This is a genomic window from Lactonifactor sp. BIOML-A5, from assembly GCF_009677585.1.
Taxonomy (GTDB): Bacteria; Bacillota; Clostridia; order Lachnospirales; family Lachnospiraceae; genus Lactonifactor.
This window is the reverse complement of record NZ_WKYV01000001.1, coordinates 293,357-346,665: the sequence shown is the minus strand read 5'-3', so window position 1 is coordinate 346,665 and position 53,309 is coordinate 293,357. Positions and strand designations below refer to the sequence as shown.

Sequence of the window (53,309 nt, the reverse complement as noted above, 5' to 3'; positions counted from 1 at the left end):
AGAAACGCAGTAGCAAGCAGATCCACACAGTACCCCTGGCCCCAAGACCTCCTCCCTTGACCGTCCGTCTGCGACACTCCGCTCGCCGACTATTTTATCTCGAACTTTACATACACAAAACTATAATTTAATAAATTGGACAATAAAAGTCCAACATTATATTGACAAGAGGAACTTCTATTGTTAGTATTACAGCGAAGCAGTAAAAGGAACAAAACGAACAAATGTTTGCAATATAGATACGGTTGTGATACACTATAAGAATAATGTATTACAATAGATGAGGAGATACTATGGCTGCGAGAAATAAAGGAAAACAATTTATAAGAATACGGGGAGCCAATGAGAATAATCTAAAAAATCTCAGCGTGGATATTCCAAGGAATGAATTGGTAGTTCTTACGGGGCTCAGCGGGTCTGGGAAATCTTCTTTGGCGTTTGATACGATTTATGCGGAAGGGCAGAGGCGTTATATGGAGTCTCTGTCTTCTTATGCCAGGCAGTTTCTCGGGCAGATGGAAAAGCCTAATGTGGAGAGTATAGAAGGTCTGCCTCCTGCCATTTCTATCGATCAGAAATCTACGAACAGGAATCCCAGATCTACCGTGGGAACTGTGACGGAGATTTATGATTACTTTCGGCTTTTATATGCCAGGATTGGGATTCCCCATTGTCCCAAATGCGGAAAAGAGATCAAAAAGCAGACTGTAGATCAGATGGTGGACCATATTATGGAGCTTCCGGAGAGAACAAAGATACAGCTTTTGGCACCTGTGGTCAGGGGACGGAAAGGAACCCATGCCAAGCTTTTCGAGCAGGCGAGAAAAAGCGGATATGTGCGCGTCCAGGTGGACGGCAGTCTTTATGAACTTTCTGAAGAGATCTCGCTGGATAAAAATATTAAGCACAATATAGAAATTGTAGTGGACAGACTTGTAGTAAAAGATGGGATTCAAAAGAGGCTGACAGATTCAATAGAGAGTGTGCTGGAGCTTGCAGAGGGAAAGCTGGTGGTGGATCTTATGGATGGAACTGCCATGAATTTTAGCCAGAGCTTTGCCTGTCCTGACTGCGGGATCAGCATTGACGAGATTGAACCCAGGATTTTTTCTTTTAACAATCCATTTGGTGCCTGTCCTTCCTGTTACGGACTGGGATATAAGATGGAATTTGACATTGACCTCATGATTCCGGATAAAAGCCTAAGCATTGCGGAGGGTGCAATTGCAGTAATGGGATGGCAGTCCTGTACAGACAAATCAAGCTATACCCGGGCTATACTGGATGCCCTGGCAAAAGAATATAAGTTCAGCCTGGATACACCGTTCCAGGAGTATCCGGATCATATTAAGGACATAATTATTAACGGTACAAATGGAAGAGAAGTAAAAGTGTACTATAAGGGGCAGAGAGGAGAAGGTATATACGATGTAGCTTTTGAAGGTCTTATTCGAAATGTTGAGAGGCGGTATCGGGAAACCGGCTCAGAGTACACAAAGCAGGAGTATGAGTCCTTTATGAGGATCACTCCGTGTCAGACCTGCCGGGGTCAGCGTCTGAAAAAAGAGGCTCTGGCAGTAACGGTTGGAGATAAGAATATTTATGAGATTACATCTCTGTCTATAACAAATTTAAATGAGTACCTTTCCGGTCTTAATCTTACGCCTACACAGGAGATGATAGGAAATCAGATTCTGAAGGAGATAAGGGCAAGAGTAGGGTTCCTTTTGGATGTGGGGCTGGAGTATCTATCTTTGTCCCGGGCTACCGGCACTCTGTCCGGTGGGGAAGCTCAGAGGATACGTCTAGCTACTCAGATTGGATCAGGATTGGTAGGAGTTGCCTATATCCTGGATGAACCCAGCATTGGGCTGCATCAGCGGGATAACGATAAACTCCTGAATACTTTGAAACAGCTGCGGGATTTGGGAAACAGTCTGATTGTGGTGGAGCACGATGAGGATACTATGCTGGCTGCTGATTGTGTGGTAGATATCGGACCCGGAGCCGGTGAGCATGGTGGTGAGTTAGTAGGTATAGGTACGGCAAAAGAGCTTATGAAGAATAAAAATTCGGTCACAGGTGCCTATCTCAGCGGCCGTATAAAAATTCCTGTTCCTGAGGTCAGAAATCAGCCGGCAGGTTTTCTCACTATCCATGGGGCAGCTGAGAATAATCTGAAAAATATTGACGTGAGTTTTCCTCTTGGGATAATGACCTGCGTAACAGGGGTATCCGGATCCGGAAAAAGCTCGCTTGTCAATGAAATTCTATATAAAGCCCTGGCCAGGAAGCTGAATCGGGCAAGAACCATTCCGGGCAGACATAAGGACATTACGGGGATTGAACAGCTGGACAAGGTCATTGATATCGATCAGTCTCCCATAGGAAGAACCCCACGTTCTAATCCTGCCACTTATACGGGTGTGTTTGACCAGATACGCGATCTGTTTGCCTCTACGGCGGATGCCAAAGCAAGGGGGTATAAAAAGGGAAGGTTCAGTTTTAATGTTAAGGGCGGCCGATGTGAGGCATGCAGCGGAGACGGCATTATAAAAATTGAAATGCATTTTTTGCCGGATGTCTACGTTCCCTGTGAAGTATGTCAGGGAAAAAGGTATAACAGAGAGACTTTGGAGGTAAAATACAAAGGGAAAAGTATTTACGACGTACTGGATATGACAGTAGAAGAGGCTATGAAGTTTTTTGAACATCTGCCTTCTATCAGAAGAAAGATTGAAACACTGTATGATGTGGGACTATCCTATATTCGTCTGGGACAGCCTTCGACCACCTTATCGGGAGGTGAAGCCCAGCGAATAAAACTGGCCACAGAGCTGAGTAAGAGAAGTACAGGAAAGACCATCTATATTTTGGATGAGCCTACGACAGGTCTGCATTTCGCAGATGTTCATAAGCTAATTGACATATTGAAACGTCTGTCGGAGGGTGGCAACACGGTGATTGTGATAGAACATAATCTGGATGTGATTAAGACGGCGGATTATATCATAGACATCGGTCCGGAAGGAGGAGACAAAGGGGGAACTATTATTACCCAGGGAACTCCCGAAGAAGTAGCCCGGAACCCGGCATCTTATACAGGACAATATGTGGCAAAATATTTGCAGTAATTAGCCCTTTTCTTTTCAGGACAAGTTGGATATAATAAATCATAGATGACCAGGCTGGTGACCATCAGTCTGGTCTGTCTTCACAAAGGACAAAAAGTCTGAGCAGAGGAGTTATAGAAAGGGGTATCATATGACATCAACAGATATTGGAATTGATCTGGGAACAGCCAGTATTCTGGTGTATGCAAAAGGAAAAGGGATTGTGCTGAAGGAACCATCCGTCGTAGCATATGATAAAGATACGAATAAAATCAGGGCAGTTGGGGAAGAAGCCCGGATGATGATTGGGAGAACTCCCGGGAACATCGTTGCAGTCCGCCCCCTTCGTCAGGGAGTTATCTCTGATTTTGAAGTAACAGAGAAGATGCTGAAGTATTTTATTTCCAAAGCCATGGGAAGAAAAGCATTCAGAAAGCCGAGAATTAGTATCTGCGTCCCAAGCGGCGTCACAGCTGTGGAGAAAAAGGCAGTGGAGGAGGCTACTTATCAGGCAGGTGCCAGAGAGGTGGCTATTATCGAAGAGCCAATTGCTGCAGCCATCGGTGCAGGGATTGACATTACCAGACCCTTTGGGAACATGATAGTAGATATTGGAGGAGGTACCACAGACGTGGCAGTAATCTCCCTTGGGGGTACTGTTGTGGCAACGTCTATTAAAGTAGCAGGAGATAATTTTGACGATGCCATTATGCGTTATGTGAGAAAGAAACATAACCTGATGATTGGTGAGCCTACAGCGGAGGATGTAAAAGTAAAGATAGGAAGCGTATATCCTATGCCTCAGCCAAAAGTCATGGAGATCAAAGGACGAAATACTATTACCGGACTTCCGAAAACAGTGGCACTTACCTCGGAAGAGATACGGGAGGCATTAAAAGATGCCACCAGCCAGATTATGGAGACGATTCACAGTGTGCTGGAGAAGACTCCTCCGGAGTTGGCGGCAGATGTGGCCGACAGAGGGATTGTTCTTACTGGCGGCGGGGCGCTGCTGGGAGGTCTGGAACAGTTAATTGAGGAAGAAACCGGAATAAATACGGTGGTGGCTGAGGAGCCTACACTGGCTGTTGCCATTGGTACCGGGGAATACATGGAGCTGATGAGCAAGATGGATAAGACACTTTAGAAAAAGAGGAATAAGGCAATTGAGTGTAGAAGAGACCATAGAAGGTTATATTGACCATATTATTTTCAGAAATGAGGAAAATGGATATACAGTCATGTGTTTAGTCTCCGGAGGAGAAGAGGTTACCTGTGTAGGTAATTTCCAGTATATTGGGGAGGGAGAAACCATCAAGGCGGAGGGGCGTTTCACGGAGCATCCCTCTTATGGAGCGCAGTTCACAATTACCTCTTTTGAAACTGTGATACCCCAGGATGCGGCGGCCATGGAGCGCTATCTGGGTTCAGGTGCCATAAAGGGCATCGGAGCAGCGCTTGCATCCAGAATTGTGAGAAGATTCGGGGATGATACTCTCAGAATTGCAGAGGAGGAGCCGGAACGCCTGGCGGAGATAAAGGGAATTAGTCCAAGAAAAGCACGGGAGATAGCAGAGCAGATGGAGGAGAAGGCTGATATGCGCAAAGCTATGATTTTTCTCCAGCAGTACGGCATCTCTCTTTCTTTAGGCGTTAAAATTTATCAGCAGTATGGCCCACAGCTATATGGGGTTCTGAAAGAGAATCCGTACCGTATGGCAGAGGATATCTCCGGGGTGGGATTTAAGATGGCAGATGAGATTGCCGGAAGGATCGGAATTCATACAGACTCTGATTACCGGATACGAAGCGGGCTGCTGTATATACTGCTGCAGGGAACTTTTGACGGCCATACCTATCTGCCTAAAGAGGTGCTGCTGCGCCGTACTTCTCAGCTTCTGGGAGTGGAGGCAGCATATATGGAAAAGCATGTGATGGATTTGGCGGTGGATCGAAAGGTGGTTGTAAAAGAGATAACAGATGAAAAATCAGAGGTTCCACTTCCTGTGGTCTATGCCAGTCAGTTTTACCATCTGGAACTCCATACCGCTCAGATGCTTCGAGAATTGAACATCCAGGAGGATGTAGATGAGACGCTGCTGGAAAAGCAGCTGCGGAGGATAGAGGCTAACCACGACGTGATCTTGGATGAGCGGCAGAGGGAGGCAGTAAAAGAGGCAGTTCGATGGGGGGTACTAGTTATCACAGGCGGCCCCGGAACAGGTAAAACAACTACTATAAATGCTATCATCAGATATTTTGAGGGAGAAGGACAAGATATATTCCTGGCGGCTCCCACAGGACGTGCTGCAAAACGAATGACGGAGGCAACCGGATATGAAGCACGGACCATACATAGACTTCTGGAACTAACCGGAGTCCCGGAAGATTCCTCCGCAGGGGCACATTTTGAACGGAATGAGGAGAATCCTCTGGATGCAGATGTGATCATTATCGATGAGATGTCTATGGTTGATATTCATCTGATGCATGCACTTTTGTCTGCGGTGACAGTTGGGACCCGGCTTGTTCTTGTGGGGGACGTTAATCAGCTGCCCAGTGTAGGACCCGGCAGTGTACTGAAGGATATTATTGCATCCGAAAACTTTCATGTGGTCGAGCTGACTAAAATTTTTCGGCAGGCAACCCAGAGCGATATTGTGGTGAATGCCCATAAGATTAACCGGGGGGAGAGAGTTCTGCTGGACAATAAAAGCATGGACTTTTTCTTCCTGAAAAGGTATGATGCAAATATTATAATCAGTGTTATTATAACGCTGATACAAAAGAAGCTGCCAAAGTTTGTAGATGCAGATCCTTTGGATATCCAGGTTTTGTCTCCTATGAGGAAGGGACTTTTGGGTGTGGAACGTCTGAATCAGATTTTGCAGCAGTATCTGAATCCTCCTGCTCCCGAAAAAAAGGAAAGAGAGCAAGGTCAGGGACTTTTCCGGGAAGGGGACAAGGTCATGCAGATTAAAAACAATTACCAGCTGCCCTGGGAAATACGGGGAAGATACGGGATTGCTGCAGAACGGGGAGAGGGAGTATTTAACGGTGATATGGGTATCGTTAAAGAAATTAATTCCTTTGGGGAAACGCTCACTGTGGAATATGACGAATGCAGGTATGTGGAATATGCATTTTCCCAGTTGGATGAACTGGAGCTGGCCTATGCCGTTACCATTCACAAATCCCAGGGAAGTGAGTACCCGGCAGTTATTATCCCTCTGTTAGGAGGGCCAAAGATGCTGATGACAAGGAACTTGCTCTATACCGCTGTAACTCGTGCCAGAAAGTGCGTCACCCTGGTTGGTGATGAGAGAACATTTGAAGAAATGATAGATAATGAGATGGAACAGAGCAGATACACTACACTGGATCTTCGCATACAGGAAGCAGAAAGGGGAGGCTGGTGATACAGATTAAAAAATATGCAAGGGCAGCGGTGGATTGCCTGTATCCCCGCCGCTGTCCGATCTGCCATGATATTGTAATGCCGAAAGGAAGTCTTTTATGCACCGGGTGCCGGCAGGCTGTGACGCCTATTGAAGAGCCGCGCTGCAAAAGCTGTGGTAAAAAACTTATGAATGAGCAGTCGGAATTCTGTCTTGACTGTACTCAAAAAACACATCACTTTGACCAAGGTCTTGGTATTTTTTCCTACGAAACAATTATGAAAGAATCAATCCTCAAATTTAAATATCACGGAAGGCGTGAATACGCCCATTATTATGCATGGGCAATGGTGCATTATCAGGGCAGGCAGCTGAAATTATGGAATCCAGATGTAATCCTTCCGGTGCCGGTACATAAAAATAGAAGGAAAAAGAGGGGATATAATCAGGCGGAGGAAGTGGGAACATGGCTGGAGCATTACACCGGTATTCCCATGAGGAAAGACGCAGTTCTCAGGATACTGGAAACTGCTCCGCAGAAAAAGCTGGACCCCGCAGAGAGAAGGAAAAATCTGGGAAAAGCATTTAAGATTAATCCGTTGTATCTGTGTGATAGCCGGCTTCCCTGGAAGAAAGTTCTCATCGTAGATGATATTTACACAACAGGAAGCACAATAGACAATATGAGTAAAATATTAAAGAAAAATGGTGTAAAAAAAGTTTATTTTATGACAATTTGTGGGGGAAAGGGGCCCTAAAAAGTCCTTTTCTTAGAAAAAGATATATGCTATAATAAAGTACGTATGAGTAAATGGAGGGGTAGATGGCTTACTTCTTCAAATTATGTACCTGATAAGGAGTATTTTATGTTAGATTTGGAGCGAATCAGACAAATGACTAAGCTTGCTTCTTATGAAGCCGGCGAGGGGAAGACATATCTGCCTATCAGTAAATACTACCGCAGTGATTTTATTGGGCTGGCATTGATTAAGAATTTTTTTCTGGTATCTATTGGGTACTGTATGATCCTGGCTGTTATTGCGGGTTATAATGCAGAATATCTTCTGAATAATGCCCATAAGCTGAATGTAGTTACCACTGTCATTGCTGTTATCGCAGGATACGTGGTATTACTGGTTTTCTATTCCGTTGTAACGTATATTTATACCTCTGTGAAGTACAGCAGGGCAAAGAAGAGTATTCAGCAGTATTACATAGATCTGAATAAGCTTAAGAAAATGTACGATAGGGAAGAGAAGAAAAATTTCAAGAAGAATACTGTCAGGAGGAAGAGAGCATGACAGCTTTACTGGAACTGAAACAAAAGATGAAGAATTTTTACGGTGAGCATGATACCTTTATTCTTCCTGTCTTAAAGTTTTTATTGGCGATTATTACCTTCAGGGGAATAAATGCTTCCCTGGGATTTATGCATAAGCTGGACAATATCTTTGTCGTATTAATTTTGTCGATCCTGTGTTCAGTGCTTCCCCTGAACTTGATGGTAATTTTAGGCCTGGCCCTCATTGTTGCCCACTGCTATGCTGTAGGGGTCGAAGTGGCTGGATTTGCGCTTCTTCTTATTATATTGCTGATGATATTATTTCTTCGCTTTTCTTCTAAGGATAATTTGGCTTTGATCCTGACACCTGTAGCATTCGGACTCAGGGTACCGGCCATTGTCCCCATTGGCTGCGGTCTGCTCCGTGGGCCTGCGTCTGCTATTTCTGCAGACTGTGGTGTGATTATCTACTACTTTATGAATTTGGTAAAAGAGAAAGCATCTGTACTGAAAGGCGAGACAGATATTATGCAGAAGCTGAAGTTTCTGCTGGACGGTTTAGTGAAAAACCAGAATATGTGGCTGACCGTGCTTGCTTTTACAGCGGTTATAATACTAGTATATGTTATCCGTAAGATGGCAGTGGACTATTCCTGGAGAATTGCTATCGTTGTAGGTGCTGTTATTTATATTGTGACAATGGTGGCCGGGGGCCTTTTCCTGGATGTGACTAATGAAATGGCTGCTGTTATCATTTCAGCCGTGGGATCTTGTATCCTTGGCTTGATATTGGAGTTTTTTGTCTTGGGAGTGGACTACTCCAGAAGCGAGAATCTCCAGTTTGAAGACGACGAATATGTATACTATGTAAAGGCGGTTCCGAAATCTCTGGTAACACAATCCAAAAGAAGCATTAAGAAGATCCAGGTAGAGCCGGAGGAAAGGCCTGAGCGGAGAAATGCTTCCCGGGAGCCGGATGAAGAGGAGGATATTCCACTGGAGAAAGTTGATTTTTCAGAATTTGATTTTGAAGAAAAGCTGGAGGATTCTTTAAAAGATTTGTAAGACAAAACTTCGGGACTGGCAGAAAGGAGTGAAGGTATGGAAAATATTATAAATCTAATTAAGAGCTATCTGGTTAACCTTTCACTCCCCAAGATCCATGTGATAGATATAGTTGAAATCTTAATCATCTCTGTTCTTGTATATGAATTTATGCTGTGGGTCAAAAATACCAGAGCGTATAATCTGTTAAAAGGTATGCTGGTTGTACTGGCATTTATTTTTATTGCTTATTTATTTGACATGCAGACAATCCTTTGGATTGCCAAGAACAGTGTTGGTTTTGCTATTACAGCGATTCTGATTATTTTTCAGCCGGAATTGCGTAAAGCATTGGAAGAATTGGGACATAAAAACATTGTCTCCACAATCCTTCCCTTCGATGCCAATAAAGAGGAAGAAGGAAGGTTTTCCAACAAGACGATTAATGAAATTATCCGGGCATGCTTTGATATGGGAGAAGTTAAGACTGGTGCTCTGATTGTAATTGAGCAGGATATTTTGCTCAATGAGTATGCAAAGACGGGAATTATGCTGGACTCTTTATTGACCAGCCAATTGCTGCTGAATATTTTTGAACATAATACCCCTCTTCATGACGGGGCCATCATAGTGAGAGGTGACCGGATTGTGGCTGCTACCTGTTATCTGCCTCTATCGGATAACATGAATCTCAGTAAGGATCTGGGAACCCGCCACAGAGCTGGTGTGGGGATCAGTGAGGTGACAGATTCGCTCACCATCATTGTATCTGAGGAGACCGGCCGGGTTTCTGTTGCCATGAGCGGAAGTCTGAAGGTAGGCTTGACGCCAGACGAATTAAGGGAGGTATTGGAGAAGGTACAGAAAAAAGTAAAAACTGATACTTCCAAGTTCAGGATATGGAAAGGAAGGGTGAAGCATGAAGAAAAGTCTGATGAATAAATTCACCTTGAAAATTATATCCGTATTCATTGCTGTGTTTGTATGGCTTTTGGTTGTAAATATTGAGGATCCGGTGATGACACAGACCATTTCCAATGTATCTGTGGAGATTACAAATTCAACCTATATTGAGAGTATGGGGAAGATGCCGCTGGTGGACGAGGCGAAGAGAAATATCAGTGTCTCTGTAACCGGTAAGCGATCAGTGGTTGACAGGCTGGAAGCAAAGGATATTACCGCGGTTGCAGATCTGCAGCAGATTGTAGATATGGATTCCGATCCCATTATGGTTCCTATAACCGTATCCTGCCCTGGAATCACAGAGGACCATATTCAGGCCAGACCTCAGAACATAGAGATAGAGATTGACCAGATTAAAAGTATGGATTTTATTGTAACACCGGATGCAGGCAGCAGCAAGCCCGGGAAGGGATATGAGCTTGGGCGTATGACCAGTGATCCCGACAAGATCACCATCAAAGGTCCGGCATCTGTTATGGGAAAGATAGACAAGGTAGTGGCTCCTATCAGCGTGGAGGGATTGAATGAAGATACCATTATACCGTCAACGATTAAAATCATAGACAAAAACCAGGATGAAATGTCTGAGAGCGATGTAAAGAGTCTTAAATTTGCAGACGACCAATCTTCAACGGTAAATGTTGCTGTAGAGCTGTGGAAGACCAAAAGCAATATAGCCATAGAGGCTGATTACAGCGGAAAGCCTGCCTCAGGATACCAGGTCGATGTCATTGAATCAGTTCCAGAGACAATCACTATTGCTGGTACAGAGGAGGCACTTCAGGAATTTGCCGATAATGGCAATGTACTTAAGATTCCTGCGGATGAAGTGCAGCTGGACGGAGAGTCTGCTGACTTTGAGGTAAAGGTTGATATCAGCAAACTGTTGCCGGAAGATATTATTCTGGCAACCAATGAAAATAAAATAATATTGCTGAAAGTGAAGATACTGCCGCTGGGCAGTCAGGAATTCAGTATTCCGACTACCAGCATCCAGGTGATAAAACCTGGAGATATGGATGTGGTATTTGACAGTGAGAAGGTTACTATCCGGCTGAAGGGAAGAAAGAAGGATTTGGCTAATTTCAGCGAATCAAGCATTGCGGCTACCTTGGATCTGAGCGGTTATTCACCCGGAGAGTACGAAGTGCCACTGACAATTCAGGTTCCTAGTCAGTATCAGGTAGTAGATGAGATAACGGTTAAACTACAGCTTGTTAAAACAGCAGCTGAAAAATCAGACGGATAGGGGAGAAATGCATATGTTAAGTCAAAAGGTAACGATTAAAAACCCAACAGGATTACATTTGAGACCGGCTGGCATCCTTTGCAAGGAAGCAATGAAATTCAAATCCTTAATCACGTTCAGTTTCCGGAACAGCACAGCCAATGCAAAAAGTGTCCTCAGCGTTCTGGGAGCATGTGTAAAGTGCGGGGATGAGATAGAACTGGTTTGCGAGGGAGAAGATGAGGAAGAAGCTTTGAAAACACTCGTAGATGCCATAGAGGGCGGTCTGGGAGAATAGAGGCATTATGAAAAAGTACGGGCTGGAGAATTAGTCATCTTGACTAATTCTCCAGCCCGTACTTTTTTTGTGTTTAGAATTTGCTTTAGGTTCTTAATAGGCTGTTGGATAAAAATAGAAGAAGTTCCTCCTGGGAATGGGTGCCATAGAAGGAATCAAAAGCTCTCAGATCTTCCAGGGAATCAAACTCCTGGATGGTACCGGGCTGAAAAGGTTTCTGATACAATGTAAGGGAATCTAAATGCCTCATATAGATTTCCTCCCAATAAGCCTGGCGTATCTCCGGCAGATCGTATTCCTCTGTTAAATAGGAGATATATTTTCTCGAGAATTCTTGGTTTACATACACATGACCAAACATATACCAGGAATCAGTCCCACCTACTGTTACATGGATAATTCTGTTATTTTCATCTGCAGTCAGGCAGTACTCTGAAGTCTCCCCCTCTGCATAGAGACATGAGTAATAGGGCTGGTACTCGTACGGATGAAAGACATTCTCGGTAAAGTAATTATCAGAAGAGCAGATATAACTGCTTCCCAGATAATCTCTGACAGCATAAAGTGTAGAATTATTATTACGAGACTGATATTCCTTATTTTCCACAATAAATACGCCGAATTTTTCTTTCAAATAATAGAATAACTCTTTCTTGTGCCCCACAACAACATAGATATCTTGTATTCCAGCGTCCCGAAGCTGCCGTATCTGCCGCTCAATTAATACCTCTCCCTTAACTGGAAATAATGCTTTGGGGCAGACTTCAGATAGTGGGGCAAATCTGGATGAAAACCCTGCGGCCATTATGACAGCATTTTCAACTTTGTAAGGGGCCAGCCCGGAAAACTCCTTTTTTCTATATAATTCATTAAACGTTTCTTTTGTCAAGAGAACTTCCTCCTGTATCTGTATTATTGTAAATTTAGAACGGATTATCACCATGCATTGTAGAGGAAACCGCTGCGCTTGTCAAGTAATAAATTCAAAAATTGAACATTTAGCGGTTCTAAAAAACCTTGATAAAATAAGGCTTTTTTGTTACATTGCTTAATGAAAACTTAATAACTGCAAGACTGTTTCTTGGAGTGAATTGGTTGTATTTTGAAGAAAAAAGTGGTAAATTATATATATCTATTAATATAGTATTCCCTTATACTATAGGCTGCAGGATAAAAAGTACCCGATTTTTATCAGCGGTGTTAATAGAATTATTGCATGAGGAGGACGTATAAATGAAGAAAAGAAGAATGCGGCTGCTGGCGTTATTGCTGAGTGCAACGATGTTAGTACCCCCGGTACCGGTGGGAGCAACTGCAGGAGATGTACCTACAGAACTGGGTACACAGCAGAGTGACAATTACAAAACTGTATCGTATGCCGAGGGATGGAATCAGGCAGACAGCGGATGGATATGGGCAGTGAAAGAGGGAGACAAAGCGGCTCCTAAGTATTTGTTTAAACTGGAGGCAAGTGACAGCGACAAACCTGACGTGCTTGATCAGTGGAATGTTTATGAGTATCAGGAGGGTCAGCCATCCGGCGAGAAGCTTCCTGAACTGCCCGCAGAATTTCAGGGATATGTAGCAATCGGCTTTGAGAAAGAGGGAGAGGTTTCAAAACCGGTATATTACTTTGTAACACCGGACGGTAAAATTGCCTGCAATACCTGGGTTAAGACACAGAACGCAGATGAAAAAGCAATTTACTGCTACTTTGGAGCGGATGGAAAACAGGAGACTGGAAAAGTTGGTTTTCAGACGGAGATTTCCTATGATGATGGAACCGGTCCGGCAACACTGAAAAACGTATTTGTGAATGATGACTTTACTCTTGCCACAGATGCCTGGAAAGAGATCGAAGGAAAGAAGCTATATTTTAATAAGGATGGTATCTTAGAAAAACGCTTCGGGATTCAGACGATTGGCGAAGATAAGTATTACTTAGATGAAGATGGTACACCTATACAGACGAAGCCGGAAGGCGAGCTGATTGATGGTGTTAAGTACATAACGGATGAGACGGGGAAGGTTATTAAGGAATATGTGCCCGATAAACCTAAATGGATAAAGAATTCTAGAGGATGGTGGTATCGGTATGAAGATGGCGGTTTTCCTGCTGACGAATGGATTGAAATAGATGGAGTAATGTATGCCTTCGATAAGGAGGGATACATGAGAACAGGATGGTATATTGAATCGGGAACATGGTACTATTTAAAGAGCAGTGGAGCAAAAGCGACAGGATGGGTATATGTTAGTGGTAAGTGGTATTATATGGATGACGAGGGAAAAATGCTTACTAACTGGCTTCTGTTGGGAAATACATGGTACTACCTAGACAATAGCGGAGCCATGAAGACAAATTGGCAGCTTATCGGAGGAAAATGGTATTATTTTGATGGCAGTGGAGCCATGAAGACTGGTTGGCAGTGGATTGGGCGAAAATGGTATTACATGAATAATAGTGGAGCCATGATGACTGACTGGCAGAAAATTGATGGTGACTGGTACTATATGGATAATAGTGGAGCCATGAAAACCGGTTGGCAGTTTATACGCAGTAAATGGTATTACATGGACAATAAAGGAGTAATGAAAACTGGTTGGCAGATAGTTGGTGGTAAATGGTATTATATGGACAGTAGTGGTGCTATGAAGACCGGTTGGATTAAACCAGGTAGCGTCTGGTATTATCTTTATAGTAATGGTGCAATGGCTGCAAACACTTGGGTGGGTGAATATTATGTGGATGGTAATGGTGTTATGGCCACAAATCGCTGGATTGGCAGCTATTTCGTCGATGAGAATGGGAAAAAGGTAACAGGATATGGAACTGTTAATTCGACATATCAAACACAGGGAAGCTGGGTATATAACGGCAACAGATGGCAGTTTAGAAGGCCAGATGGAACCTTGATTAAAGATGCATGGGTTCGAGATAATAAAAAATGGTATTATATGGATGCTGCAGGCTATATGTTGACAGGCTGGAACTATGTTGGAAGTTATAAGTTTTATTTTAATAATAGCGGAGCTATGGTTCAGGATGTCCGCAGTATGGTAAAAGGCCCTTATATGGCAAAAGTTAACAGGCAGAAATGCTGTATTACAATCTATGCACAAGATGGAGGTGCAGGATATACCATACCAGTAGTTTCGTTTGTGTGTTCTGTTGGATTGTCTGCAACTCCTACCCCTACAGGAACTTTCTATACGAGCCAAAAGATGCGTTGGGGAACCCTTATGGGTCCGTCTTACGGACAATACTGTACAAGAATTGTAGGGGGAATTCTCTTCCATTCAGTTGCTGGATATAATACAACAAGCTATAACCTGCCGGCAGCAGAGTATAACAGATTAGGATCACCAGCGTCTCACGGCTGTGTACGTATGACGGTCAGAGATGCAAAATGGATTTATGATAATTGTCCATTAAAGATGAAGGTACAAATTTATGACTCCAGTTCACCAGGACCTTTTGACAAACCTGTAGCACAAAAAATACCAGGTTCACAGAATTGGGATCCTACTGATCCGGCAATCTAATACGATAAAAAAGACAGCTATAGGCTGTCTTTTTTATTGACAAAGTTCTGTTCATTAGATATAATCACAATAGTTCAAACAATGAACTATTGACAAAGGAGGCTTATTTTGAACAAATATTATAGTATTCTTTATCATATTAATAAATTAGGTTATCTAACTCAAAGAGCTTTAGCCAAAGCTTGCAGCATGTCGGTTGGTAATATTAATGCCTCTTTAAAGGAATTAGTCCGGGAAGAGTATTTGATCGAAAAGGATAAAGTTTATGGTCTTACGGAAAAAGGAAGAAGGTTTCTTGAGGACAGTCTTGAAAATAAGCAGATAGAAAAGCTGAAATTAGACTCTGGCGAAAAAGGAACTCCTGTAAAAACTGCTGTAATTTTAGCCGCTGGTATAAATCTGTGCTTTACAAAGCCAATCGGACTTCTCACCATTGACGGACTGCCAGTTATTGAACTGATCATGAGAAATCTGTCTCTGCATGGAATAGAGAATTATTATATTGTTGCTGGATATCAGAAAGATGAGTATAGAAATTACTTTAAAAACCGCAGGAATGTCCATTTGGTAGTAAACGACAGGTATAAATGGACCGGAACTATGGCATCACTGAGTACGGTGAAAGAATTCATAAAAGAGGATTTTCTTTTGGTAGATGCCAATCAGATATTTGAGGAGACTGCTATCTCCAAATTACTGGAATGTCCTGACAGAAATTGTGTTCTTCTTACAAATCCCAGCGATTCTAATGATGAGGCGTATGTAGAACTAAATCCGGACAATACGATATTTAGAATCTCAAAAGATATCAAGCAGATGAATCATATTGATGCCGAGTTGGTAGGCGTCAGTAAGATATCGTATGCTTTATTTGAAAAGATGCTGGAGTACTTCAAGGATAATCAGAACCCTTTGCTGAACTATGAATATGTTCTTGAGAATATTGGCCGCATTTATCAGATTACAGGGGTGATGGCTGATGATATGGCATGGACTGTAATCGAAAACGACCAGCTTTACCGTAAGGCAGAGAAATTAGTGTACCCCAGAATTAAAAAGAGAGAAAGGCTTCGAAAAGAAAACCATGCCAGAGAAACATTAAAAGTGTGTATGTCTGTAAAGGATGAGGATATAGAGGAATGCAGCATAGGCGGAGGTATGACCAATACCAACTTTTTTGTGAAAGTGCAGGGCAAACGTTATATTCTGCGAATGCCTGGTGCTGGGACAGATGTAATGATTGACAGAAAGAGTGAGCAGCATAATGCGGCCTTAGCATCAGCTCTGGGAATTAATCCTCCTACGGTGTACTGTAATGTGGAAACTGGAATTAAGATTACAGAATGCATCCCACAGGCAGAAACGCTAAATGGAAAGACGGCACGATTAGAGATGAATATGAAGAAAACTACGGCTATTCTGAGAGAACTTCATGAATCACATATAAAGATGTATGGCACTTTTAGTGTGAAAGAAGAATATGAAAAATATAAGAAACAAATCCATGAAGCAAACGGAGTCTATTATGATGGGTTTGAGGCTGTGGATAAATTTTTCTATGAACTTTTGGAGCGGCTGGAAAAACTTGGTACAGTGCTGAAACCCTGCCATAACGATTTGGTAGCAGAAAACTTTATTAAGGATAAAAATGGGAAAATGTACCTTATTGACTGGGAATACGCTGGATATAATGACCCTATGTGGGATTTGGCAGCCCACTTGGCGGAGTGTGATTTTAAACCACTGGAAGAGGAGCTCTTTCTGGAGCATTATTTCCAAAAACAGCCGGATGAAATTTCAAAGGAAAAGATCGCTATTTTTAAAATATGTCAGGATGTATTGTGGAGTGCCTGGACTATATTAAAGGAGGCCCGGGGAGAGGATTTCGGCTCCTATGGCATAGACCGGATGAAACGGGCGATACAGAAGAAAAAGCAGTATGTTTTAACATATTAAGGAGTAGGAAGCAAAACAGAGAATTCTCATGGAACAAGAGGGCTGCAGCAGTCAGGCTGCGGCCTTTTTATGGGTATGACGGGCATGCCGTCAGTCTGTGGTGAAAGTCCACAAGGGGCGAAGTTGCCGACGAACCCCAAAGCGACTCCCAAGGTTTACGCCGTGAGGTGTGGGCGAGAAGAAGGGATAGCGTAAACGTAGCCTGACGAACAGAAATCTGATATAAGGCACACATGGCGGTTAAGCTGGCCCAAGACAGCGAAGTCCAAAAGGCAACCGTAACCCATGTGCGTAAATCGGGCAAGTAGACGAGCAGGAAGGGCGAAACGGAAATGGGCGGATACTGCGCTACCTAGGGCGAATCCATGAAAATGGAAAGGAGAAAGCACACAAAACAATGTCAGAACCGTTGGAAAAGATACTATCTAAAGACAACCTAAACGCTGCTTACAAGAGAGTCTGCGCCAATAAAGGGGCAGGCAGGGGAGACGATGTGACGGTTGATATACTGATGATACAATGGTGTTCACAAAAAGTGAAATGGCAGTCAACAGAGTAATAAAATCCATAACAAATTGGATAGAAAGAAAACTGTTTTTAAAAGTGAATGCATCAAAAACCAAAGTAGTCAGACTGACAAGGTGTGAATACCTTGGATTCACATTTTTAAAGAATGGTGGGGGCTGGAAAGTCAAACTAACCACAAAATAGGAATGATGAAACATTTCTCTACTCTATTCTTGCGGCATACCGAAAAATATCATATAATAGAAAAGAATCTGCGTATGAGGTGAAGAGAATGAGATTAAAAAAAAGAATATTTGGTGCAATAACAGTCTGTACGGTATCGGCTGCAATTGTGTTTGGCAATATATGCCCGGTTCAGGTATGGGCAACGGAAACAGCTACTGCGGGCAATGAGACGGGTGTGCCTGCTGGGGAACAGCCGGAAGAGAGCCGTGAAGGCACATCTGCAGCAGTACCTCCTGCACCGGCAGATCCATCTGTTGTGACTACTAATGGGATTGCTGGCTGGCCCCAGGCTATGGATATTGCAGAGGAAACAGGAATACTGATGGATGCCTCTTCAGGCACTGTATTATTCAATAAATCAATGGATGAAAGAATGTATCCTGCAAGTACTACTAAAATAATGACTGCTTTGCTGGCTCTAGAGAACAGCAGCTTGGATGAGCAGGTAACATTTACGGAAACCGGGGTGAAGGATGCTTATCCGGGGAGCAGTAATATCGGCATGCAGGTGGGAGAGGTTCTCACTATGGAACAATGTCTCTATGCAATGATGTTGAAATCAGCCAATGAGGTAACAACTCAGGTGGCTGAATATGTAGGCGGAAGTGTAGAGAATTTTGTGAATATGATGAATCAAAAGGCAGCAGATTTGGGCTGTACAGGAACCCATTTTAATAATGCCAATGGTCTTCCCGATGACAGCCACTATACCACCGCTCATGATTTGGCATTGATTGGTCAGGCTGCCATTCAGAATGAAACCTTCAGAAAGATACTTGGAACAGTCGTTTATACAATAGAGCCTACAAATAAAAATCCTAAGGCAAGGACATTTGACAATCATCATGCTATGATTCATGAAGGCGACTGGTACTATGAGGGATGTCTGGGCGGGAAAACTGGTTATACAGACGCAGCCCAAAGTACTCTGGTAACATTTGCGGAGAGAAATAATCTTCTCTTGGTATGTGTTCTGATGAAAGGGGATGGGACCCAGATTGTCAAGGATACAAAGACAGTTTTGGACTATGGATTTGATAATTTCAAGGTTTTGGAATTCACAGCAAAGGGTGAGGTGATTCAGGGAGGACAAGGGATTATTCCTGCCGGGATGGAGGAATCTGAATTGGAGGTTCTTGAGGATGTACAGCAGGATAAGGTACTGACCACCTATATGTGCAGTGAATACCCGGTTGGAAGTGTGACCGTGACCAGAGAATCCTATGATCAGGTGAAAGTACAGGAAGAACAGGAGGCTCTTGAGAAAGAACAACAAGAGGAACAGAAGAGAATACAGAAGGAGCAAAATAAAAAGAAAGAACATACGCAAAATACAATGAAGTTGATAATACTGGTTCTGTGCGGATTAATAGTATTTACGGTTCTTCTGGTGGTTATTCGGCTGATTCTGAACAGAAAGAAATAAAAAAAGCGAAGCATTGCTTCGCTTTTTTTTATTCCGCCGGATACTCCGGCACTCGATTTCTATACAAAACTTCTTCCCCGGCGGTATTTTTGATCGTCATTTTGTGGAAAATTTCTTTTGTGCGCTTATCAACTGCTTCCCGTGTATCCCCGGTTAAATAATACCGAGCCACATAGGGGCGGGGGGTTTCTGAGGATATGCGTTCTCCTTCCTTGTAGAAAAGGATAGAATTCTCAATATCTTCTTCCTTGGAGAGACTGACAGCCTCACTTTCATCCATGATGTCAGTTTCCCTTCCATGAAAATATAAGACAGCACTGCAGCGGGAGAACCAGGGGGAGTGTGCAGACAAGTCTCTTCTAAGAGAAGTTTCGTCATAGACATAGTCTAAGAGAAGCTTTTCTATGGATAGACCACTGCTGTATTCTACTAATTCATGCTCATAGCCGAAAAAACGTCCGGCGATCTCACAGACCTGAACCGGCTCACCAGGTTTCCAGAAAAACTGCATAGAGAGAGCCCCCTCTTTTTGCTGAGTATAGGACGCAACCTTTTGAAGGATGGAGCTCGCTTCTGCATATACATCTTCCATTAAGCGGGATGGATATACGTTACGGGTGCTGATTGGAATTCTGCCGGGCGCTATCTCTGTTTTTTCCCGGTCAGCAATACTGATTACATGTACTTTTCCATCCAATACCCAGGACATCATATTAAATTCGTAGCCTGGATTGTATTCTTCTATTAGAATTTCTTTGATTTCAGAGGTTTTACATATCTCATGGAAATACCGGCGGATTTCTTCTGGATGATTCAGTACGAAGATTCCCCGGGATCCATATTTGTCCACAGGTTTTGCTACCACAGGAAATTGTATATCCTCTAAATCCTGAATCTGGAAATCCGGTCTTAGGCTTCGGTAACTGGGAGTACTGATTTTTAGCTGTGTGAGCATATCTTTCATAATAATTTTATTTCGGTAATAATCCAGTTTATCAGGGGTTAGATAACATTTTAGTTCTGCTTTGGCAGCAATTTGTACCATACACTCAAAAAGACGATCAGAAAATGAAGTGATTATCCCGTCTATCTTTTCCCTTTTGCAGATATCTGCTATCTCATCTGTCTTTTCAACATTAATATGATACGCGCGATCTGCAATCGCTTTAGCGGGTCCATTCTCATTAGCATCGCATACGACGGTAAAAATGCCTCGTTCTTTAGCCATACGTGTAATAAGCACGAATTCAGTCAGGGATCCTAATATTAGCAGCCGATGTCTCATTTTTTTCTCTCCAAATCTTTGATTGCAGCATATAATCTGTCAGCCACTGCATCCATATCCTGAGGGTTATATCTTTGATCACAGGGAAGGGGAAGGATATTAGATGCATAGTCATATTCAACACTTTCAGCTGTTGCATGCTGAATTACGTTATTCCAATAGGTTGGAAGGTAAAGCTTACAGGATGCAGTTAATTTTCTGAGTTTTATGCCCTTGGGATAATAAAAGGGATAAGTAAAAGGTCCCCTGGGCATCTGAAAAGGCAGTGGATTCCTGTCCCCAAAATATTTATCCAGACGACGGTAGTTGATTTCCCGCCGTTCTATGACGCGCTCATAATCAATGCCTTTTAATAAGTTCTGAGTAAGACGGGACATTAACTTCGGAGACTCCTGCTGAAAAGAGGATGCATTGTCTAACATGGTGCTATAATAGGAAGCAGCATCTTTTTCGTATCGTCCCAGAAGATGTTCCATGCGGCTGCCGGACAGATCTTGGTGCAGGGGAAGTACTGGGGATGCGTCTGTAGACAGATAAGCGCCATCAGGGAGCCCAAAGAACTTTCGGCAGGAGTATATAGTATCTACTCCAGGAAGAGGGCGTTGGAAAAATGCATGGGTATGATCAACGATAATATGCTGGTATTTCTTCTTATAAAATAGAATAGTTTCATCTGTAAGCTGACCATAGTAATTCACCAGATAAAGATAAGTTCCGGACTCCAGGGAATCCGGCACCTGAGGTGTTAAATTACTGTCTATGTGATAATATTCTAAGTTTATTCCGGCATGTCTGCAGGACTTTATCACCGAATCACACAGAAAATAGGGAAGTAAAAGTTTTTTGCACCCCCTAAGCCGGCATAGGTACAGCAGGGCCGTCCTGCCCAGATTCAGGCGATACATGTCTTTATAGTATTCTTCCCCAGCCAGTTCTTCTAATTCAAGATATCCACCGATTTCCTTCATAGTACCATCATAATTCCTTCCTTCGCTCAATATAGTTAGGCATTTTTCTTGATTCATTAAGGATATTCATGAGATATTGTCCAATAACGCCGATCCCAAGCAAAGATAGTCCGGAATACGCTACCAGTAAAAGTACAAGAGTCGTAAAGCCTTCTACGGATACACCGTACACGAAGTATCGGACGAGATAGAAAATTCCCAGAAGTATACTTGCAAAAAAGCTGATGATCCCAATATCACGTACAATAATCAGGGGCAGTGCGGAATGAGTGGTAATATCATAAATCAAATCCCGCATTAGTCTCCGGAAGGTATAACCGCTCTTGCCGTACTTTCTCTCGTCGTGATGAACCGTAACATTGATAATCCGATTGGATGTCTGCACTAAAAGATTACCTATCTGAGGCAGTCTAACATTCATCTGCAGGATGGCATCTACAATAAATTTCCGCATCAGCCGAAAGCTGGTGATTTCCAGATTCGGATCTTTGTTAAGCATTTTAGAGGTTGCATACACAGACACGCGGGTACCGAGACGGCGGATAACATTATGCTTTCTTCCCTCATATTTTGCAATAATGACATCAACGTCAGAGCGTTCCTTAATCACAGCAGCCAGTTTCGGTATCTCTTCCGGGGGGTGCTGAAGATCATCATCCATAGTGATAACATAATCTCCTGTTGCGTATTGGAAACCACAAAGCAATGCGGGGTGCTGACCGAAATTCTTAGCCATCTGTATAATTTTAACCCGGGGATCTTTCTGGTGAAGCATCTGCATTTTTTCGTAGGAATTATCTCTGGAGCTGTCGTCTACCAGAATTAGTTCAAAGGGTTCTTTCATTGTTTCATCGAAAACTTTGCGGAGACGTCCGTAAAGCTCGTCCAGTGTATGCTCAGAATTATATACTGGTACAACGACCGAATATAAACTCATAATAGCCTCCTTTTTATATATCTTCATAAAGACATTTTAAAACATTATACGACTTTTTGGGGATGGGGTCAATGCCTTTTAGCTGTGCCGATAACACTGTAAGGTTGATGAATAAGCTAAAGAATGTTATAATTATAATAATATGCTGTGGTCAGCAGGGGGTAGGGGGCAGAATAGGTATACGGAGGATAATATGAAGAGGGTAAAAAAATATATTCTGCTACACTTGAATATCTTGCTGTTTTCTTTTACTAGCATTTTTTCTAAATTAGCTTCTATAGAGTATAATAAAAGCGGTCTTTATGGTTGGAAGCTGTATTTATATATCATGTTGATGCTGACTAACTGCTTTATTTATGCGATTGCCTGGCAAAAGGTGATAAAGAAATTTGACCTTACCACAGCGTATGCGAATAGGAGTGTGTATCTAATATGGTCACAAATATGGGCAGTGTTAATTTTTCATGAACAGCTTTCAGCAACTAATATATTGGGAATTGGTATAGTATTCATTGGAGTATTGGTGGTGCAGCGTTATGAATAAAATGTATATGTTACTTATGTTTGTCTGTACTTTTTTTTCAGCAATTTCTCAAGTACTTTTAAAACAAAGTGCTAATAGAACTTATAAGCACCCAGTTTTAGAGTATTTAAACTGGAGAGTATTAGTTGCGTATAGTATTTTTTTTACAGTATTACTTATAAACACATATGCGTATACACAAGTAGAAATGAAATATGGTCCAGTGATTGATGCTTTTACATATGTTTTTGTTTTATTATTATCTGTAGGGATATTAAAAGAAAAGGTTAGTAGGGGAAAGATGATAGGAAACATTATCATTGTATTAGGTATTATTATATATACATTACCATAAAAATATCCTGTGCTGCTCGTCTAATGGATGAAGAGAAGGCACAGGATTTCTGCTCTCTATTGCACACTTATGTTAAGTTGCGTAATTTATTTACTGTTATTTCCCAAGTGAAATTTGATTTTAATATTTTATACGTCTTTTCTGATGCCTTAATTCGAAGAAGAGGGTGTTCTGCTGCATAAACAAGAGCTTGATATATTGCTTGTGCAGATGTGTCTTGCAGGATAGTACCATATGTGTTATCAAGAATTAATTCCTTGGGCCAGCCGCCTTCAGAGACTATAATATAATTATGGCAGGCAACTGCTTCTAATATTGAAGTAGAAAAACCTTCTGAAACAGAAGGAAGGCAGAAAATATCAGATGATTTTAATAGGGAAATAATATCAGTAAATGTCAGGCGCCCTGTAATTTTTATGTTAGAAGAATTAAAGTTTCTTAAGGTATCTTCAAGTTCTCCTTCCCCTGCAATAAAAAGATAAAGATTTGGATGCGATGGGGCTAATTGTTCAAAAGCCTCTGCTAACTGAAGTACCCCTTTTTCGGGTATTAAGCGTCCAGTATAGGTAATTACCGTAGATTCTTCAGGTAGATTATATTTTTCACGAAAATCTATGGAACTGTCTGCCAGACAAGCTTCAATATGAGGAAGATCTATAGCATTATAGAGTTCTCCTTTTGCTTCTATATTAAAGTGCTGTAACCAGCGGCAACTTGCCTGAGAAACCCCATAAAATTCGTGACAAAATAGTTTTAGTACGCTAGTAAAACAATGTTCATAAATACTTCCTATGCGGTCAAATAAGGGATTGTCGACGGACAGGTGACCGGAACCATGATCAATAATGATAGTGTGAACATGTTTTGCTTTTCCTAATATAGCAGCATAAAGTGAGTGAACATAAAATCGGGCATTAATTATAATCATGTCAAAATGGATATTTTTTATGTGCCTGTGAAGCTGTAGGAACTTTTTTTGGGGCTTTATGATGGGGTATCGGCCGTTTAATAAGTTCCAGCAAGGTAGGCGGTAAACCGGAATGCCGTCCATAATTTCATAATCAGGCAGGTTATCTGTTTTGGATGTAATAACAATTACTGAATCACCGTTTTTAAGCAATTCTTTAGCTAAATGATAAGTATATCTTTCTATTCCGCCAATGTGAGGAAGATACTGTGCTGAAAATATGCAATAATGTTTAGGCATATTACTCCTTTCTACATTTTACCCGTAAGCAACCATTAATACTTGACATTGCCCCTGGATTTAATATTGGCCGGTAAAATAGCAAGCAATCGTATCCACAATATATTCCTTTGTATCCTGAGTTAGACCATAATACATAGGTAAACGCAAAAGACGTTCACTTTCTTTTGTGGTATATCGATCGATGCCGTGAAAACGGCCAAATTTTTGTCCGGCAGGGGATGAGTGTAAAGGTACATAATGGAATACACTTAGAATATTTTTTTTCTTAAGATAAGTAATAAGTTTGCTTCTAGTTTCTAAATCTGGTAATTTGATATAATACATATGTGCGTTGTGCTCAATACCCTCAGGGATAACAGGTTGCTCAAAATAACCTCTCTGAGCAAGTGGTTTTAACTTATCATTATAAAAACGAAAGGATGCCATTCGATCCTCCTGAATGGTTTTTACTGCCTCTAATTGAGCCCATAAATATGCTGCGTTTAAATCACTGGGAAGATAGGACGAACCATAGTCCATCCATGTGTACTTATCGATCTGACCTCTAAAAAATTTACTGCGATTAGTTCCTTTTTCCCGCAATATTTCAGCTTTTTCCTGTAAAGTATTATCCTGAAAAAGAATAGCACCGCCTTCTCCCATGCTTAGATTCTTGGTTTCGTGGAAGCTATAACATCCAAAGTCACCAATTGTACCTAATGGTCTCCCTTTATAGGTTGAGCCAAATCCTTGAGCAGCATCTTCAATCACTTTAAGATTGTGGTGTTTGGCTATATCCAATATGGTATCCATTTCGCAGGATACACCAGCATAGTGAACAGGAACTATTGCTTTAGTAGCGGGAGTAACGGCATCTTCAATTAATGTCTCATCAATATTTAATGTATCAGATCTGATATCTACGAAGACAATAGATGCGCCTCTCTGCACAAAAGCATCGGCTGTAGAGACAAAGGTGTAAGAAGGCATAATAACTTCATCTCCCTCTTTAATATCGGCTAAGAGAGCGGCCATTTCCAGGGCATGTGTACAGGAAGTGGTTAAAAAAACTTGATTAACATTAAATTCATTTTTGATCCATTCACTGCATTTTTTAGTAAAGGGTCCGTCGCCACAAAGTTTTTTGTTTTGTATTGCTTCCTTAATATAGTCTAATTCTGTCCCAACATGTGGTGGAATATTAAAATCTATCATAAAGGCCTCCTTATTTACTGAAACATTGTCAAAAATATATTTTTATAAGTTTGCAGAACCGTAATAAATAGAATAATTGCGTAAACATGAGTAATGATAGGGATTCTTTCTTCTTTAATAAAAAAATCAAGAATTCGTTTTACACCAGTGACAGCGAAGTACATCAAAGGAATAATCATAGGCATTACATATCGTCCCTGAGCCTGATAATCTGATGCATACGCATAGTATATTGTAAGGAAAACTGGTATTACCATAGCGATTGCAAGTATTATATTTAAAATGTTTGCTCTAATCCATTGCTTATTCTTAGTTGGCCGGAAAAGCTTGGGGAAACTAAAAATAACACCGACACCTCCTGCGGCAATCAGGTAGATATATCTGTCATATGTTCTGACTCCTAGATAGCGTTCCATGTATCCGAAACATCCTATGAAACTGAACTTTGTGGTTTCAATCCAACCGCCTTTGCTAAAGAGCATGTTTATGATAGAATACCCTCCGGATTTGTATGTAACTCTATTTGATGGCTTAAAAGCATCAACCGCATAAAGTTCGGAATATTTTCTGCTTGTAGCCATGCCTAAAATGTCACCATCATATATGATATAGCTTCGAATAAACCACCATCCTGCTAAAAGAAGGGCAATAAACGTGATAAGCAGTCCCTTCTTAATCATAAGCTGGCAATTATATTTTTTTTCTCCCATAAATAAAGTTGAAAAGACAAATAAGAGTATACTGCACAGTATATATCCATAAGCATTATAATAGGATAGAGAGCAGAGTGCAAGACCAATAGCCAGTCCTATACAACTTTTTTTATTCCAGTTGGTTTCAAGGCCAATTATCCACATATATATAATGATGGAAGTTGACGCAATAGCCATTGCGTCTGTATTTACGTAGGAGGCCAAGTAAGCCATTTGAGGAAGCAACGTTACCAACACAATAAATAATGGACGATAAGTCTTAGGGATTAGCTTTTTAGAAATCCTAATAGTAAAAAATCCAGTGATTACACCCCAAACAACACTAACGGTGCGTGCCGCAACTAGCAATGAAAAAAAGTCAGTGGTGAAAAAACTGACTATTTTCATAAAGGCAGCAGAGATTATATAGGATAAGATAGGGTTAAAAGCATAGGAAATCCCCCAGTTTTCATCTCTGATTTCCGGATCACCGCCGTGAGGTAGTGCCCCATGTTCATAAATATATTGAGGGATATCATACCTCATTTTTTCATCTGGGGCAGAGTTAAAAGGTTGATGGCAAGCCCACATAAAGTAGAATACAAAAAGGAATAATAAAAAGACAATTTCTATTCCATATGAAAGTTGCCGCCGCTGTTTAATTGACAAGCTTAATTTTAAATTCATAACTAGACTCCTTCAAAACATTTTACTTCAATAGTATATCACTTTTAAACAAAAAAAAATATTAAGATTAACAAAATAAGAAGAAACTTATAGATTGTATTTGAAACAAAAATATTGTATAATCATTAATCGTGGAGATGAACTCAAAAAGTTACGAAATAGGGGAAAATGAATGAATACTTTGAAGAAAAAGAATGTTTTAGTTATCATTCCAGCTTATAATGAGGAGAAGAATATTGTAAAAGTTGTAGAAAATCTGGTTCATGAGTATCCACAATATGATTATGTTGTAATTAATGATGGCTCTAAGGATTCTACTTCTAATATATGCCATGATAAGGGGTATCAGATAATTGACCTAGCAGTAAATTTAGGCCTGGCTGGTGCATTTCAAACAGGTCTAAAATATGCATATATGAAGGGATATGAACATGCGATACAATTTGATGCTGACGGACAGCACCTTGCTAATTACATTGAATCACTCTATAATAAGCAGAAAGAAGGATATGATATCGTAATTGGATCACGATTTACTACCAAAAGGAAGCCGAAGACATTTCGAATGTTGGGGAGTAGTATGATTTCGTTTGCGATGCGGGTGACGACCGGAAACAAAATAACGGATCCGACATCTGGAATGAGAATGTTTAACAAAAAGATGATTAGGGAATTTGCCCTTAATTTAAACTATGGTCCTGAACCGGATACTATCTCTTACTTATTAAAAAATGGTGCAACTATTGCAGAGGTACAGGTAGAGATGGAGGAGCGTATGGAAGGTCAAAGTTACCTTAGTTTGGGAAGATCTATTGTATATATGGTTAGGATGCTTACATCAATATTGATTATTCAGAATTTTAGAAAGCGTAACGGATAGACCAAAGAAAACAGATGAGAAAGGGAGAAAAATATGACAATTGGTTTTAGGACAATTTTAATTATCATATCTATACTGACGATGGTATATATGATTAGGAAAATTAGATATTCAAAGCTCCAAATTGAATATGCGATCTTTTGGATCGGATTTTCAGCTATGCTGATATTAATGAGCATATTCTCTAAGGCAGTTAGTTTTTTCACATATCTGTTAGGGATACAGTCGCCGGTAAATTTTGTTTTTTTATCTATTATATTTATACTGATTATCAAAGTCTTCTTTATGACGATCGAGTTATCACAGTTAGAAAACCGATTGAAGGAACTGACCCAAGAATTTTCCATTTCCGAAAAACTAAAAGAAGATAAAAAGGATAAGGATGAAGATTAAATAAGAGGTAGCCAACAGTCAGGCTACCCCTTATTTATTATACAGGACTTTTATAACTGAGGAAAATTCATGAAAAAGTAAATTTAATAATTTTTTAAGATGTTATGATTATACAAACATTCAAAGCTTAAAATGCCTAAATATAGTGGAAAATACTTATTCGTCAATCAGAATATTGGGTATGCTGAGAGAGCAGACACTTAGGGCAAAACATCAGGTGCTTGAGAATACGAATAGATTGTGTTATTATTAGTGGCAGAATAAAACTGGAGGGCAGGGTATGCAATATAATTACAGCAAACCTTATGACGAGGAGATCTTAGAGAGACTGCACGGAGTACAACTGCAAATTCTAGGCGATTTGGACAGGGTTTGCAGAAAATATGGGATAAAATATTTTGCTCTTTATGGTACAGCTATAGGTGCTGTAAGACATGGAGGGTTTATCCCTTGGGACGATGACATTGATGTTGGGATGTTAAGGGAAGACTACGATAAGTTTATAGATATATTCAATAAAGAATTAGATGGTGATTATGAGCTCATAACCCCATATAAAGATTCGGATTATACCTGCACCGTTACACACCTTCAAAAGAAGGGGACTAAATTTGTATCACAATTTTCCAGAAGAGCAAAGTATAATCTAGGAATATTTATAGACATTTTTCCATTGGATAAGGTGGCGCCTAATATAACAGGAAGAAGAAAACAAGCATTTATAACTACTTTTTTGGGCAGGCTGTTATTCTTATGTGGAACCCCTTACCCTAACATACCAATAAATGGTATGAAAGGCAAGTTAGCTGCCGCAATTTGTTTTCTGACACATTATGTTCTGAAGATATTTAGAATATCAGGCACTACAGTTTATAAAAGATTTGACAGAGCATCTAGAAAATACAATAAATGCAATTCAAAATTTGTGACATCCTTTGAATACTCAGGATCCATTAAAGATATGGTGCCGATCAGTGAGCTTTTTCCGTTGCGAGAAGTACCATTTGAAACCGGTACCGTATATCTTCCAGCTAATAATGATAAGTTTTTAAAAAGAATATATGGGGATTATATGAAGATACCTCCCAAATGTAAGCAGATAAATCATTGCCCATATTTGATACAATTCGAAGGAGAAAAACCGATTATTAATAAATGATGAGATTAATTATTTAATTGGTCTTTATAATAATGAAGAATATTTAGATTAAGGGTAGATAAACAGCAGGAGAGCATAATGCTAAAATTATTTACGTGTGTACTGTGGCTAGTTATAGTTCCTGGATGTATTGGACTTGGCTGCAACCGATACTTTAATAAAAAAGAAAATTGGATTTTATTACTTCTTGGTGGCTATCTGGTAATATGGGGAAGCTTTGAAATTCTAATACTACCAATGATTTATTTTAGAATAAGCTTGCATGTGGCAGTGTATATTTTTATGGTTCTTTATTTAATAAGTGCCGCAGTTGGCTTATGCATTAATTACAAGTTCTTTGCAGGATGGAGAGAAAGCTTAGCTAAAAGCTTAAAAGGGGTTCATTGGACGTTTTGGGCGGCAATCGTTATTATAATATTACAGACTTATGTGAGTGTCAGATATATGCATTTAGATCAGGATGATGCTTTTTATGTTGCCACAGCAAGTACAGCTGTGCATACGGATACTCTTATGGAAGTAGATCCATATATGGGGTTTAAATATGAGGTGTTGCCAAGTAGATACGTGTTATCTCCTTTTCCGGTTTTCACAGCAGTATGGAGTTCTCTAATTCAAATTCATCCGACAATTTTAGCACATACTGTATTGCCTGGGGTGTTTATACCAATGGCTTATCTGGTATATTTTTTATTAGGTAAGAGGTTTTTTGCAAATAGTAAAAGGCAGCAGGGGACATTTTTACTTCTTTGTGCTATTATTCAAATGTTTTCTTATTATTCAGTATACACCTCGGGTAGTTTCCTACTTTTTAGAATATGGCAGGGAAAAGCTGTTTTAGTAAATGTTTTACTTCCTTTGGCTTTTTATTTTGCAATCAGAACAGTTAAAGATAATAGCAACAAGGCAGACTGGATTATGCTGTTTTTTATCTGTACTGCGTCTTGCCTGGTGTCATCTATGGGGATTATGTTGACTCCAATAATGATAGGAATATTTGTACTTATGTATGCAATTAAGCCATTTAGAAAAGAAATTGTGAGTAAGAGTATACTTTGCTGTTCAATTAATATAATATGTGCGCTGATATATTTATATATTCGCTAAGTTACGGGAAGGAAAAAATGAATACAGAGTTTATATTATTATGGCTGAAAATGTATCTGGGCAATGGTCTGCACTGGGTGGTATTTTTAGTCTCCATTTTTATATTAATTATTTACAAAAATAAAAGACCTGAAAATAAAATGTTTATTTTGTATACTGTTGTTTGGGGCATTCTATATGCATTTCCTTTGACTGCTTATGTAATTGCGTACTATCTGATAGGGGACAATGTGTACTGGAGAATGTTTTGGCTGCTTCCAAGTACAATTATAATAGCCTTTGCTGCAACTTTTCTGGCAGGCAGATTGAAAAAAGAATTGAAATATGGAATTGCAGTTTTAGGTATATGTCTTCTTATTATACTTACCGGAAATTGTATATATGGTAAGGGGCAATTTTCGAAACAGAGTAACAGGTTTAAAGTGCCGAATAAAGTAATTGCAGCATGTAATATTATAAGGGAGAATAGTACGGACGGTGAAATGATTAAAGCAGTAGGAGGATATGATTTTATATGCTATATGCGTCAATATGATGCTGGTATTTATCAACCATACGGCCGATATTCTCCTGGATATGATTTAGGTGAGATTATTTGGGATGAGTTTGAAAAGGAAGAAGCAGATATAACTGTATTAACCAATGCATGCATGAATTGTAGAACTAATTTTATTATCTATCCGTCAAATAAGGCAAAAGAACAAGAATTTATTGATAATAACTATAACCCTATTGGTAAGGTGGAAGAATATACAATTTATAAGTTCAACCAATATGTGCCAGAATAATAAAAGTGGGTAGAATCTTGATTATCATATCTCGATAGGCTATAATGAAAAATGGTCTCAAAGATGATATTAGAATATAATAGGTGGATAAATGAAACGACTACTAAAGAAATTTGAAAAGACGGTTTTATTAATATTAAAATTGGCTTTATATATTATATTACTGGGGATTTTTTTGTCGCTGATTTCTAAAGAGAATAAAGCAGTACTAGTTCCATCCCGTACAATGGGCATAACTATCAGTTCCTACGTGGTAGTAGGCTTGCTGCTTATATCTGCATATGGAAGGTATGATATTGGTAGAAGAAAAAGTAAACCAATCATATATTCTTTATCCTTGGCGGTAATCTGTACGGATGTTGTGGTATATCTGCAACTGATGATTATGAATACAATTACGCCTAGTGTTTCAGCGATTCGCTTTACTAGTATACCAATTTTACTGCTTATTATGCTGTTGCAAGTTTTAATTGTTGTGATTTTTGTATATGGGGGTAATGCGTTATACTTCTTTATCAATGAACCAGAGAGATGCTGTATTATAGCTTCATCGCAACAGGCGGTAAATGAAATTGCAAGAGGGATAATGAAATTCAGGAAACAGTACCTAATAAAGTATGTTGTTGATTATAGAAGGCATGATTTGCTTCGGTATGTGGAACAGGTGGATACGATATTTGTTATTGACGTACCGCTTGAAGCAAGAGGAAAGTTAATTGACTATTGCTATGAAAACATGAAAAACATATATTTTAATCCAGAGATACACGATATTGTTGAAACTACTGCAGAATATTATTTGCTGGATGATATATCATTAATTAATGCTAATGTAAAATCCTTATCTATTGAGCAAAGGATAATGAAACGTTTATTAGATTTGATTTTAGTTCTAATAGTAGGAATATTAAGTAGCCCAGTATGGGTGGTCAGCGCAATTATGATTAAAAGCTATGATGGAGGGAAAATATTATTCAAGCAGAAAAGAGCAACTTTAAACGGAAGAGAATTTGAAGTGTATAAGTTTAGAACGATGAAAGAAAATGTTGAGAACCGTTCTGTGACAAAGGATGATGACAGGATTACACCGCCAGGGAAAATACTCCGTAAAATAAGAGCTGATGAACTTCCTCAATTACTAAATATCTTAAGGGGAGAAATGAGTTTTGTTGGCCCCAGACCAGAGATGTTAGAGAATGTTAACGCTTATACGGAAGAACTTCCGGAATTTAAGTATCGTCTGAGAGCAAAAGCAGGTTTGACAGGATATGCTCAGATTGCGGGGAAATACAATACAAGCCCTAAAGATAAGCTTATGATGGACATGATGTATATTGAAAATTATAGTATTCTAAAAGATATACAGTTACTTTTTCAGACAGCTATTGTATTGTTGAAATCAGACAGTACAGAAGCCTTTGGAGCGGAGAATTGCGGCTTGAGAATTTTACCTTGCGGTGAAGAAGAAAAGGAAGGAAAGAATGATGAAAACATATGATTATATTATTGTAGGCGGGGGGCTATTTGGAGGAACATTTGCTTACCTTGCACAACAAAAAGGGAAAAAATGTCTTGTTGTAGAAAAAAGGAATACATTGGGCGGCAATATTTACTGCCAGAATATAGAGGGTATAAATGTTCATAAATATGGTGCTCATATTTTTCATACCAATAATAAGACAGTGTGGGAATTTGTGAATAGCCTTGTAGAATTTAACCGTTTTACCAATTCACCGATTGCTAATTATAAGGGGGAGATTTATAACATGCCCTTTAATATGAATACATTTAATAAAATGTGGGGAGTTAGCAGGCCGGAGGAGGCTAAAAAGATTATAGATTCACAAAGAAGCCAGATTAGTAATGTGCCGCAAAATTTGGAGGAACAGGCAATCAGCCTAGTGGGAACTGACTTGTATCAAAAGTTAATTAAAGGTTATACGGAAAAACAGTGGGGGAGAGACTGCAGAGAACTTCCTCCCTTTATTATTAAACGTATACCGGTTCGCTTTACCTATGATAATAATTACTTTAATGATCCCTATCAGGGAATTCCTGTTGGGGGGTATAATGAACTAATTAATGTACTGTTCGAAGGCTGCGATATTATGCTGAATACTGATTATAACAAAGAAAAAGAAAGATTTAATCAGATGGGCAATAAGGTACTATATACAGGAACTCTGGACTCTTTTTATGATTATAAGTATGGTAAGCTGGAGTATAGGAGTCTTAGATTTGAGTCTGAGGTGCTGGATTTGGAAAACTATCAGGGAGTTGCAGTGGTTAATTACACTGACAGGGAGACCCCTTATACAAGAGTTATAGAGCATAAGCATTTTGAATTCGGTACACAGAAGAAGACGGTTATTACCAAGGAATATCCTGCTTCCTGGAGAGAGGGAGATGAACCATATTATCCGGTGAACGATGATACGAATCAGGATTTATATGGTAGATATAAGGAACTGGCAGAAAACGAAGATAAAATAATTTTTGGCGGAAGATTGGCTGAATATAAATATTACGATATGGATAAAGTGATAGCTTCAGCTTTTAATCTGGTACACCAGGAATTTAATTAAGGAGTATTTTGATGACGGATATTAAAGTTAGTGTTATAATGCCTGTCTATAAGGTAGAAAAATACGTTGGAAAAGCAATTGAGAGCATTCAAAAGCAGACATTAAAGGAATTTGAGTTTTTGATTGTGGATGATGGAACACCTGACAACAGCGGTAAGATATGCGATGAGTATGCAAGACAAGACGAAAGGCTCAGAGTATTCCACAAAGAAAATGGAGGGGCACCAAGTGCTCGAAATATGGCAATAGACATAGCACAAGGGGAATATTTGTATTTTATGGATTCCGATGACTGGGCGGAATCTACTATGTTGGAGGATATGTATGAATTGGCAAAAAGAGATAGTGCACAATTAGTGATTGCGGGCTTTTATATTGACACCTATTACGATGAAAATAGATATCTGACGGATGAATTTGTGACTGATGATGCGGTATATCCGAATAAAGATGAATTTAGAAAAAATGCCTATAAGCTTTTTGATAAGAATCTGCTTTATACTCCTTGGAATAAGTTATTTAAAAGAGATTACATTCAGTCAAATAATTTGAAATTCCCGCAGACCTTCTGGGATGATTTTCCATTTAATCTCAGCATAGTAAAAAATATTGACCGGGTAACAGTTACTTCAAAAAAGTATTACCACTTCATGAGGGCAAGAGCGGAGTCTGAGACGGCAGCTTACCGACCGAATATGTACCAAAAAAGAGAAGAGGAGCATGAATGGATGCTGGACATCTATAAATATTGGGATGTACACAATGCAGAGAGCAAAGAAATGATTGCCAGACGTTATATTGAACGTTTTGTAGGATGTGTAGAAAATCTGACAAACCCTAACTGTGATCTTTCATATAGAGAAAAGAGGACGGAAGTAAAAAAGATGCTATCAAAAACTAGAGTTGCTCAGACGTGCAGAATTGCGAAACCGAATTCAAACTATATGAAATTATTACTGCGTCCCATTAAGTGGAAAAATGTTACATTAACATTATTAGAGGCCCAGGTTATTACTTTTGTTAAAACTAGAAATACAAAGGTATTTGCGAAACTGAAAGCAAGGAGATAAAGTGTGAGAGAGGAGCCGTTTATTAGTGTTGTAATGCCAGTCTATAATGCCCAGTGTTATTTAGATGAAAGTGTAAAGAGCGTGTTAAATCAGACTTTTTCCAATATTGAATTAATCCTAGTGGATGATTGCTCCAAAGATAAGAGCGGGGAAATTTGTGACTCGTGGGCTCTTGCAGATAAACGTGTCAAGGTTGTTCACCTTAAAAAAAACAGAGGGGCAGGAAATGCCAGAAACACCGGAATAGAGCTTGCTAGTGGTGTTTATCTTGCTTTTATGGACGCAGATGACTATATAGAGGAGAACTTATATCATGAGGCTGTACTGAGTATTGGTAAGTCAAATTTGGATATGGTCATCTGGGGACTTACAGAAGATTACTATAACAATGACAATAAACTAGTATTACAAAATGTTCTTTCTTTGGAAAAAAGAAACTGTATGGATTTAGTTGACGTACGTAAAATGGTCATAGAGTTAGAAAGAAAAACACTGTTTGGATATCAGTGGAACAGACTCTACCGAATGGAATTAATAAAAGAAAATAATATTCGATTTGAGGATTCTATTTTATATGAAGATTTCTTTTTTAACGTGTTGGTAATAAAGTATATTCAAAGTATGAGCATTTTGGAAAGTTCAGCCTATCATTATAAAAAGCGTATGAATGAAAGCATTACAGCTAGATTCGTTCCAGAATATTTCAAACTTAGTACTAGACGTGTCCATGAGATGTACGAATTGTATTCTTTGTGGGGAATGTGTACAAAAGATGTGAAAGATATATTGGGAAATATATATCTTAGATATATATTATCTGCTCTGATGAGAAATTTTGATAATCGTTCCAATATGACTGTTGTAGAGATTAAAGAGTGGTTATTAGCTGTTATTACGACTGAATTATATGGAGCCGTAAGTAAATATGCCGACGTAAAAAGTAAATCGCTAAAAGTTTTTCGCTTTTTTTTGAATCATAGAAGTGTTAATTGTTGTTGCTTAATGGGAAAAGTAGCATACTGGCTAAAAGTAAAATTTCCTATAGTTTTTTCTAGGGCTCGGATCAATAAATGAGGGAGTAAATAAAGTGAAGCGTATTTTAGTTTATGGGATGACGAACAACCCTGGAGGAATCGAAACCTACCTGATGAATATTTTGAGAAGTTTGGACAAAGATAGAATTACTTTTGACTTTGTAACAGATTTTCCAGAGATTGTATATAAGGAAGAAATCTTAAGCTATAATTCTAAAGTGTTTTATATACCTCCCAAGGGAAAAAAGCTATTTAAACATTGGACAAAGCTCTGGAGGATCTTAAGAGAACATCCGGAGTACCGTATAGTGTATTTTAATATATTGGATGCGGGAGCAGCTGTTACTATGCTTATTCCATGGATGCTGAAGAGAAGAATTATTGTCCATAGCCATAACGGATCTACAGATAAATTAAGACTTCATAATTATTGTCGGCCTTTATTGAACCTTTTTGCAGATAAATTTGTAGCATGTTCTCAACTGGCTGCTTCTTTTATGTTTGGAGATAATAAAAAGGATGAAGTTCTAATAGTTCCCAATGCTATAGACATTGAACAATACAAATTTAATCAGCATAAAAGAATAAGAACCAGAAACCTGTTAAATATTAGTGGGCAGTTTGTGGTTTGCCATATAGGAAGAATATCTGAACAAAAAAATCCTTATGGCTTGCTTAAGATTTTTAAAGAGGTATTAGTCAGGAAACCTGACAGTTTGCTTCTCTATATAGGCAGTGGAGAATTGGAGAAAGAAATTCATGAATATGCTGTTAATATCGGAATAAAGGATAAGATATATTTTATGGGTAAAAGAAAGGACATTCCTGAGTTATTATGTGCTTCTGATGTTTTTCTGCTTCCATCTTTTTATGAAGGGCTGCCAATTGTAGGGATTGAGGCACAGGCATCCGCTCTGCCATGCATACTTTCCGATACAATATCCAAAGAAATTGATATTACAGGTGATGTTATATTTTGCAGTTTAAATAAATCCCCAGGGGAGTGGGCAAACGTTATTTTAAACTGTCAAAATGCAAAGCGTATTTCTAATATAAATAAGTTACAGGAACGCGGATATAGTCTGAAAGAACATTCAGAAACATATTATAAGCTGTTGCAGTTTTTTGATACTTAAAAAGGAGAGACATAACGTGGTAAATAAGGGAAGTTTAGAGGGATTAGTTAAAATTTTAGAGATACTTTTTAAAGTGGGATTTATGCTATATGCGATTTTATCGTATAATAGTCTGACGTACGGTACCGTTATAATTTCTTTGGTTATGTGGCCGGTAGTTGTCGTAGGCCTGTTTCTGTTGGCTTATAGAATCGTATATTTTAAACAATATATAACAACACCTTTAATTATTACTTTAATGGCTTTTTTCATAAGCTTTATTCTGTCTACAGTTATTAACTATCAGTTTGAACTCAAACAAAATATAATAAATGGTTTATTTCTAGCATTTTATTTTTTCCTGCTATATGCAAATGATCGTTCCGTTGAAACGAAAAAAGTTTTAAAGGAGTTTCAAATTGTAAGCGTTGTTTTTTTATTATATATGTTTATTTCTGTAGCTATCAGTTTAACTTTTATGGTAACAGGTTATGGTAATGTGAGGAAACTGGCAGATGGATATGAAGTTGTTTCAGGGTTTGTATGGGGACGTCTTTACGGTGTCTTTTTAGATCCCAATTGTGGTGCTGTAATGGCCTGTGTTTCCATCTATCTGACGTTGTTTTTTATGAGTAAAGTGGTAAGAAAGTCAGTTAAAGCTTTAGGGGCTATTAATATTCTTCTCATGTTGAGCTTTATAGCTTTTTCTGATTCCAGAACAGGGAGACTATGTCTAGGCATTACATCAGGGATTTATTTGTATTGCTTTTTTATTAAGCGGAAAAAGGATGGAATTGGAAAATGGGGCTATTTTAGAATTATATTAATATCTGTCGCAGCAGTTGCAGTAATGACAAGTGTCCCCAAAGGGATAGCCATTAGCTATAATACAGTTCAGGGGCACTTAACAACAGAACACGGAGATTTAGATAAAATTGAAAGGGCGTATGATCTTGAACAGGATCCCAGTAATAGAAGATTTGATATTTGGAAAAGTGGAATTGAAATTTTTAACCAGAATAAATTCTGGGGCACTTCGTATAATGGCATCAGGCCATATGCCAGGGAGAATATGCCTCAGACATATATAGTAAACAATAGCCAAACGGATTTTAAAAATTTACACAATGAGTTTCTAAACGTTTTGGTTTCACAAGGTATAATCGGTGGGATTTTATTGGTAATACTAGTTATAAAGTGTTGCAGTATTGTTTTTTTAAAGCTTTTTAAGGTAAAGACATTGGATTTTCCAGTGACTTGTGTGATACTAATCTCATTATTGTGTATTGGAATAGAGAGTATGTTGGTCGCAGCAGGGATGTTTTATTACAATGTTCCAAGTACCAACTTATTTTGGATGTATCTGGGATACTTAATATACTTTTTGCAAAAGGAAGATTGCAAGAAATATGACAATGTTAATAATGAAAGAAGACACTGGTCTTAGTGCTTAGAAGCAGGAGGAACTATGGATAACAGTATAGATGTTGTCATTGCCTGGGTAGACGGCAGTGATCCCAATTGGAGGGAGGTGAAAAATGCGCATGATCCTTATTTCAAGGGAGACAGCAGAGATATAAGATTTCGGGACTGGGATAATCTTCAATATGTATTTAGAGGAATAGAGAAGTTTATGCCTTGGGTGAGAAAGGTACATTTTGTAACCTGGGGCCATTTGCCAAAATGGTTAAATACAGGCTGTAAAAAGCTTAATATTGTAAATCATACAGATTATATACCTAAGATATACCTACCTACATTCAGCAGCCACCCTATAGAGATGAATTTTCACAGGATAAAGGGTCTGGCAGAACAGTTTATCTATGCAAATGACGACATGTTTTTTCTGAAGGAAATGGAACCTGATATGTTTTTTAAAGAAGGACTTCCATGTGACTCTCTAGTAGAAACTGCATTGCAATTTCATAAAGGAGGTATTGATCACATTATAGGAAATAATCTTGAGATTATAAATGAACATTTTGAAAAACGGGATTGCAGGAGAAACCATAGCAGAAAGTGGTTTTCCCGCTGTTATGGAAAGCAGCTTTTTAGAAATCTGTATATGTATCCATTTAAAGATTTTACGGGCTTTATGGATCCTCACTTACCAATATCATTGAAAAAGTCCACATATATAAAGGTATGGGAAATGGAGTCAGAAAAACTTAATAGTACCTGTCTTCATAAAATTAGATCAGTTGAAGATGTCAATTGCTGGCTTTTTCGATATTGGCAATTAGTATCTGGTTCTTTCTATCCCAGAACTACAAATATAGGAAGATTTTTTAGCATTGGGAGAGATGATATTGAGATAGAAAGGGCAATTAAAAATCAAACTGTAAAAATGGTATGTCTTAGTGATGACAATGAAAATATGGATTTTGAAAAGGAAAAGGATTTTATCAAAGACTGTTTCCAGACGATTTTGCCAGAAAAGTCATCATTTGAAAAAATGGAGACTTAATTATGAGCGATAAAGTGAAAATGAATAGTAGGCTATTCTCAAATACTATTATGTTGTATATTCTTACATTTTCTAATTATTTGTTTAATTTTATAACAGTACCTTATCAGACCAGAGTGTTAGGCCCGATAATCTATGGTAAAATAGGGTTTGCGGTATCCTTAATGATATATTTTCAATTATTTCTTGATTTTGGGTTTCTTCTTTCTGCAACAGAAGAGGTTGCTCAGCATCGGGATGATCCTAAAAGGCTGTCTCATATTTTTACTTGTGTCAGCGCCTGCAAATTATTGCTAATTTTGTTATCAAGTATTGTATTATTATTCTTGTGTTCTAGTGTAGGAAGGTTTAAGGAGGACGTAAGCCTATATGTTCTGTATTTTATTTCCATAGCTGTAAATTCTTTTTTGCCGGATTTTCTTTATCGGGGATTGGAGGAAATGAAGGCCATAACGATCAGAACTGTTCTCATAAAATTATTTTTTACATTAATGATTTTTCTTTGCTTAAGACAAAAGGAACAATACCTTATTATTCCTATTTTAAATGTAATAGGAAACTCAGGTGCTTTGCTGGGAGTATACTGGCATTTAAATAAAAAAATGGGAATAACACTTTGTGGCGTTAAAATAAAAGATATACTTGAGGCATTAAAAAGATCCAGCTTTTTTTTCTACTCTAGGATCGCCTCTACTATATATAGCGCAACCAATACTTTTATTCTTGGCATTTTTTATGGCACAGAATCTCCGGTAGTGGGTTATTACACGTCTGCAGATAAGCTAATCACAACAGGAAAGCAAGCTATATCTCCAGTCACTGACAGCCTTTATCCCTATATGGTAAAGAACAAAGATTTTAAACTCATAAAAAAAATATTAATTATATTTTTACCGATTTTAACCATAGGATGTATTATTGTTGCCGTTTTTGCTGAACCGATTTGTGTTTTGCTATTTGGAAAAGCATTCAGGGGCGCGGGGACGTATTTAAGATTGCTTGCGCCAGTGGTATGGTGTGCTTTTCCAGGTATGCTTTTTGGATTTCCGGTTTTATCCCCGGTGGGATTGGCAAATTATGCAAATATTTCTAATGTAATTGGAGCGGCTATTCAGATAATACAATTAATAATTCTTTTTGCGTTGGGTATATTTAGTGCAAAGACAGTGGCAATAATCACGTGTGTCACAGAGATATTAACAGTGGCATTTCGGATAGGAGTTGTTGTACATTTTCGTGATAGATACAAGTGGGATTAAATATAACTATGTTGAGGATAGATACGGCGAAGGAGTAAAAGTGCATTATGATCAATGCAACAACCAAAAGAACAATTTATAAAATACTTGAGGTATGTTTTATCTTAATATCGGTATTAGTAGTAATTATATTTTATAACGAACAGATTTTTCAAAAGGCAGCTAATGAAAAAATCAGTGCATATTTATTTAACCTGAACGCCGAGGAAGATATCATAGAACTTAGAAATGGTGAAAAAGCCACTGTTTCATTTACTGCTACAAGGGAAGAAATAAGTGGAATTAGCTTTAAGTATAAAATTAGTAAGGCTTCTGATGCGCAGACTTCTGGTATAATTAGAGTTGCTCTGAAGAAAAACAATGTAGTTTGCCAGGAATGGAATACCGATATAAATGAAGCTCTTACTAAAAATAGTATGGAGTTAATTTGCGAATCTCCTGTCGAATCTAAAATCGGAGATGATATTGAATTTGAGATATCTGTAGAAAGCGCGGAGCTTTCTACACAGTTAATACTCCAGGGCACAAAAAAGGAAGTTTATTTTAACAGTCAAATTACAAAGGCGGGTAAAGTAATTGAGGGCACTCTTGCTTTTGGGGTGTTAGGTAAAAGTCCTTATATAAGTAAAATGTTTTGGGGTATTTCCCTTATACTATTTGCCCTTGTGCTAGCGGTATATCTTCTGATAAGGATAAAGAGATGTAGACTGGAAAGGCTGTTTTTATTGGTGGGAGGGATACTTCTCATTGTCTATCTGGCAGTTTTCCCCCCCATGTCTGCACCTGATGAACCAGGGCATATAGCCAGTGCATATGCGGTTGCTGACAAATTATTGATGAAAGAAAGTTTAGATGAGAACGGGAATACAATGATACGTAAAACGGATCTGATTATAAACAGTAATCATTGGAGACCGGATCAATCTACGTATAATCTTATCCATGACAATTTATTCGAACATGATCCTGATTTAAGCCCCGCGTCTTATGAACGGGGACCAATTAATGTTCCGTTCTGGAGTTATCTACCCCAGGCTATCGGAGTTGCTCTGGGAATGCTGTTGGGGCTTGGAGGAGTGGCTACCTTGTATTTAGGAAAACTGTTTGCAGGGATTTTTTATTTGCTAGGATGTTACTGGTCTATAAAAAAACTGCCAGCTGGGAAAATGGTTTTATTTATTGTTGCATTACTTCCGAGATCGCTAGAATTGGCTACTTCTTATTCATATGACACTATAGTTAATATGCTAAGCTTTGGATTGATTGGCTACTGTTTTTATTGTGCATATAATAGAAAAGCTGTAACATGGATAAATATTATAATTCTTATGGTTATGAATTTTTTCCTGGCACCGGTGAAGATTGTTTACTGCGTTTTGGCTGGATTAATTCTGCTGATACCTCAATCAAAATTCGCTAAAAAAGGAACTAAATGGATGGGGACCGGTTTATTGCTTACGACTGGTATACTGTCAATAGGGATTGCGAGAATGAGTTCTCTTTCAAATATGGCCCAGGGACAAACCTATGGCGGTTTGGGTCAGGAATTTGAAAGCCATACTCTGCCTATGTTGCTGCAGAATATTGGTTATACTATTAGAATGTTTGTAAATACGATCCGAGTAAATGGCGATGATTATCTTATTGGTATGTTAGGATGTAGGCTTACCTGGAAGGACTTGATTTATTTACCTTGGATGTTTGTCATTGCGTTTTTTATTCTATTACTCCTAGCGTCGGCGAAAACAGAGAGGGATGTGTTATTATTCGACTGGAAAGAAAAAGTATGGATGGGCTGCATTTGTGCTGCTGTAATAGGAGCAACCTTATTAGCGTTACTTCTTGACTTTACTCCGTTGGGCAGAGACCATATTGATGGTGTGCAGGGGAGATACTTTATTCCAATTCTGCCTTTGATTATTTTTATGTTTAGAAGCAGAGTAGTGGTTTTGAAAAGAAATATAGATAATTATCTGGTTATGCTTTTTACGTGTATACAGGTTGTAGCAGTTCTTCAGGTGTTTTCCAGAATTGTTGGTAGGTAATATAACGACGAACGAACAGGTAAGTGACCATTCAGTCACAGCCTGTTCGTTTATCTTTATGCCTTTTTAGACCAAATAACAAGATTAGAAGATTACATATCAAAAGGATTAACATTGTAACCATAAAAGCGACAACAGTTCCATAGAGAGCATATTTTTCTATTAATGGATAGGCAATAAGTCTAGCTACTATCCAGGATAAAAAATAACTTATGACGAGTACATGCTGAATGCGGATTACGGTTATAATATTATCGATTGCTGTTGCTAAAGAACTCATTCCTCCTGCAATCATAAGCATAATAAGTTCAGTTTTATATTTGGTTAAGTGTCTCGAATAAATAACCTCCAAAATAGGGATACCTAACAAATATGCTCCGATAATAGATAATATACCAAATAAAAATAAACCTCCTATTATTTTGTAGAGCATCTTATAAAATCTGTCTTTTCTATTTTGTGATAAAGCATAAGCCATTTCTGTCATAAATGGCCGTAAAAATATTAAAAAAAGATTAATTACAGATGCAGGCATAAAGATTATATTATAATCTGTCTGAATGCCTTGTGGTAGAATATTTTGTTCCGTGCATAGATCAATTGCATTTTTAGGTGCATTATATATTGCCATAATAAGGAATCCATTAATAAAAAGAGGGAAACACTGCCCGAAAATACCATATAATCTTTTATAATATTTTTTTATGTGTTGAATAACATGATTTAACTGTGAAAATTCTCTATATTTTCTTAAATCATATAAAGCAAAACAGAGGCAGGAGCTAATAAATAATAATGAGCATGATAAAATTAAGTTATTAGTTATATACATACCAACAGCAAAAATAAAACTAGAGAAGACTGCCTTTAAGGTTAAAGATTTACCTGCTAAATCTAATCTCCCTTTTTGCTGAAAAAGACCCTGAAAAACATCTGACATTGCCTCAATGCTTTTGTAAAGACATACAAAAAGTATTACAATTTTTTTATCTAAGGTATAACCTTTGAATTGGACATACAAAAAGGCAAATATCATCATAATGAAGCAGGTTATGATTCTAAATGTAAAGTAGTCTGTGAATTCATACTTTTCTCTTACATCAGTTGCTTGATAGTTTCTTACTTGAAATAGTCCTATGGTAACCAGCAGTTGTGACAAAGCAAAAGAATAACTGAACATATCGGCATAATAATTGTCTGTGGTTCTCGTAACAATCATTAAAAGAATCATGGATGTAACTGCATTACACAGGCTGCCTGCTAAATTCCAAAAGTATATTTGTCTCTTAGTAACTCTTATTTTATTATCCATATTCAACCTTCAATCTTATATTTAAGCTTTAAGTAAAATTTAAGCAATTTTGCAGTTATATTATAGCCGAAGGTTTTGTATAATCTTGCTACTAGCTTTACACCAGGATCTATATCATAATTTAAAAGATATGAATATTGTTTCATTTCTTGTTTATCTGATATAATAATATCATTTTTAATAAATTCAGCTTGCGCCATCCAGACGGAGTATGGATAAGCAAGATAGCTTAGATAGACCTTTTTAAAATCTGCATCGTTAATTTTTTCAGCCGCTCTGATATATTTAATACAGATGCTCTTTAAATCATTAAGGGTTTGATAAGTATTAGGTTTACTAGTCTGTGCTTCTGTATGTCCTTTTCTATATACATAGAAAGCTTTTTCATACCAGTCATACGAGGTGGCAGCTAATAACATTCGTGCAGTCCAGTCAGTATCTTCATTCCGTATACCGGAAGAAAAATATAAATTATTTTTTAATATCAATTCCCTTTTTATTACTTTAGACCAAACGGCTCGGTATAAAAGCCCTTTTTCCATGATTGACCGGATAGCATCGGTACGCTTTTGGTGCAAGACAGAACTTCTTGAGCAGGTCCTTGAAGGGTAGTTATAATGATTTTTATCCTGCCAGTAATCAATTGTAGAAAACATTAGTACATCGGAAGGACTCTCGGTTAATTGCTTAACTATTTCCTGCAAACATTCCGTGTTAATCCAGTAGTCATCATTGTCAATAAAAGTAATATAATCACCAGTAGCCATTTCTAAACCAGTATTCCTGGCTGCAGCAGTTCCCCCGTTCTTTTTATGGAACACTTTAACCCGGGGATCCTTGATTGCATATTCATCACATATATCTCCAGAAGAATCTGTGGATTCATCATCAATTAATATAACTTCTATATTTGTAAATGTCTGTTGCAACAAACTATTAATACAAACTTTTAAATATTTTTCCGCATTATATACAGGAACTATAATACTGACTAACATCTATATTTATCTCCTTAATACATAAATAAGTTCCGCAGATTATCATAACATATTATTAATATGTAAACAAGCAAATAAATATTCTGGATTGAATTTATAGTAATATTTTTATATTGCACATATTTTATCCATATACTATACTAATGTTATTATATACATAGAAAACACTGTGCAGGATAAAATAGTGCATATAAACATTTCTGTAAAATCATGGATGTGATAGGGGAGAGGAAGGTTATATGATAAAGAATATAAAAAGTAGAAAAATAGTATTTATGCTAATGCTACTATTTGCTTTATTGTTTTCATCAGTGATAGGTGTATCTGCAAAGGGGAATGAAGGTGGGACAAAAATACATTTTATATCCTTGTATACTACAGGTGATGCGATACTTTTAGAGAGCAATGGACATTTTGCTTTGATAGATTCTGGTGAAGACTGGGATTATCCTAATAATGAAGAGTATCCTCTTAGAGAAGGGATAACTACTCATTTGGGATTCGACCCTCAAGTAATACATTATCTTGAGAAATTGGGAGTTGAAGAACTGGAATTCTATATTGCTACACATGCGCATAGTGATCATATCGGAACGGGCGATGAGATTATTAGGCATTTTCCAACGAAAAGGTTATATATAAATGAATATAAGGACGAATATATGACAGATGCGCATGGCATAAATCCGGAAGATCCATATTTTAACCCTGATGCTGAGGAGAACCGCTTATGGGATAATCAATATGTTTATGACCGTATTATCCAGGCAGCAGAAGATACTGGAACTGAAATTATTACCAATCTGGATTTTGAAGAAAACGCAGAGTATAGGTTTCTGTCTCTAGGAGATATGGATATAGAAATTCTAAACTACGAGAGAGATAGAGACCAAGAGGGGAATATCATACCGGTATCAAGTGAAAATAACAATTGTTTAGTTACCTTAATAGAAGCTTTTGATAAGACTGTTCTTCTAACTTCAGATATGGAACCGTTTGATGGAGATAGTGTTAAAATTGCAGACCAAATAATTGATAAACTTTATAATTCTGAAGACATAGAGAATGATATGAATTCTAGCGTCACTATTGAACTGCCCGAAGGCGACAGTATGCACTCTCTAAAGGAACATGCGCAGAATACATTGGATGATATAGTTATGGACGTGCCGCAAAGCCGCCTTGCTCCTGTTCCCTCTCCAAACCAAGGAGATTCACCTAATACCAGCCAGAGGACAATTTCTTTGGATTTAATGAAAATGTGCCATCATGGTCGAGAATATAACAATCCCTCATATTTTTTGACCTCGTTAAATCCTAAAACAGTAGTTACAACGGGCCCTATGAACTGGGTGACAGAGGATTCACGTATGATGGCGGAATTAAAAGGTGCTCAGATCTTTTCTACTTGTACAAATTCTGCAGCTGTTGTGGCAACCATAACACCAGAGCTAATAACCACTGACTATGTTAGCCTGACGCCTGACTGGTTCTGGATTAATGATGCGTTGTACTATTTTGATGAATTTGGCAGGACGTGTTACCAGAAAACTGGAATGCAGAAGATTGATGGTAAAAAATATTATTTTGAGGATAAAGGTAATGTTCTAGCTGATGTTGGCAGGTGGAGCTATGGTGAAGATACTTATTTTATCACAGAAGACGGATCCTTTGCTACCGGGTGGTATTATGATGAAGAGAGTCAAGCGTATTCTTATTACGATAATGAGGGGAAAATGCAAAGAGACTGTTGGATAGAACAAAAGTATTATGTAGATAAAGATGGTATCTATCAGCCAGATCAACCTTTTCCGGTAGCAGGTTGGAAAAAGGAAGGCGGATTCTGGAGATATCAGAACTCAGATACATCATTTGCAAAAAACGAATGGAAATTTATTGATGGATATTGGTATTACTTTGGAAATGACAGTTTTATGCATACCGGTTGGATTCAATTAAATGGAGTTTGGTATTACCTGAACTCAAATGGTAAAATGGCAACAGGTTGGAACCAGATTGCAGGCCACTGGTATTATTTTATTCCTCAAAAAGGGAATATGACAACAGGCTGGAAATATATTGGGAATGCATGGTATTTTATGAGCACTGATGGAACGATGAAAACGGGATGGGTTTTAGATAATGGTTATTGGTACTATCTTGATTCCAGCGGTTCTATGGTAGTAGGTTGGAAAGAAGTTGGTCACAATTGGTACTATTTTAGCCATAATGGAATTATGAATGTGGGTTGGAAATATATAAATAATAAATGGTACTATTTAAAGCCAGATGGTGCAATGGCTACAGGATGGCTTTTGGACAACGGAATTTGGTATTATTTATATAAAAATGGTGATATGGCAGTGGGATGGCTGCCATTAGGAAATAAAAAGTATTACCTTAATGCTAATGGAGCTATGGTGATCGGCTGGAAATACATAAAAAATAATTGGTATTATTTTAGTGTGGATGGCGCTATGAGTACTGGCTGGCTGCTGGACGGCTCTAATTGGTATTACCTGAATTCTAACGGGGCAATGGCAACAGGAAGAATTGTCCTTAATAATAAAAGTTACAATTTATCATCTAATGGGGTTTGGATACCATGATGTTAACCTTAAATACAATGGGCTGCCGAGCGATATATAGTCCTAAGGCGGGGCATCATGATTTTACGACTCATGATGCCCCATATCTTTTTCCTGATATCCCTGCAGGAATCAATTAAGATAAACTGTAGCCTTATTTCCAGGGGTATGTTACTAATGTAAATTTTGGGGTATTATATAGGCATTAAGCGTAATAAGCACTTTAGTAATCGAATAAATTCAAATATTCTACATACTGGTATTTCTTGATTTCCTCCAGATCTTTAATTTCATCATAATAAAACCATTGGCCATCTGTATCCATACATCCTCGTACCGTAATTACCGGCCAGTCTTCATACAGGGTTTTTAAAAACACCTGATAATCATTTAGGTTCAGTCCTGCAGTCTCATATAGGAGATTTGATAAGTAATTAGCACTTATATGTGAGTACTCCTTTTCCTCAATTTCATAATTAGCCCATATGAAGAAAGGTACCTGATAATTAATCATTATTTCCTCAATAGTGCGTTCTTCTTCTGGTTTTCCAATTACTTCATTCCAGAGTTCAGCTTCTATTGAAGGCTGATGATCTCCGAAGAAAAGTATTATTACAGGTGAGTCTTCTTGAGAAAAATAATCTAACAAAAATTGGAGTGCGGAGTCTGATTGCTGAACTATTGAAAGATATTCTTCTGTGAGGGGGTAATCACCCTTCATATTAAGTGTAACGCTTTTTTCATAACCTGTATCATAGCCGCCATGATTTTGCATTGTTACGTTAAAGATAAAAAGAGGTGCGTTAGTATCATTATTATTGTAAATATCAATCACCTTATCATAGGAGCTGCGATCGCTTACCTTACCTCGTAATAATTCTGGATCGTAGAAATCATCAATAAAACTGGTATTACTTACACCGAAGCATTGATAAGCAATATCCCGCCCCCAGCCAGTACTCTCATAAGGATGTATAAAATGGGTTTTATAGCCTTTTTCGTTTAAATCTCCAATTATAGATGATGCACCCTCATGCACGTAATTAATAAATGGTATGCTGCCTTCTGGCAGAAGGGCCATTGAATTACCTGTCAGGAATTCAAACTCTGTATTGCTTGTAAGTCCGCCACAGATGGATACATAAAGATTCCCGCTAACCATGGGTGTGTCAATGGAATGAAAATAGGATAAATAGTCACTGCTCATTTCTGTAACTCCTAATCTGGTCAAGTCAGAGAAAGACTCATTCATGATAGTTATAATAGTAGGAGCCTCATTATTTATCACTACATTTCCAGTTTCAGTATTGTTCGAGTAAGAAGATAATACTTCCTGTGCAGCAGCTTTAGTATATCCTTCTGGCTTATCAGCAAAAAGGTATTCTATATTTGTCATAAAGCTCAATAGTGTTCCATTATCAATATACCCCTGTGTTCGGCTCCATACATAAGGCCTAACATCCATCTTTTCAATATATTGCTTATCGAAAAAAAATGAGGAATAAATTAAGATGATCGAGATTAGCGATAGATTTATAGGTATTCGGACTTTCCATTTATAGCATGAGAGATTGCCTTTTACAGCCAGTACACAAATTAATACTGTAATGATAATAACAAGCAGCATAGTTTGGTTCAATTGAAAGGTGTAAGCATCTGAGACACTAAGAGCTGTCTGTAAGGCTAGCAAATCCCCAGGATGAATGGGGACACCTTTAAACTGTAATATAAACTGATTAATAATCCCTGCTGAAACAAAAAAGACGTTACCGACAACTAAGGCAAGTGAAGTCCGGTTACTTAAGACAAAGAGAAGGCAATACATGGCATAATACCAGAAAAGGTTCATGGCAATACGTATACCGCTCAACTGTAATGCATTATTATTGTTTAAAAACTCTATCATTATGTAAGTGATAAAAGGTGTTATAATAAATATGAAAATACCGTAGATTTTTAATAAAAACGTCTCCTTACATAGCTGAAGAGGTATCAACCCAACTGTGATCAGTACTAGTAGTATTAATAGACAGGCGTTTTGTAGGGAATAGGGATATGCTTGATTCACCGAGGAGTACAAAAGGAGTGTTAGAAGTATGTAAAATAGGCTGCAAAAAAGTAGCTTTTTATTATAATGACAATAATTTTTCATAGATTTCCTCCCAAATCAGATCTAAACTTGGATATTTAATTTAAATTATACTATTTATATCTTAAACTAATCTTAAGAATCATAACATATAATATTACATAATCATACAAAATTTTACACAGATCTTACAATGTTCAAATAACAAATTATGGATAATAATTTTAATCATGGGAATCCTCTATATTAATATCCCCCATCAATTCTTATTTTGAATCGGGCAACTACAGGAGGAATATCCCATTATGAAACAGAAAACTTCAAAAAAGATTCTGTGGCACAGCCTTGCCTTCATGGCCTTCTCCACAGTCTGGAGCTTCGGCAATGTGATCAACGGCTTCGCGGAATACGGAGGCCTGAAGGCAATCGTCTCATGGCTGCTGATCTTCATTATTTATTTTATCCCCTATGCACTGATGGTTGGAGAGCTGGGTTCTGCCTTTAAATTCTCCAGCGGAGGGGTAAGCTCCTGGATATGGGAGACTATTGGTCCTAAAATGGCATATTATGCCGGATGGACGTACTGGATTGTCCATATGCCTTATATTTCTCAAAAACCCAGTGCCGCCCTGATTGCAGGAAGCTGGGCACTGTTTCAGGACAACCGGGCAAGTCAGATGAATACATTAGTCCTCCAGGGCATCTGCCTTGGTGTTTTTTTATTTGCCATGTATATTGCCTCAAAAGGGATACGAATTTTGAAGACACTGGCAACCCTTGCCGGAACTGCCATGTTTGTAATGTCTCTGCTGTATATACTGCTTATGATGGCAGCCCCCCTTATTACAGATGCGTCGCTTGTGAATATACACTGGGATTGGGACACATTTCTTCCTGCATTTGATATGAAATTTTTTACGGGATTGTCCATATTAGTATTTGCGGTTGGGGGATGCGAGAAAATTTCCCCTTATGTAAACAAAATGAAGGATCCCTCCAGAGATTTTTCCAAAGGTATGATAGCTTTGGCTGTTATGGTGGCAGTCTGTGCAATTCTAGGAACCATTGCTATGGGAATGATGTTTGATTCCCGCCATATCCCGGATGATCTGATGACCAACGGCGCGTATTATGCATTTCAGAAGCTTGGAGGTTATTACCATGCAGGGAACTTTTTTGTGATTTTTTATGCGCTTACAAATCTAATCGGTCAATTCTCCGTTATGGTGTTATCCATTGATGCCCCCTTAAGAATGCTTTTAGGAAGTGCGGACGACGAGTTTATTCCTAAAAAAATGTTTGTTCAAAATGCAAATGGGGCATATACAAATGGACATAAATTGGTTATGATTATTGTGGCAGTTTTAATTATTGTGCCTGCACTGGGGATTGGCAGCGTGGATGTACTGATTCGCTGGCTGATAAAGGTTAACTCTGTCTGTATGCCCCTTAGGTACCTTTGGGTATTTGTGGGATACATTGCCCTGAAAAAGTCGCAGGAGGATTTTCCCGCTGAGTACCGCTTTGTAAAAAGTAAGACGTTGGGAATTCTGCTGGGCGGATGGTGCTTTTTATTTACTGCCGCGGCCTGCGTGGGAGGGATCTATTCAGAGGATTCCTTTCAACTGGTATTAAATATTGTTACCCCCTTCCTTTTGGTGGGTCTGGGCTTTGTTATGCCGTATCTGGCGAAAAGGGAGCGGTTATAATTTTTGATGGAAAAGGAGAGGATAGAAATGACAGAAAAAAATTGTGAGTACCGCAGAACTGCGGAGGAACTCCTGGAGTTTATAGGGAAGAGTCCCACATGTTTTCACGTAGTAAAAAATATGAAAGAGGTTTTGCATACAGAAGGGTATGAGGAACTTTTGGAGAGTGAGTCCTGGGAACTGAAGGAGGGGGGGAAGTATTATGTGGCTAGAAATGAATCCTCCCTGATTGCCTTCAGAATTCCCCGCAGAAACTATATAGGGTACCAGATTATGGCAAGCCACAGCGATTCCCCTACTTTTAAAATCAAAGAGAATCCGGAGATGGAGGCGGAAAAACACTATACGAAGCTGAATGTAGAAAAATACGGCGGGATGCTCTGTGCTCCCTGGTTTGACCGTCCTCTGTCCATTGCGGGACGGATTTTGGTGAATGAAGGGGGAGAGATTGCAACCAGATTAGTAAATGTAGAAAGGGATCTGGTGATGATCCCCAATCTTGCAATTCATATGAACAGAGAAGTAAACGACGGATACAAGTATAATCCACAGACAGATATGCTTCCTGTACTGGGGGATGAGACTGCAAATGGGAGTCTGATGAAGATAATTGCAGATGCCGCAGAAGTTAGCGAAGAGGATATACTGGGACACGATCTCTTTTTGTACAACAGAGTGAAGGGCACTTTCTGGGGCGCCGGGGAGGAGTATATCTCAAGCGGGAGGCTGGACGATCTGGAATGTGCATTTTCGTCCTTCCGGGGGTTTCTGACTGCGGAAGATGGGGAGAGTGTTCCGGTACACTGTGTACTGGACAATGAGGAAGTAGGAAGCGGGACAAAGCAGGGTGCGGCGTCTACCTTTTTAAAGGACACACTGATGCGAATTAATAGGAGTCTGGGCAGAAGTGAAGAACAATACTATATGGCTCTAGCGTCAAGTTTTATGCTCTCTGCAGACAATGCTCACGGAGTGCATCCAAATCATGGAGATAAAGCGGATCCTGTTAATCGGCCGTATTTAAACGGAGGAATTGTACTCAAGTATAATGCAAACCAAAAATATACCACAGATGGGGTGGCAACTGCCGTATTCAAGACACTCTGCAAAGAGATAGATGTCCCCTGTCAGGTATTTACTAACCGCTCCGATATCGCAGGAGGCTCAACCCTTGGAAATATAGCAAACAATCAAACTGCTATGAACACTGTAGATATTGGTTTGGCTCAATTGGCAATGCACTCTCCGTATGAGACTGGAGGAGTGAAGGATGCATTCTATTTAGTTAAGGTGGCCAGAGAGTTTTTTGGCCTAAGTATTGTTCAGCAAGGGGCTGGGAGATTTTGCATTAGGAGGTAGAGAATAACACAGAAGATGACAGGGATGCCTGTTGAGTAATCCCTGCCATCTGACTGTTAAAGCGATCGAGAACGCAGGTACCAGAAAATTATAAATTATCGATATTTCTAAATGTCTCCATCAGATTTTATTGTTTACTTTAGATATATCGTATTGGGTGCGGTTGCATAATAATAAATTTCAGCTGACATATTTGCCATAAGATCCCGTTTTTCAGGTGTATTATATGTGCCGCCATTGGTATTATTCATAAGCCAGTCTGGGGCATCAAAGAAAGCTGCTTTCGGCTGGGTGAGCTTATAAAACTCTTCGCTTAATCCTCCGTTTCCATGGTGTCCCATCTGTATGTAATCTGTTTTGAGCTGAGAACCATACGCTGCGATAATTTCGTCACTCATAACAGCGCCCACATCGGAACAGAAAAGCATGCTTTCCTCTTTTCCATTGATCTTGAACATGAGTGATCCATCGTTGCACAGATCATTGGTTACCTG

At 38.7% G+C, this 53,309-nt stretch carries 43 protein-coding genes (1 of these 43 cut by a window edge); 32 read left to right on the top strand and 11 right to left on the bottom strand.

Going from position 1 to position 53,309, the window contains the following annotated elements; all coding sequences use genetic code 11:
• The first annotated feature begins 293 nt into the window (after window positions 1–293).
• From uvrA to GKG41_RS01435, 9 genes are all read left to right on the top strand, one after another.
• Window positions 294–3,134, top strand: a complete 2,841-nt coding sequence (gene uvrA / locus GKG41_RS01475) for an excinuclease ABC subunit UvrA (protein ID WP_154256519.1) — start codon at window positions 294–296, stop codon at window positions 3,132–3,134.
• Window positions 3,135–3,264: 130 nt separating this feature from the next.
• Entirely contained in the window at window positions 3,265–4,260 is a 996-nt protein-coding gene (gene mreB, locus GKG41_RS01470) for a rod shape-determining protein MreB (RefSeq protein WP_072853733.1), read from the top strand.
• Between the two features lie 19 nt (window positions 4,261–4,279).
• Window positions 4,280–6,532 carry an ATP-dependent RecD-like DNA helicase gene (locus GKG41_RS01465; protein ID WP_154256517.1) on the top strand — a complete coding sequence of 751 codons (2,253 nt, stop codon included), beginning with the start codon at window positions 4,280–4,282 and terminating at the stop codon, window positions 6,530–6,532.
• Entirely contained in the window at window positions 6,529–7,269 is a 741-nt protein-coding gene (locus tag GKG41_RS01460; RefSeq protein WP_154256515.1) for a ComF family protein, read from the top strand. Before GKG41_RS01465 ends, GKG41_RS01460 begins: the two co-directional genes overlap by 4 nt.
• Before the next feature lie 108 nt (window positions 7,270–7,377).
• Complete coding sequence (locus GKG41_RS01455) at window positions 7,378–7,812, top strand: hypothetical protein (protein WP_154256513.1); 435 nt, start codon at window positions 7,378–7,380, stop codon at window positions 7,810–7,812.
• Complete coding sequence (locus GKG41_RS01450; protein ID WP_154256511.1) at window positions 7,809–8,858, top strand: hypothetical protein; 1,050 nt, start codon at window positions 7,809–7,811, stop codon at window positions 8,856–8,858. The genes GKG41_RS01455 and GKG41_RS01450 overlap by 4 nt, the downstream gene beginning before the upstream one ends.
• Before the next feature lie 36 nt (window positions 8,859–8,894).
• Complete coding sequence (cdaA, locus tag GKG41_RS01445) at window positions 8,895–9,779, top strand: diadenylate cyclase CdaA (RefSeq protein WP_072853724.1); 885 nt, start codon at window positions 8,895–8,897, stop codon at window positions 9,777–9,779.
• A complete protein-coding gene (locus tag GKG41_RS01440; protein WP_154256509.1) occupies window positions 9,757–11,049 on the top strand; it encodes a CdaR family protein in 1,293 nt (430 codons plus the stop codon). The genes cdaA and GKG41_RS01440 overlap by 23 nt, the downstream gene beginning before the upstream one ends.
• A 13-nt stretch (window positions 11,050–11,062) precedes the next feature.
• The gene (locus tag GKG41_RS01435) at window positions 11,063–11,326 is read left to right on the top strand and encodes an HPr family phosphocarrier protein (protein ID WP_072853720.1); all 264 of its coding nucleotides are present in this window, start codon (window positions 11,063–11,065) and stop codon (window positions 11,324–11,326) included.
• A gap of 85 nt (window positions 11,327–11,411) precedes the next feature.
• On the opposite strand, the gene GKG41_RS01430 is transcribed toward GKG41_RS01435, so the two are convergent.
• Window positions 11,412–12,215, bottom strand: coding sequence for an NTP transferase domain-containing protein (locus GKG41_RS01430; RefSeq protein WP_173015486.1), 804 nt, complete (start codon window positions 12,213–12,215; stop codon window positions 11,412–11,414).
• Between the two features lie 344 nt (window positions 12,216–12,559).
• On the opposite strand from GKG41_RS01430, the gene GKG41_RS01425 reads away from it, so the two are divergent.
• The 5 genes from GKG41_RS01425 to GKG41_RS23245 all read left to right on the top strand — a co-directional run bounded on the left by GKG41_RS01425 (window position 12,560) and on the right by GKG41_RS23245 (window position 19,007).
• A complete protein-coding gene (locus GKG41_RS01425) occupies window positions 12,560–14,872 on the top strand; it encodes a L,D-transpeptidase family protein (RefSeq protein WP_154256505.1) in 2,313 nt (770 codons plus the stop codon).
• A gap of 108 nt (window positions 14,873–14,980) precedes the next feature.
• Window positions 14,981–16,828, top strand: a complete 1,848-nt coding sequence (locus GKG41_RS01420; RefSeq protein WP_154256503.1) for a phosphocholine cytidylyltransferase/choline kinase family protein — start codon at window positions 14,981–14,983, stop codon at window positions 16,826–16,828.
• Window positions 16,829–17,225: 397 nt separating this feature from the next.
• Window positions 17,226–17,387 (top strand): hypothetical protein, encoded by a 162-nt coding sequence (locus tag GKG41_RS23065; RefSeq protein ID WP_226902965.1) that lies wholly within the window; start codon window positions 17,226–17,228, stop codon window positions 17,385–17,387.
• On the top strand, window positions 17,348–17,539 hold the full coding sequence (locus GKG41_RS01415) for a hypothetical protein (RefSeq protein WP_154256501.1): 192 nt from the start codon (window positions 17,348–17,350) through the stop codon (window positions 17,537–17,539). Before GKG41_RS23065 ends, GKG41_RS01415 begins: the two co-directional genes overlap by 40 nt.
• An 88-nt stretch (window positions 17,540–17,627) precedes the next feature.
• The gene (locus tag GKG41_RS23245) at window positions 17,628–19,007 is read left to right on the top strand and encodes a serine hydrolase (RefSeq protein WP_226902951.1); all 1,380 of its coding nucleotides are present in this window, start codon (window positions 17,628–17,630) and stop codon (window positions 19,005–19,007) included.
• Between the two features lie 28 nt (window positions 19,008–19,035).
• Here the strand turns inward: GKG41_RS23245 and GKG41_RS01405 are convergent, their stop codons facing one another.
• Genes GKG41_RS01405 through GKG41_RS01395 form a run of 3 tightly spaced genes read right to left on the bottom strand, consistent with a single transcriptional unit; the run spans window position 19,036 to window position 22,197 of the window.
• Window positions 19,036–20,292: an ATP-grasp domain-containing protein gene (locus GKG41_RS01405; protein ID WP_154256499.1), complete on the bottom strand. Its 1,257-nt coding sequence runs from the start codon at window positions 20,290–20,292 to the stop codon at window positions 19,036–19,038.
• Window positions 20,289–21,260 carry a hypothetical protein gene (locus GKG41_RS01400; protein ID WP_154256497.1) on the bottom strand — a complete coding sequence of 324 codons (972 nt, stop codon included), beginning with the start codon at window positions 21,258–21,260 and terminating at the stop codon, window positions 20,289–20,291. Before GKG41_RS01400 ends, GKG41_RS01405 begins: the two co-directional genes overlap by 4 nt.
• Before the next feature lie 7 nt (window positions 21,261–21,267).
• A complete protein-coding gene (locus GKG41_RS01395) occupies window positions 21,268–22,197 on the bottom strand; it encodes a glycosyltransferase family 2 protein (protein WP_154256495.1) in 930 nt (309 codons plus the stop codon).
• 193 nt (window positions 22,198–22,390) lie between these two features.
• Between GKG41_RS01395 and GKG41_RS01390 the strand changes: the two genes are divergently transcribed.
• Together GKG41_RS01390 and GKG41_RS01385 are read left to right on the top strand one after the other, a co-directional pair.
• Window positions 22,391–22,741, top strand: coding sequence for an EamA family transporter (locus tag GKG41_RS01390; RefSeq protein WP_154256493.1), 351 nt, complete (start codon window positions 22,391–22,393; stop codon window positions 22,739–22,741).
• Window positions 22,734–23,075 (top strand): EamA family transporter, encoded by a 342-nt coding sequence (locus tag GKG41_RS01385; protein WP_154256491.1) that lies wholly within the window; start codon window positions 22,734–22,736, stop codon window positions 23,073–23,075. Before GKG41_RS01390 ends, GKG41_RS01385 begins: the two co-directional genes overlap by 8 nt.
• A gap of 67 nt (window positions 23,076–23,142) precedes the next feature.
• Here the strand turns inward: GKG41_RS01385 and GKG41_RS01380 are convergent, their stop codons facing one another.
• The 3 genes from GKG41_RS01380 to GKG41_RS01370 are packed head-to-tail and all read right to left on the bottom strand — an operon-like array spanning window position 23,143 to window position 26,858.
• Window positions 23,143–24,282: a glycosyltransferase family 4 protein gene (locus GKG41_RS01380; RefSeq protein WP_154256489.1), complete on the bottom strand. Its 1,140-nt coding sequence runs from the start codon at window positions 24,280–24,282 to the stop codon at window positions 23,143–23,145.
• A gap of 60 nt (window positions 24,283–24,342) precedes the next feature.
• Window positions 24,343–25,479 (bottom strand): dTDP-4-amino-4,6-dideoxygalactose transaminase, encoded by a 1,137-nt coding sequence (gene rffA, locus GKG41_RS01375; protein ID WP_154256488.1) that lies wholly within the window; start codon window positions 25,477–25,479, stop codon window positions 24,343–24,345.
• 14 nt (window positions 25,480–25,493) lie between these two features.
• Window positions 25,494–26,858, bottom strand: coding sequence for a hypothetical protein (locus GKG41_RS01370; RefSeq protein ID WP_154256486.1), 1,365 nt, complete (start codon window positions 26,856–26,858; stop codon window positions 25,494–25,496).
• Between the two features lie 172 nt (window positions 26,859–27,030).
• Here GKG41_RS01370 and GKG41_RS01365 point away from each other — a divergent pair, with 172 nt between their 5' ends.
• The 13 genes from GKG41_RS01365 to GKG41_RS01300 all read left to right on the top strand — a co-directional run bounded on the left by GKG41_RS01365 (window position 27,031) and on the right by GKG41_RS01300 (window position 42,760).
• Window positions 27,031–27,738, top strand: a complete 708-nt coding sequence (locus GKG41_RS01365; RefSeq protein WP_154256484.1) for a glycosyltransferase family 2 protein — start codon at window positions 27,031–27,033, stop codon at window positions 27,736–27,738.
• 673 nt (window positions 27,739–28,411) lie between these two features.
• Complete coding sequence (locus GKG41_RS01355) at window positions 28,412–29,290, top strand: LicD family protein (RefSeq protein ID WP_154256480.1); 879 nt, start codon at window positions 28,412–28,414, stop codon at window positions 29,288–29,290.
• A 78-nt stretch (window positions 29,291–29,368) separates the two neighbouring features.
• A complete protein-coding gene (locus tag GKG41_RS01350) occupies window positions 29,369–30,397 on the top strand; it encodes a DUF6077 domain-containing protein (protein ID WP_154256478.1) in 1,029 nt (342 codons plus the stop codon).
• Between the two features lie 17 nt (window positions 30,398–30,414).
• Window positions 30,415–31,185, top strand: a complete 771-nt coding sequence (locus GKG41_RS01345; RefSeq protein ID WP_154256476.1) for a hypothetical protein — start codon at window positions 30,415–30,417, stop codon at window positions 31,183–31,185.
• 91 nt (window positions 31,186–31,276) lie between these two features.
• Window positions 31,277–32,683 (top strand): sugar transferase, encoded by a 1,407-nt coding sequence (locus GKG41_RS01340; RefSeq protein WP_154256473.1) that lies wholly within the window; start codon window positions 31,277–31,279, stop codon window positions 32,681–32,683.
• Window positions 32,670–33,770 carry a UDP-galactopyranose mutase gene (glf, locus tag GKG41_RS01335; protein WP_154256548.1) on the top strand — a complete coding sequence of 367 codons (1,101 nt, stop codon included), beginning with the start codon at window positions 32,670–32,672 and terminating at the stop codon, window positions 33,768–33,770. Before GKG41_RS01340 ends, glf begins: the two co-directional genes overlap by 14 nt.
• 11 nt (window positions 33,771–33,781) lie before the next feature.
• Window positions 33,782–34,840 carry a glycosyltransferase family 2 protein gene (locus GKG41_RS01330; RefSeq protein ID WP_154256471.1) on the top strand — a complete coding sequence of 353 codons (1,059 nt, stop codon included), beginning with the start codon at window positions 33,782–33,784 and terminating at the stop codon, window positions 34,838–34,840.
• A 3-nt stretch (window positions 34,841–34,843) separates the two neighbouring features.
• Complete coding sequence (locus tag GKG41_RS01325; protein WP_154256469.1) at window positions 34,844–35,914, top strand: glycosyltransferase family 2 protein; 1,071 nt, start codon at window positions 34,844–34,846, stop codon at window positions 35,912–35,914.
• 13 nt (window positions 35,915–35,927) lie between these two features.
• Window positions 35,928–37,010 carry a glycosyltransferase family 1 protein gene (locus GKG41_RS01320; RefSeq protein ID WP_154256467.1) on the top strand — a complete coding sequence of 361 codons (1,083 nt, stop codon included), beginning with the start codon at window positions 35,928–35,930 and terminating at the stop codon, window positions 37,008–37,010.
• A gap of 16 nt (window positions 37,011–37,026) precedes the next feature.
• The gene (locus GKG41_RS23840) at window positions 37,027–38,436 is read left to right on the top strand and encodes an O-antigen ligase family protein (RefSeq protein ID WP_154256465.1); all 1,410 of its coding nucleotides are present in this window, start codon (window positions 37,027–37,029) and stop codon (window positions 38,434–38,436) included.
• A gap of 21 nt (window positions 38,437–38,457) precedes the next feature.
• Window positions 38,458–39,456 (top strand): stealth family protein, encoded by a 999-nt coding sequence (locus tag GKG41_RS01310; RefSeq protein WP_154256463.1) that lies wholly within the window; start codon window positions 38,458–38,460, stop codon window positions 39,454–39,456.
• Window positions 39,457–39,458: 2 nt separating this feature from the next.
• Window positions 39,459–40,715, top strand: coding sequence for an oligosaccharide flippase family protein (locus tag GKG41_RS01305; RefSeq protein WP_154256461.1), 1,257 nt, complete (start codon window positions 39,459–39,461; stop codon window positions 40,713–40,715).
• 47 nt (window positions 40,716–40,762) lie between these two features.
• A complete protein-coding gene (locus GKG41_RS01300; protein WP_154256459.1) occupies window positions 40,763–42,760 on the top strand; it encodes a DUF2142 domain-containing protein in 1,998 nt (665 codons plus the stop codon).
• 31 nt (window positions 42,761–42,791) lie between these two features.
• On the opposite strand, the gene GKG41_RS01295 is transcribed toward GKG41_RS01300, so the two are convergent.
• Window positions 42,792–44,072, bottom strand: a complete 1,281-nt coding sequence (locus tag GKG41_RS01295; RefSeq protein ID WP_154256457.1) for a lipopolysaccharide biosynthesis protein — start codon at window positions 44,070–44,072, stop codon at window positions 42,792–42,794.
• Window positions 44,073–44,074: 2 nt separating this feature from the next.
• Window positions 44,075–45,070: a glycosyltransferase gene (locus GKG41_RS01290; protein WP_154256455.1), complete on the bottom strand. Its 996-nt coding sequence runs from the start codon at window positions 45,068–45,070 to the stop codon at window positions 44,075–44,077.
• Window positions 45,071–45,309: 239 nt separating this feature from the next.
• Between GKG41_RS01290 and GKG41_RS01285 the strand changes: the two genes are divergently transcribed.
• Window positions 45,310–47,679, top strand: coding sequence for an MBL fold metallo-hydrolase (locus GKG41_RS01285; protein WP_154256453.1), 2,370 nt, complete (start codon window positions 45,310–45,312; stop codon window positions 47,677–47,679).
• Window positions 47,680–47,881: 202 nt separating this feature from the next.
• Here the strand turns inward: GKG41_RS01285 and GKG41_RS01280 are convergent, their stop codons facing one another.
• Window positions 47,882–49,810 carry an LTA synthase family protein gene (locus GKG41_RS01280; protein WP_154256451.1) on the bottom strand — a complete coding sequence of 643 codons (1,929 nt, stop codon included), beginning with the start codon at window positions 49,808–49,810 and terminating at the stop codon, window positions 47,882–47,884.
• Window positions 49,811–50,052: 242 nt separating this feature from the next.
• Between GKG41_RS01280 and GKG41_RS01275 the strand changes: the two genes are divergently transcribed.
• A complete protein-coding gene (locus tag GKG41_RS01275; RefSeq protein ID WP_072853669.1) occupies window positions 50,053–51,456 on the top strand; it encodes an amino acid permease in 1,404 nt (467 codons plus the stop codon).
• A gap of 27 nt (window positions 51,457–51,483) precedes the next feature.
• Complete coding sequence (locus GKG41_RS01270; protein ID WP_139249500.1) at window positions 51,484–52,815, top strand: M18 family aminopeptidase; 1,332 nt, start codon at window positions 51,484–51,486, stop codon at window positions 52,813–52,815.
• Between the two features lie 134 nt (window positions 52,816–52,949).
• On the opposite strand, the gene GKG41_RS01265 is transcribed toward GKG41_RS01270, so the two are convergent.
• Window positions 52,950–53,309: the end of an MBL fold metallo-hydrolase gene (locus GKG41_RS01265; RefSeq protein WP_072853665.1), read on the bottom strand. 531 nt of this gene lie beyond the right edge of the window; the window shows 360 of its 891 coding nt (coding positions 532–891); its start codon lies beyond the right edge, outside the window — the gene reads right to left on this strand; it ends in the stop codon at window positions 52,950–52,952.

What these genes read in the sequence shown, in the direction of transcription:
- GKG41_RS01355 (WP_154256480.1), top strand. Translation starts at nt 28,412, where the DNA reads ATGCAATATAATTACAGCAAACCTTATGACGAGGAGATCTTAGAGAGA.
- GKG41_RS01270 (WP_139249500.1), top strand. Translation starts at nt 51,484, where the DNA reads ATGACAGAAAAAAATTGTGAGTACCGCAGAACTGCGGAGGAACTCCTG.
- GKG41_RS01285 (WP_154256453.1), top strand. Translation starts at nt 45,310, where the DNA reads ATGATAAAGAATATAAAAAGTAGAAAAATAGTATTTATGCTAATGCTA.
- GKG41_RS01340 (WP_154256473.1), top strand. Translation starts at nt 31,277, where the DNA reads ATGAAACGACTACTAAAGAAATTTGAAAAGACGGTTTTATTAATATTA.
- GKG41_RS01280 (WP_154256451.1), bottom strand. Translation starts at nt 49,810, where the DNA reads ATGAAAAATTATTGTCATTATAATAAAAAGCTACTTTTTTGCAGCCTA.
- GKG41_RS01450 (WP_154256511.1), top strand. Translation starts at nt 7,809, where the DNA reads ATGACAGCTTTACTGGAACTGAAACAAAAGATGAAGAATTTTTACGGT.
- GKG41_RS01405 (WP_154256499.1), bottom strand. Translation starts at nt 20,292, where the DNA reads ATGAGACATCGGCTGCTAATATTAGGATCCCTGACTGAATTCGTGCTT.
- GKG41_RS01305 (WP_154256461.1), top strand. Translation starts at nt 39,459, where the DNA reads ATGAGCGATAAAGTGAAAATGAATAGTAGGCTATTCTCAAATACTATT.
- GKG41_RS01435 (WP_072853720.1), top strand. Translation starts at nt 11,063, where the DNA reads ATGTTAAGTCAAAAGGTAACGATTAAAAACCCAACAGGATTACATTTG.
- GKG41_RS01290 (WP_154256455.1), bottom strand. Translation starts at nt 45,070, where the DNA reads ATGTTAGTCAGTATTATAGTTCCTGTATATAATGCGGAAAAATATTTA.
- GKG41_RS01395 (WP_154256495.1), bottom strand. Translation starts at nt 22,197, where the DNA reads ATGAGTTTATATTCGGTCGTTGTACCAGTATATAATTCTGAGCATACA.
- uvrA (WP_154256519.1), top strand. Translation starts at nt 294, where the DNA reads ATGGCTGCGAGAAATAAAGGAAAACAATTTATAAGAATACGGGGAGCC.
- GKG41_RS01400 (WP_154256497.1), bottom strand. Translation starts at nt 21,260, where the DNA reads ATGAAGGAAATCGGTGGATATCTTGAATTAGAAGAACTGGCTGGGGAA.
- GKG41_RS01275 (WP_072853669.1), top strand. Translation starts at nt 50,053, where the DNA reads ATGAAACAGAAAACTTCAAAAAAGATTCTGTGGCACAGCCTTGCCTTC.
- GKG41_RS01350 (WP_154256478.1), top strand. Translation starts at nt 29,369, where the DNA reads ATGCTAAAATTATTTACGTGTGTACTGTGGCTAGTTATAGTTCCTGGA.
- GKG41_RS01330 (WP_154256471.1), top strand. Translation starts at nt 33,782, where the DNA reads ATGACGGATATTAAAGTTAGTGTTATAATGCCTGTCTATAAGGTAGAA.
- GKG41_RS01365 (WP_154256484.1), top strand. Translation starts at nt 27,031, where the DNA reads ATGAATACTTTGAAGAAAAAGAATGTTTTAGTTATCATTCCAGCTTAT.
- GKG41_RS23245 (WP_226902951.1), top strand. Translation starts at nt 17,628, where the DNA reads ATGAGATTAAAAAAAAGAATATTTGGTGCAATAACAGTCTGTACGGTA.
- glf (WP_154256548.1), top strand. Translation starts at nt 32,670, where the DNA reads ATGAAAACATATGATTATATTATTGTAGGCGGGGGGCTATTTGGAGGA.
- cdaA (WP_072853724.1), top strand. Translation starts at nt 8,895, where the DNA reads ATGGAAAATATTATAAATCTAATTAAGAGCTATCTGGTTAACCTTTCA.
- GKG41_RS01310 (WP_154256463.1), top strand. Translation starts at nt 38,458, where the DNA reads ATGGATAACAGTATAGATGTTGTCATTGCCTGGGTAGACGGCAGTGAT.
- GKG41_RS01300 (WP_154256459.1), top strand. Translation starts at nt 40,763, where the DNA reads ATGATCAATGCAACAACCAAAAGAACAATTTATAAAATACTTGAGGTA.
- GKG41_RS01415 (WP_154256501.1), top strand. Translation starts at nt 17,348, where the DNA reads ATGGTGTTCACAAAAAGTGAAATGGCAGTCAACAGAGTAATAAAATCC.
- GKG41_RS01385 (WP_154256491.1), top strand. Translation starts at nt 22,734, where the DNA reads ATGAATAAAATGTATATGTTACTTATGTTTGTCTGTACTTTTTTTTCA.
- GKG41_RS01370 (WP_154256486.1), bottom strand. Translation starts at nt 26,858, where the DNA reads ATGAATTTAAAATTAAGCTTGTCAATTAAACAGCGGCGGCAACTTTCA.
- GKG41_RS01345 (WP_154256476.1), top strand. Translation starts at nt 30,415, where the DNA reads ATGAATACAGAGTTTATATTATTATGGCTGAAAATGTATCTGGGCAAT.
- GKG41_RS01295 (WP_154256457.1), bottom strand. Translation starts at nt 44,072, where the DNA reads ATGGATAATAAAATAAGAGTTACTAAGAGACAAATATACTTTTGGAAT.
- mreB (WP_072853733.1), top strand. Translation starts at nt 3,265, where the DNA reads ATGACATCAACAGATATTGGAATTGATCTGGGAACAGCCAGTATTCTG.
- GKG41_RS01380 (WP_154256489.1), bottom strand. Translation starts at nt 24,282, where the DNA reads ATGCCTAAACATTATTGCATATTTTCAGCACAGTATCTTCCTCACATT.
- rffA (WP_154256488.1), bottom strand. Translation starts at nt 25,479, where the DNA reads ATGATAGATTTTAATATTCCACCACATGTTGGGACAGAATTAGACTAT.
- GKG41_RS01425 (WP_154256505.1), top strand. Translation starts at nt 12,560, where the DNA reads ATGAAGAAAAGAAGAATGCGGCTGCTGGCGTTATTGCTGAGTGCAACG.
- GKG41_RS23065 (WP_226902965.1), top strand. Translation starts at nt 17,226, where the DNA reads ATGTCAGAACCGTTGGAAAAGATACTATCTAAAGACAACCTAAACGCT.
- GKG41_RS01455 (WP_154256513.1), top strand. Translation starts at nt 7,378, where the DNA reads ATGTTAGATTTGGAGCGAATCAGACAAATGACTAAGCTTGCTTCTTAT.
- GKG41_RS01390 (WP_154256493.1), top strand. Translation starts at nt 22,391, where the DNA reads ATGAAGAGGGTAAAAAAATATATTCTGCTACACTTGAATATCTTGCTG.
- GKG41_RS01440 (WP_154256509.1), top strand. Translation starts at nt 9,757, where the DNA reads ATGAAGAAAAGTCTGATGAATAAATTCACCTTGAAAATTATATCCGTA.